Consider the following 46800-nt stretch of genomic DNA (forward strand, 5'->3'; position numbering starts at 1 on the left):
CCGCCGTTCGATCCGCGCATCGAGGTCATCAAGGTGACGCCCGACCCCGGTGTCATCGAGGTCAACATCCAGCCGGCAAAGAGTTGGCGCGATGCTGTCGAGATCACCACCGGTCTCTACGAGGACGCCGGAAAGGTGCGTCTCGGCGCCAACCGTTTCCTGGTCGACGGCCGCCACACCGGCACCGGCGGCGGCAATCACGTCGTGATCGGCGGCTCGAGCCCGCAGGACTCGCCGTTCCTGCGCCGGCCCGATCTGCTCAAGAGTCTCGTGCTGTACTGGCAGCGGCATCCCTCGCTGTCCTATTTCTTCTCCGGTCTCTTCATCGGCCCGACCAGCCAGGCGCCGCGCATTGACGAAGCCCGTCACGACAGCATCTACGAGCTCGAGATCGCGCTTTCGCACGTGCCGCCACCGGGCTATCAGGCGCCGCTGTGGCTGGTGGACCGGCTGTTCCGGCATCTGCTCGTCGACATCACCGGCAACACCCACCGCGCCGAGATCTGCATCGACAAGCTGTATTCGCCGGATGGTCCGACCGGCCGTCTCGGCCTCGTCGAATTCCGCGCGCTCGAAATGCCGCCCGACCCGCGCATGTCGCTGGCGCAGCAGCTTCTGATCCGGGCGCTGATCGCAAAGATGTGGCGCGAGCCGCAAGCCGGCAAGTTCGTGCGCTGGGGCACCGCACTGCACGACCGCTACATGCTGCCGCATTTCATCTGGGAGGATTTTCTCGACGTTCTCACCGAGCTGAAGCAGTTCGGCTATCCGTTCGAGGCGGAGTGGTATCTGGCCCAGCTCGAATTCCGCTTCCCCGCCTTCGGCCGCGTCCATCACGGCGGCGTGACGCTGGAGCTGCGGCAGGCGCTGGAGCCCTGGCACGTGCTGGGCGAGGAGGGCTCGGCCGGCGGCACCGTGCGCTATGTCGATAGCTCGGTCGAGCGGCTCCAGGTCAAGGCGGAGGGCTTCGTCGAGGGCCGCCACATCGTCACCTGCAACGGTCGCCGCCTGCCGATGACCTCGACCGGCCGCTCGGGCGAGGCGGTGGCCGGCGTCCGCTTCAAGGCCTGGCAGCCGGCCTCGGGCCTGCACCCGACCATTCCGGTCCACGCGCCGCTGACCTTTGACCTGATCGACAGCTGGAACGGCCGCTCGCTCGGCGGCTGCGTCTACCACGTCGCCCACCCCGGCGGGCGCAACTACGACACCAAGCCGGTCAACACCTACGAGGCCGAGGCGCGGCGGCTGGCGCGCTTCCAGGACCATGGCCATACGCCGGGCCCGATCCAGCCGCCCCCCGAGGAGCGCACAAATGAGTTCCCGCTGACCCTCGACTTGCGGACTCCGCTCCTGCAATGAGTATGATGGTGGGGCAGGGAGAGGCGCATGGCCGAGGGCGCAGCCGAAGAGAACGACAAGGCGGGCAGGGCGCAGGCTCCGCGTGAAGGCCAGCGCCGGTTCGCGCAATGGGTCCGCGACTATCGCCGCCTGCCTGGTATCCCTGACGAGTTCCTGGGCCCCGACGGCGCCCCGCGCGCGGTCTGGAGCCGCTTTTTCGATGCCTTCGGCGCGCTCGCCCCCGACGAGATCGAGCGACGATTCGGCATGGCCGATCGCCACCTCCGCGAGGCCGGTGTCACCTACCGTGCCCCCGGCGACAGCGCCGACCGACCCTGGTCGCTGAGCCACCTGCCGCTTTTGATCGGCGAGGCCGATTGGCAGCAGCTATGCGCCGGCATCACCCAGCGCGCCGAGCTGCTCGAGCGCGTGCTGCGCGACATCTATGGCGAGAGCCGGCTGGTCGCCGAGGGGGCGCTGCCGGCGGCCGCGATCGCCGGCAGTCCCGAATACCTGCGTCCCGTCTGCGGCGTGCCGCCGCCGGGCGGGCGCTATCTGTCGATCTATGCCGCCGATGTCGGCCGCGGACCCGACGGGCGCTGGTGGGTGCTCGGCGACCGCACCCAGGCGCCGTCGGGGGCGGGCTACGCGCTGGAGAACCGCCTGGTGCTCTCGCGCGCCTTCTCCGACCTCTACAAGTCGATGAACGTGCCGCGCGTCGCGCCGTTCTTCGAGGCGTTCCGCGACAGTCTTCGCGCACGCGCCGACCGCGACGAGCCGCGCATTGGCGTGCTGACGCCCGGCAGCTTCAGCGAGACCTATTTCGAGCACGCCACGCTGGCGCGCTATCTCGGCTTCCTGCTGGTCGAGGGCGACGATCTCGCCGTCAGCGACAACCGCATCCACATCCGGACCGTCGCCGGCCTCAAGCGGCTCGACGTGCTGCTGCGCCGCGTCGATTCCAATTCGCTCGATCCGCTCGAGCTCGATGCCTCCTCGCATCTCGGCGTGCCCGGCCTGATCGACGTGTTGCGCAAGGATGGCGTCGTCGTCGCCAACATGCCGGGCTCCGGCGTGCTGGAGGCGCGGGCGCTGCTCGGCTTCCTGCCGGCGCTCAGCCGCCGCCTGCTCGGCGAAGAGCTGAAGATGCCGCATATCGCGACTTGGTGGTGCGGCCAGCGCAGCGCGCGCGAGGAGGTGCTGGCGCGGCTTGACGAGGTCGCGATCGAAGGCGCCTACCGGCGCGGCGTGCCCGGTCTCGACCGCGCGGGGCCGGTGCTCGCGAGCGAGCTGGATGCCGGCGATCGCCAGCGCCTGGTCGACGCCATCAATACGCGCGGCATGGACTATGTCGGCCAGGAGGTGGTGCGGCTCTCGACCATGCCGGTGTGGGAGCAGGGCCAGATCACGCCGCGTCCGTTCGTGCTGCGCGTGTTCGCCGCGGCAACGCCGGACGGCTGGGCCATCATGCCCGGCGGCTTCTGCCGTATCGCCGAACAGGCCGACGCGCGCGCGGTGTCGATGGGCGACGGTGCGCGGGCCGCCGACGTCTGGATCGTCTCCGACAAGCAGGTCTCGACCGCGACCTTGCTGCCGGCGACCGACAAGGTCCGCATCCGCCGCATCGCCGGCGTGCTGCCGAGCCGGGCCGCCGACAATCTGTTCTGGCTCGGCCGCTATCTCGAGCGCGCCGAGGCGACGCTGCGCCTCGTGCGCGCCTTGGGCTCGCCGAGCGGGCCCAACAAGGGCACCGCGGCCTCGCAGCAAGCCGCCGAGCGCATCCAGCGCCTGCTGGTGGCCTGGGGGGCGGTCTCGCAGACATCGCGCACCGCGCCGGGACGCATCGTCGCCGAGGCGTTGCAAAGCCCGGACCGGTTCGGCTCGGCGCTGTCGCTGGTGCGCGCGGCACAGCGCACGGCGACCTCCTTGCGCGAGCGGCTGTCGCCCGACGCCTGGCAGGTCATCACCGAGATGGCCGAGCGCCTCGCCTACGAGGTCGAGGACGACGACAGTGTGGTGAGCGCGGCAGAGCTGACCTTGCAGGAGCTGGCGAGCCTGGCCGGCCTTGCGCAGGAGAACATGAACCGTGCCGCCGGCTGGCGCTTCCTCGACATCGGCCGCCGCACCGAGCGCGCCATCAACACCATGCGCTTCACGCGCCAGTTCGCCTATGACGAGGCCGGCGACGAGGATCTCGATATCCTGCTGACGCTGGTGGATTGCCAGATCACCTACCGCTCGCGCTATCTGCTGGCGCCGATCCTGGCGCCGGTGCGCGACCTTGCCGTGCTCGACGGCTACAATCCGCGTTCGGTGGCATTCCAGGTGACGACGCTGAACGAGCACATCGCCGCGCTGCCGAGCCTGAAGGAGCACGGCCTGATCGAGAAGCCGCAACGGCTCGCGGTGGCGCTGCAGGCGACGCTTGCAACGGCCGAGGCCGAGAAGCTCGAGGTCAAGACGCTGTTCGCGCTGGAGCAGGACCTGCTCAGCCTCGCGGATGCGATCGGGCAGCACTACTTCCCGCACGGTCCCAACGCGGCCCGGCCGGAAAAGCTGACGGGGCTGGCGTGATCTACGACATCCGCCACGTCACCACTTACGAATACGAGAACCCGGTCAGCTTCGCCCGCTGCACGCTGCGGCTGGAGCCGCGCAGCGGCGACGGCCAGGAGCTGATCTCGCACCGTGTCGAGATCCGTCCGCGCCCCGCCGAGCGCACCGTGCGGCGCGATTTCTTCGGCGCGCTGACCGAAAGCATCGTGATCGAGGCCGCGCATCGCAACTTGCGGATCGACTCGCGCTCGCGCGTCTCGGTGTCGCGCCAGCCGCCGGCGCGCGATGCCGCAAGCCCGCCCTGGGAGAGCGTTCGCGACATCGCCTTCGAGGCGACCAGCCTCGGGCCGGCCTCGCCGGTCGGCTATGTCTTCGCGAGCCCGCTTGTGCCGGTGCTGCGTCCGGTCAGCACCTATGCCGCCGAGAGCTTTCCGCCGGGCACTGGCATCCTCAAGGGTGCAGTCGATCTGATGCACCGTATCCGCACCCAGTTTCGCTACGATCCGAAGGCGACGGTGATCTCGACGCCGCTCACCGAGGTCTTCGACAAGCGCCACGGCGTCTGCCAGGACTTTGCCCATGTGATGATCGCGGGCCTGCGCGGGCTCGGCCTGCCGGCCGCCTATGTCAGCGGATATCTGCGTACCATTCCGCCGCCGGGCCAGCCGCGCCTGCAAGGCGCGGACGCCACCCACGCCTGGGTGTCGCTGTGGTGCGGAGAGAAGCTCGGCTGGGTCGATTTCGATCCGACCAACGATCTCCTGGTCGGCAACGACCACATCGTGCTCGCGGTCGGCCGCGACTTCTCCGACGTCTCGCCGGTCGACGGCATCATCGTCGGCTCGCCGAAGCAGAAGCTGGGCGTCGCCGTGGATGTGGTCGCGGTGGAGTAGGGCGTACTCATAAGCGTCGGCTTGGCAACGCAAGGCGGAAGTCGGCCATTTTGAATGTGATCGGCAGCTTTTGACCCAAAGCGGACCTGTGTGGGAGCCTTATCCTAGTTCGTTTTTGGCCATTTCCATGTAGCTATCAGATACGCGGAAAGACCCAAAATTGCGGCCCACAGTACGATCCGAATCGGCTTCGACTCGCCGCCATCGACGAGGCCGTATAGCGTCAGGAGAAAGTAAACGACTCCGCATCCTAGCAGGGTCCATTTCAACGCGCCTCTCGACATTGCAGAACCCAATCAATCCCCGACCGCGTCAGTTTGCCCATCTCTTTCATACCATAGCGATTTCGGACTGTGGCCCATCTTCGACCTAAGGTGATGGACGCCAACGCGCAGCTATCAGAGGCGGAGCGGACCTTACAAGAAGTGCAGCGCGGGTTTTTGAAAGTATGCCGCTGGAAGCGGTCTTCGTTTGCCGATCACCGAACCATGGTCTCGCGATCCCAGGCCTGATAGTCGGGCGAGCCTTCGATGCGGATCGGACCCTCGTAGCCGTATTCCACCATGTGCACGGTCACATAGTCGTCCCCGAAGAACACGACGCCATAGGATTGCGGCAGGTCGGACGCGCTCAGCAATTTGGTCTCGGAGAACAGCGGGTAGCTCGCGTGATTGGTGCCCCGCAGCGACGAGACGGGAACGCCTGCGACCGAACCGGCTAGCGGCAAATGACAATGCCCGAAGAAGACGTGACGGATCTTTGACCGGTTGCGGCCAAGGACACGCCGGAACGGAGCGTCGTCGAGCAGGCGGATCTGGTCGAGCGGGGCGAGATGCACCGGCATCGGGTTATGGTGCATGAACAGCAGGAACGGCCCGTCATGCTCGGCAAGCCGCGCCTCGAGCCAGCCGAGGCGCTCGTCGCAATAGCGGCCGGCATGCGTCTCCGGATGGGCGGTGTCGAGGAACAGGCAGCGGCCGGCGGCGGTATCGTGCACGCCCTGGACGAAGCCGTTCTCGTCGGCGAGTTCGGGGAACACGCCGAGGAAGGCGTCGCGCCGATCGTGGTTGCCGATGCACAGCCGGACCGGCAGCGGATATGCGTCGAGGCGCTGCTTGAGCCAGTGATAGTCGGCGGCATCGCCCCAATCCGAGAGATCGCCGGTGATCACCAACACCTCGGCGTCGTGATGGTCTTTCAGGGCGTGCGCGAGCGCCCGCTCGAAATTGGCGCGCGGATTGCGGCCGCCGATGGTCGCGCCGGGCGCCGTCAGGTGAATGTCGCTCAGATGCAGCAGCTTCATCGTTCGTCTCCATTCTTGCGGCACGGGGCGCCGTGGCGCCCCGTGCTTGGCTGACGTCGTGATGCTCAGCGCGCGGCGCCGGTGGTCTTCGGCAGCAGCTTCTGCACATCCGCCGTCATGTCGGCGAGGACGGCGTCGGGCTCATTGGCGCGGGCGCCCGAGATGATCGCGTTGAGGTGATCCTTGATCACGTCGGTGATCTTCAGGCCGTTGTCGCCGGGGAAGGCGTACCATTTGGTGAGCAGCGGGAGCTGGCCGACCGCGGTGTAGTTGTTGGGGTTCTTGACGTAGAAGTCCTTCAGATAGACCTCGTTGGCGACCTTGTTGGGCGGCATGTAACCGGTGGTCTCCGCCATGATCGCTGCGCCCTTGGGGCCGGTCCAGAACTTCACCGCTTCCCAGGATGCGTCGCGCTTGGCCTTGTCCTTGGCGAGGATCAGCACGACATTGCCGCCGGCCGGCAGCCGGCCGTTCGGGGAAGCCACGTCCGGGAACGGGATCGTCTTCAACGCGAACTTGCCGCCGGTCATCTGGGTGACCTTGTTGAGGTCCGAGGTCGAGGTGACGTGAAAGCCGGTCTTGCCGGTCGCGAACGCCGCGCGCATCGACGGCTGGTCGAGATTGGGCATGCCGCCCTCGTTGACGAGCCGCGCGATCATGTTGATGGCGAACTTGCCTTCCGGTCCGTCGAACGCGACCTTGGTCTCGTCGGCATTGAGCATGGTGCCGCCCCGCGCGAAGACCGGGGCCTGCCACAGCCAGTTGCCGGTGATGTCCCAGGCATAGGTGACGCCGTTGGTGTCGCTACCGAGCGCCTTGATCTTCTTGGCGAGCGTGAGCAGCTCGTCCCAGCTCTTGGGCAGATTGTCCACGTCGCCGCCGGCCTGCTTCACGAGGTCGAGATTGACGTAGACGATGGGCAGCGAGATCGCGAAGGGAAGGGCGTAGACTTTTCCGCTGGCGGTGCCGATGTCGTACATCGCCTGGTGGAAGCCCTGCTTGTCGAAGTCCTTTTCGGCCGCGATGTAGCCGTCGAGCGGGGCGGGGATGTTCTTGTCGACCAGGACGCGGATGCGGTTCAGGCCCTGGAAGGACACGTCGGGCATCTGATTGGTGACGGCTTCGCGCAGCACCTTCTGGGTGCCGTCTTCGTAGGATTCGTAAGGCGCCCGCATGGTGACCTTGATCTCCGGGTGCACCTTGGCGAACTCCTCGGCGATGCGCTTGTGGGTCTCGGTGAACAGCTCCGGATAGGGATACTGCATCACGATCTCGGTCTGCGCGAGCGCAGAGCCGGCCGCAAGCGACAGAGCCGCCGCGGCGATGATGGACTTCAGCATGGATAGACTCCTGTTTGAGTTGACGCGGTTACTTGATCCCGGTGAGGGTGATGCCCTCGATGAAGCGGCGCTGGGCAAAGAGGAAAGCGATGACGAGCGGCGCGATGATCACCATCGCCGCGGCCATCAGCGGGCCGTAACTGGTGCCGGCCTCGTTGTTGCGGAAATGCGCGACCGCAAGCGGCGGCGTGCGCAATTGCTCGCTGTTGAGCACGATCAGGGGCCAGAAATAGTCGTTCCAGTGCGCGACCACGGAGAAGATGCCGAAGGCCGTCACGGCCGGGATCGCGGCCGGCAGCATCACCCGCCAGACGATGCCGAATTCGGAGATGCCGTCCATGCGCGCGGCATCGACGAGATCGTCCGGCACGGTCTTGAAGAACTGGCGCATCAGGAAGATGCCGAACACCGAGATCGTGAAGGGCAGGACGAGCGCGGCATAGCTGTCGAGCAGGCCGACCTTGTGCAGCAGCAGGAAGACCGGGATCGCGGTCGCCTGCGGCGGGATCAGGATCCCGAACAGAACCAGGGCAAACAGCGTCTCGCGGCCGAGGAAGCGAAGTTTCGCGAGCGCGTAGGCCGCCGGCAGCGCCACCATGACCTGCAGTACGAAGATCGAGACCGTGACGATGACGCCGTTGAGCAGGAAGCGCAGCAGATTGGCCTTGGCGAAGGCCTCGCGCAGATTGTCCCACAGCGCGAACTGGTGCGGGATCAGATGCAGCTCGCTGGAGAAGATTTCGGTCTGCGGCTTGGACGCGGTCGAGATCATCCAGATGAAGGGCGCCAGCATCAGCGCGGCGCCCGCGATCAGGAGCAAATGGCGAAGGATCGCCCGGAGCGTGACGGAATGCGTGTGGCTCATGTGTAATGCACGCCGCGATCGGCGAGCCTCGACTTGATCAGTGTGAGCGCGAGGACGAAGACCAGGAAGACGACCGTGATCGCCGCGGCGTAGCCCGAACGGAAGAACTCGAAGCCTTCCGTGTACATGGTATGGATCAGGACCTCGGTGGATTTGGACGGACCGCCCTTGGTCAGCACATGCACCGTGTCGAACACCTGGAACGAGCGGATGCCGGAGATCACGACGACGAAGGTCGTGACCGGTCCGAGCATCGGCCAGGTCACGAGGCGGAAGCGCGCCCAGCCGCTCGACGCGCCGTCGATTTCGGCCGCTTCGTAGAGTTGCTTGGGGATGGAGACGAGGCCGGCGAGAAACAGCACCATGTTGAAGCCGACCGCCTGCCAGATACCGATCGCACACAGCGCATAGAGGGCGGTGCTGCGGTCCTGCAGCCAGGCGAAGGCCGGCAGGCCCGCGCCGCGCAACAGTCCGTTCACCAGGCCGAATTGCGGATGCAGCATGAATTCCCACACCACCGCCATCGCGATCAGGGTCGCCATCACGGGCAGGAAATAGATCGTCCGATAAAGGCTGCGCAGGCTGGTGCCGCTCTGGATCAGGAGCGCGATCGCAAGGCCTGCGATCACGGCGCCGGGCACCACGACCACGACATAGGTCAGGGTGTTGCGCAGCGCGGTCCAGAACACCTTGTCGGCGAACAGGTCCTGGTAGTTGGCGAGCCCGATCCAGGAGAAATGCGGCGCGCCGAGCTGATAATCGGTGAAGGAGAGGGCGATCACGCCCGCGAGCGGACCCAGCAGCATGACCAGCATGAGCGCCGCGGCCGGCGCCACCAGCGCGTAGGCGGCGTATGTGCGCCGGCTGCCATGAACCGGCAGCGACCGCCTTGCGGCGCCGGCGGGGACAATGGCCGCGTCAATGGTCATCGAACCGTCAGACATGAGCCGGCTCTCGGACGCGCTCGGATTGCTCCGCCCGCAGCGGAATCCGCTTTCCCGCGGGATCGAAAACCTGCACGGCGTCGGAGGCGAAGCCGAAGGCGACGGGACTGCCCATCGCAGGCAGGTGCCTGACGTCGGCGAGCCGCGCGATCAGGCGCAACCCGGCGCCTTCGATCGCAAGGTGCACGAAGGCCTCTGCACCGAGGTTTTCCAGATGGACGACGCTTCCGGAGAACGGTCCTGTGCCGAGATCGATCCGCTCGGGGCGCACGCCGACACGGCATTCGCCCGCAGTCGCGCCGCACGCGAGCCGCAGAGCGGATCCGAGCACGTCGATGCCGCCGTCCTTCCTGACACGGCCGGGAAGGATGTTGATCTTGGGACTGCCGATGAATTCGGCGACACGGATGTCGCGGGGGTCGTTGTAGATCTCCGCGGGCGTTCCGACCTGAATCAGTTCGCCGCCCATCATGACGGCGATCCGGCTCGACATGGTCATCGCCTCGGCCTGGTCGTGCGTGACATAGACGAACGTGGCCTTGAGGCGGCGATGCAGCTCGGCGAGCTCGGCGCGCATGTGGACGCGCAGCTTTGCGTCGAGATTGGAGAGCGGTTCGTCGAACAGGAAGGCGAGGGGCTCGCGCACCATGGCGCGTCCGACTGCGACGCGTTGCCGCTGCCCGCCGGACAATTGCCCGGGCTTGCGCCGCAGCAATGGCGCGATATCGAGCTGCTCGGCGATGGCCGTGATGTCGGCGCGGATGCCCCGTTCCTTGGCGCGTCGGCCCGGCAGCAACGGGCCGAGCAGCGGCAGCCGTTCGATCGCGGAGAGGCGCCGCATCCGCAACGGCACGGCAATGTTGTCGAAGGTACTCAAATGCGGATAGAGCGCATAGGACTGGAAGACCATCGCGAGATTGCGCGCGCTCGGGCGAATGCCGTCGACAGGGCGGCCGTCGATATGGACCTGGCCGGAATTCTGCGGCTCCAGTCCGGCGATGATGCGGAGCAGGGTCGACTTGCCGCAGCCGGAAGGACCGACCAGCGAGATGAACTCGCCGTCCTCGATCCGGAAATCGATGCCTTTCAGGACGTCGGTCCCGTCGAAGGATTTGCGGATCGTGGAAAGCTCGATTTGCGCCATGCGCGCGGGTCCCCTGCTGCCTGTTGCGGCGCACGAGGAGTAGGGACGGCGTCTGACATTCACATAACGGTTAATGGCGTTGCTTATGTTGATCCCAGGTTTTGCTTTTGCTGCATCCTGAAGCCGGGATGCCGGTCTTGGAGTTGTTGTCGTGGCGTTGACGTCGTCGCGTGTCCGGGCGGTCAATGCGGTGTTCGACACCGGCAGCTTTGCCGCCGCGGCCAGGAAGCTGGGTGTGTCGCAGCCCGCCGTCGCGCAGTTGGTGCGCGATCTGGAGGCCGAGTTCGCCGTTGCGCTGTTCGACCGGCACGGACAGAACCTGATCGCGACGCCGTTGTGCCGGCGACTCTACGCTGCAACGAACCGTCTGCAGGCGCTCGAGGCGGATGCGCTGGCGATCCTGGAGCAGCGCGATGAGCTGTCGGGAGGCGAGCTTCGGATCGGGCTCGGCAACGCCATGCCGGGCATGGCGTTGATCGCGGCCTTTCGCAATCTGTATCCGAAGATCCAGATCAATATCGAGATCGGGAGCTGGTCTGCGATCATGGCGGCGGTGGTCGACCAGCGTGTCGACGTCGCCGTGCTGCCGGAGGTGCCGCAGGACAATCGCTTCCGTCGCGAGCCCTGCGTGCAGCAGCGCGTCGTCGCGATCTGCCATCCCGTTCACGACCTCAGCCGGGAATCGCGCGTGTCCGCCGTCAGCCTGATGCAATATCCGCTGGTGTTTCGAACCCGGGATTCCGCGACCCAGCGCGTCGTGGACAGGGCATTTCGCGCGGTCAATCTGCGTGCTGCTCCGGCGATCGTCGTCAACACGCGTGAGGGCATGCTGGAGGCGGTCGCCAATCGGCTCGGTGTCGGCTTCGTCTGGGAGCACGGCTCGAGCCGTATCGATCGCATCGCCAAGGTGGCGATCGCGGAAATCGAGGCGGAATCGCCCGAATACATCTTCTCGCTGGCCGGCAAACGCGGCAAGCTGGTCGAGTTGTTCTATCTGGCCAGAAGTCTTTCGCGCTCGGCGGACGGCGCCGACATCCTGTCCGCCCCGTGAAGCGATCGGCAGGCCGGCTCTTCCCGGTCGATCGCCTTCAGGCTGTGGCGGGATCATAGCACAACTGAGATGTTGCGCGGCGGGAATGTAACATATTTACGAATTTTTTGATGGGGAGTTTGGTCACTCGGCCCAAGATGGGCTATGCTGGTGTTGCGTCGAGAACAACAGAGACGTCGGGAGATGGCATGGGACACCGGCGGCAGACGGGGCTGCATCCATGATAACCCTACCCAGACTGGCCGCTGAATCCCTGGAGGAGTTCCTCGGCAGGTTCATGCGTCGCCGGTACGATGAGACGTCTGCCAATATCGTCGAAAGCGCGACCCGCACCGCGATGGAATGCATCGGCAATAGCGATGCGCTCTATCACAATATCGAGCATACGATGCTGGTGACGCTGGCGGCCCAGGCCATCCTCCGCGGACGAAGTCTTCATACCCATCTGTCGGCCGAGGATTACGTCCATGTTCTGATCGCCTGCCTCGCCCACGACATCGGCTATGTGCGCGGGCTGTTCGAGGAGGACGATTCCGACGGTTTCGTGATCGACGCGGCCGAAAACAAGATCTCGTTGCCGCGCGGCGCATCGGACGCGAGCCTGATGATGTACCACGTCGACCGCTCGAAGCTGTATGTGACGCGACGGCTGCGGCATATCCCCGGGCTCGATCCGGAACGCGTGGCCCGCGCCATCGAGGGAACGCGCTTTCCCGCCCGCGAGGGCCAGGAATATGACGACGAGGCCTCGATCCTGCGCGCGGCCGACTTCATCGGCCAGCTCGGCGATCCCAACTATCTGCGCAAGGCCAACGCGCTGTATTACGAGTTCGAAGAGGTCGGCATGAACCGTCAGCTCGGGTACGACTCGCCGGCCGACATCGTGAACCGCTATCCACAGTTCTATTGGAACAGCGTCGCACCGCACATCCAGACCGAGATCGGCTATCTCAACAAGACCGAGATCGGCCGGCAATGGATCGCCAACCTCTACAGCAACGTGTTCCGCGCCGAGCGCGACATCTCGCTGTCCGGTCCGCAGAGATAGCGGTGACCTTAGCCCGGAGAGCGAAGCGATACGGGCTACCAACTCCGTGAATCAACCATGCAAGAAAAAACCGTCACCACGGACGTCCTCGACATCGCCTATCGCGAATACGGCGCGCCCGACGGCTGGCCCTGCATCATGGGCCACGGCTTTCCCTATGACGTGAACGCCTATGCCGAGGCCGCGCCTGTTGTCGCCGAGGCCGGCGCGCGCGTTCTCGTGCCCTGGCTGCGCGGTTACGGGCCGACGCGCTTCCGCTCCGCCGGGACGCTGCGCTCGGGCGAGCAGGCCGCGCTCGGCGCCGATCTGCTGGCCTTCATGGATGCGCTTGGTATCGCGCGCGCCGTCGTCGGCGGCTATGACTGGGGCGGCCGCGCGGCCTGCGTGGTCGCAGCGCTCTATCCGGAGCGCGTGATCGGGCTGGTCAGCGGCAATTCCTACAACATCCAGAACATCGCCCGCGCCATGGAGCCGGCCTCGCCGCCGCAGGAGGCGGCGCTCTGGTATCAATATCTCTTCCACAACGAGCGCGGCCGCCGTGCGCTCGAGCGCAACCGGCGCGGCTTTGCGCGCCAGCTCTGGGCGATGTGGTCGCCGACTTGGAAATTCGACGACGCCACGTTCGAGAAAAGCGCGATGTCGTTCGACAACCCCGATTTCGTCGACGTCGTGATCCACTCCTACCGCCACCGCTACGCGCTCGTCGCGGGCGATACCGCCTATGCCGCCATCGAGGCGAAGCTGGCCGGCCAGCCGCCGATCCGGGTCCCGACGATTGCGATCGATGGCGACAGCGACGGCGTCAATCCCGGCACCATCAGTCACGCGCGCAAGTTCGAAGCCGCGTTCGAGCGGCGCGTCTTCACCGATGCCGGTCATAATCTGCCGCAGGAGCGGCCGGCCGAATGGGCGCGGGCCGTGATCGACGTGCATGAGCTGGCGACGCGATCGCGCTGAGACGCAGCCACGCGATCAGCAACTCGACGCAAGACCACCTTGCGGAACTCCGCTGAGCTGACGCGCTGACACAAAAGGCAGCACGCCGCGCGTTCGCCTCATGACGTCGCGCGGACGAAAATCATCGGGGAGAAACCATGAAAGCCGCTTTGGTCCTGGCCGCAGCCCTGGCTGCCGCCTGCCTGTCGACGCCAGCCGCCGCGCAGAAATCCTACGGCCCCGGTGTCAGCGACACCGAGATCAAGATCGGCAACACCATGCCCTATAGCGGGCCGGCCTCGCCGCTCAGCATCACAGGCCGGGTGATCGCGGCCTATTTCGACGAGGTCAACGAGAAGGGCGGGGTCGGCGGCCGCAAGCTCAACCTGATCTCGCTGGATGACGCGTTCTCGCCGCCCAAGACCATGGAGGCCGCGCGGCGCCTCGTCGAGGGCGATGGCGTCGCCTTCATCTTCGCCACCATGGGCACGGCGCCGAGTTCGGCGATCGCAAAATACCTCAACAGCAACAAGGTGCCGCAGATCTTCCTGATCAGTTCGGCCTCGAAGTGGAACGATCCCGCCAACATGCCCTGGTCGATCGCGCTGCCCTGGGCGCCGAACTACACCAGCGAGGCCGCGATCGACGTCGCCTATGCCCGCGCCAAGAACCCGAACGCGCGCTTTGCGGTGCTCTACCAGAACGACGACGCCGGCAAGGAATATCTGCGCGGCGTCAAGGAAGCCCTCGGTGCCGATGCCGACAAGGCGATCGCGATGGCCTCGAGCTTCGAGGTCACGGACCCCACCGTCGATTCCCAGGTGCTGACGCTGGCGAGCACCAAGGCCGACGTCTTCATGATCTATTCGGTGACGCCGCGCGCCTGCGCGCAGGCGATCCGGAAAGCTCACGAGGTCGGCTGGCAGCCGACCCGCTTCCTCGCGAGCGGCTGCGCCAACAAGGCGACGGTGATGGTGCCGGCGGGCCTCGACGCCGGCAAGGGCGTGCTCTCGCTCGGCTCGCTCAAGCCCTTCGTCGAGCAGCCGAAGGACGATCCGGCGATGACGGCCTATGTCGACTTCATGAAGAAGCGGCTGCCGAACGCGGACGTCAACAACGTCGCCGGCCTCTACGGCTACACCGTCGCCGAGGCATTGGTGGTGCTGCTCAAGCAGTGCAAGGATAATCTGACGCGCGAGAACATCATGGCGCAGGCGGCGAACCTGAAGAACGTGCCGCTGTCGCTGCTGATGCCCGGCATCACGCTCAACACCACGCCGCAGGATTTCCGCCCGATCAAGGACGGCTACATGTTGCAGTTCGACGGCAACGACTGGGTGGTGGCGAGCGAGCTGCTGAAAGGGACGTGAGGCGGGAAGCGGAGTAAGGGCGCGCTCCCTCCGCGAATTCGGAATCGTAGGGTGAGCAAAGGCGTCCTTGCGCTGTGCCCACGGTCGCTCAAGATGGAAGCAGGAACGTGGGCAAGCTTCGCTTTGCCCACGCTACGAGACTAACGCGGTCGGCGAGCGGGAGGATCAAAATGGACTTTCACCACTCCGCCCGTTCGCTGGAGCTGCAGGAGCGCGTCCGGCAGTTCATGCGGGCACATGTCGAGCCGGTCGAGGAGCTCTATTACGAGCAGGTGAAGCCGGAGGCTTCGCGCTACAAGACGCCGCAGATCCTCCAGGATCTGAAGCGGATGGCGCGCGAGCAGGGGCTCTGGAACCTGTTTCTGTCCGGCGAGCATGGTCCTGGTCTCACCAATCTCGAATACGCGCCCGTCAAGGAGATCATGGGCCGCATCCTCTGGGCGCCCGAGGTGTTCAACTGCTCGGCGCCCGATGTCGGCAACATGGAGGTGCTCGCCAATTACGGCACCAGGGCGCAGCAGGAGCGCTGGCTGAAGCCGCTCCTGGCGGGGAGCATCCGCTCCGGCTTCTCGATGACCGAGCCGCAGGTCGCCTCCAGCGATGCCACCAACATCCAGTGCGCCATCACGCGCGATGGCGACGACTACGTAATCAACGGCCGCAAATGGTTCACATCAGGCGCGATGAACGAGGATTGCGAGATCCTGATCGTGATGGGCAAGACCTCACCCGACGATCCCGACCGTCATCGCCAGCAATCCATGATCCTGGTGCCCAGGAACACGCCCGGCGTGAGCATCGTGCGCGACATGCTGACCTACGGCTATGACGACGCCCCGGCCGGCCACCCCGAGATCGTCTACGACAACGTCCGCGTGCCCGCGGAAAACATCCTGCTCGGCGAAGGCCGCGGCTTCGAGATCGCGCAGGGGCGGCTCGGGCCCGGCCGCATCCACCATTGCATGCGGCTGATCGGTTGCGCCCAGCGCGCGCTCGAATTGATGTGCCAGCGCGCCGTCTCCCGCGTCGCCTTCGGCAAGCCGCTGGCTGAACAAGGCTCGGTACGCGAGGACATCGCACACTCCTTCTGCGAGATCGCACAGGCGCGGCTGCTGACGCTGCAGGCCGCCGACAAGATGGACCGCGAAGGCAACAAGGCCGCGCGCGATTTGATCGCCGCCGCCAAGATCGTGGTGCCGAGCATGGCCGCCCGCGTCATCGACCGTGCCATCCAGATCCACGGCGCCGCCGGCGTCTCCCAGGACACGTTCCTGGCCCGCGCCTATGTCTACGCCCGCTTCATCCGCATCGGCGACGGCCCGGACCAGGTGCACCTGGCCGCGGTGGGGAAGGAACTGATCAAGCGGAGCGGGGTGATGGGATAACGCACAGCTTTCGGGCGATCGCGCAAAAACTGGTGCTCGCGTCTGGTCAGAAGGTAGCGTGGTATGCTTTGATGCCCTGAATCATTTGGTGCGTCACTGCCGACGTTGTTGCGCTCGGCACAAGAGCGAGCAGGTCGACAATGCGCAGTTTTGTCCCCCGCGGCCGGCCGTCCGGCGCGCGATCCGTCCTGGCCATTTTCGCCGCCATCGTGACGATCCTGGTCATTTGCAGCGGCCGACCCGCGCTTGCGGCCGTCGAGCCCTTTCCCGCGGATTTCAAAATCCAGCGCATCTCGGTCAACGGCGTCACCCTGCATGTCCGCGTCGGCGGGCACGGGCCGGCGGTCGTGCTCCTGCACGGCTTCGCCGACACCGGCGACATGTGGGCGCCGCTCGCCAAGGCGCTCTACAAGGACCACACCGTGATCGTTCCGGACCTGCGCGGCATGGGGTTGTCGTCCCAGGCCGCCGGCGGCTACGACAAGAAGACCCAGGGCGTCGACATCGCCATGGTCATGGACAAGCTCAAGGTCCAGAAAGCCGATCTGGTGACGCACGACATCGGCAACATGGTGGGCTACGCGCTCGCGGCGCAATATCCCGATCGTATCACCAAATGGGTCGTCATCGATGCGCCGCTGCCCGGCATCGGTCCCTGGGACGAGATCCTGAAAAGCCCGATGCTCTGGCATTTCAACTTCCGCGGCCCCGACGTCGATCGCCTGGTCAAGGGCCGCGAGCGCATCTATCTCGACCGCTTCTATAACGACCTGTCGGCCGATCCCAAGGCCATCGACGAGGCGACGCGTAAGCATTACGCGAAGCTCTACGCCCGGCCCGGCAACATGCATTACGCCTTCGAGCAGTTCGCGGCGTTCGGGCAGGACGCCAAGGACAACAAGGTTTTCGCCGCGACCAAGCTGACCATGCCGATCCTCGCGCTCGGCGCCGAAAAGTCCTTTGGCGAGCAGCAGGCTGCGGTCATCCGCGAGGTCGGCACCAAGGTCGACGGCGGCATCATCACCGGCTCCGGACATTGGATCATGGAGGAGCAGCCGGCGCAGACCGTGAGCAAGGTGCGCGCGTTCCTCGACGGGAAATGACGCGCGCCACACTTTTCTCGCCCGGGCCGATGTCGACGTCGCTTCATCCGCGCCGCGGTGGCAGTTTGTCAGGCGTGGCAGGGGACGGACCCGAATGCCGGCCCGCTACTTCCGCTGCTTCGGTTTGCTTGAGGGTTCTGGCGGCGCCGCGGAGACGGCGAATGTCACCCAGGTGCTCCATGTCGAAGCCCGGTTCTCGACCTCCACGTCCTTGTAGCCCTTGATATTCAGATATCCCTGATAGCCATCGGACATCGGGATGATGAAGCCGACCTGAGGCCCAATTCCGATCGCCCGCCCCCGGAAGCCGCCGAGCTTGGCCCCGGGACCGCTGTCATCGGTGATCTGCTGGTAGAAGTAGCCGGCAATGCCGATCTGGAAGTTCTTGCTCAGGAACTGCGAGGCCGCCCAGTCGACGTGGAAGTCGATGCCGTTCTGATACTGCAGATACGGGTTCATCAGATTGTAGGTGACGCCGGCGACCGCCGAGAATTCGTGGCCGGTCTTGGGATCGAAATACGTGTAGCCGCCGCCGACGTCCCACGCGACGAAGCCCAGATTGAGGTTGGCGAGGCGGTTCGGATCGTAGGTGCCGCTCGGGATGTTGCTGGTGATGTAGACCATCTCGCTGTGCACGCCCTGGTTCCACTTCAGCGCGCCCTGGTAATAGACGTCCGACAGCGTCGTCCGGTTGTCCGTCACGGCCCCGGAGATGGCGTTACCGCGTGGCCCGGTTAGCGTGGCATCGACGCCAAGCCCGACATTGCCGGGGGCGGTGACGATCCCGAAGGATGCCTGGCCGCCGAGAACCGGCGTCGGCGAGACGTAGGTAATTCCCAGCGCCAGGGCATCGCCATGCGCGTTCAAGCCCGCGACGACCGAGCCGCGCGCGCCGTTGCTGGTGACGAAGTTCTGCGAGGCGCCTGCATTGGCTTGCAGATGCAGATAGATCGACGCGTAGGCCCAACCCGGCACGGTCGGCGTCGCGGCGAGGCTGCCGAATATCCCGGGAAGCCAGAACCCGACGCCTCCCGCATCGGCGAAAGCGGGGGAGGGAATGGCGGCGACGGCCCAGCCGAGGGTCGCCATCAGCGCGCAACGTGCCCTTTTGCTCATGATGCTCTCCCCTGCTCAGAACGGATTGACGTAGTCGATGATCGAGATCTGCCGCAGCAGAACGCGGCGGATCACGTGGCTGACCTTGACGTGGTCGGTGAAGATGGCTGCGGTCCCGGTGGCGCCCGCGGGGAGTGCCTTCGCGAGTTCGGCGTCGTCGAGCGCCACCCGCACGACGAACGGGACAGTTTCGATGCCCTTGGGAGCGACCGCGGCGCCCGAGACCTGGGTCTGTCCCGTGGCGACGGCCTGCAGCACACTCTCGACCTTTCCCGAGAACACGCGTCCCGGAACGAACTTGAACGCGATCTCCACGGCGTGGCCCGGTGCGACGTAGCGGGCGTTGATCTGGTCGACCTCGATCGCGACCTGCGTGGCGGACGTGTCGATGAAGGCCATCACGGGCGCGGCTGAAAGATTTCCGACGCGGGCGCCCTTGCGCAGCGCGACGTTGGTGACGTAGCCGTCGGCCGGCGCGCGCACCACGGTCTTGTCGAGATTCCACTGGGCGTTTTGAAGCTGGGCCTTGAGCTGGTCGACCTCGGATTGCCGCTGCTCGACGTCGAAGCCGCGGCCGGCGTCCCGTTCGTACAGCGACGTCATCTGGCTCAGGCGCGTGCTCGACAGCTTGAGCTGGGCCTCGATCGCCTTCACCTGGGCGTCGTAGGGCGTGGGGTCGATCCTGAAGAGGACATCGCCCTGCTTCAGGGGCGCATTCGGCCGAACCGGAACGTCCATGACCTCGCCAGCGACGTCCGGAACGATCGAGACGGCATTGCGATAGACCAGTGCCTTGCCTTGCGGAGCACCCCATCCCATCGGAATGAACAGGCCGATGTTCAGCAGCAGCAGCACGACGAGCGGCGAGGCCTTCCAGAACGCGTTGAAGCGGATCGCGCCGACCCAGACCAGCGTGAACAGCAGCGCCAGATAGAGCGCCATGAGGGCGATCATCATGGCCGGGGCTCCACCGTCCGCTTCGCCGGGACGTCGACATAGGCCCAGATCATTGCGACCGGCCACAGCACGAAGCCGAAGATGAGTGTGATCCAGCCGGCGATACTCACCGCCTCGGCCCAGGGGTGTCCTCGTCGCCTCGCCACGTGCCCCGGCAGCGACCCCATCAGCCAGATCACCAACACGATCACGGCGAGCACGATGATCAAAACGATCCAGGCGAAGAGATCGAGACCGCTCATGGACTCACCGGCTCGGCCTGCGGAAATCTCCACGTCCCGTTGAGGATTTCCATACGCGGCCGATAAAGCCGAACCATGTAGTTCCAGCCTTGCATGATCGGCAAGCAATTCGCGGCCTTGCCGTCGCAACTGCCGAAGCGAATCGTGATGGAGCCGTTTTGATCCTTCTTGGCCGTGATGTCGTTCAGCGTGTAGGCATCGAGCGCGTTCTTCTGGTAATAGCCTTCCGCGTTGTAGAGACTGATCGACCAGAATCCATCGACCGGAACATCCGCGACCGTCAGCCTGTATTCGGTCGTCCCGTCATTCTTCTCAGGGACGACGTTGAGGTAGATCGCATCGCGCGGCGCGTTCGCGCCCCAGGCAGACGCAGCCCCAATCAGGTATTGGACCGGATCGACCTCGTCCTTGGTACCGAAGGCGCGCCGCGTGTCTGTGACGGTGCTCGCCAGGACGAGCAGAGCCTCGCGGATTTTCTTTTGGCTCGCCTTGTCCCAATCCGGAATCTCAAATTTCCCCGGCCCTGCCGGTTGCGACACTTCGATCGCGTCCTGTAGGGCGTGAACCCGCTTGATGTCCTCGGGATCGTTCGGGTCGACCAGGGTCCGAACGCCGGCCAGCGCATACCGAGTGCCGATCCTGGCCTTGTCCAGCGTGTGCGGTCCCGCTCCATACTCGGTCGTCGTGTACTGGTCTTCGCTGATGATCTGCAGCGACATGAAGCGTCCTCCGGCCTCCGGCAGCGTGACCGTAGCCCGCCCGGCATCGAGGTCGAACACGCGCGTCGAGTAGAGCGTGTCGCGGTTGCCGCGGATGACGGTCTGATGATCTACAGGCAACAATTGTCGGATGTGGTGCCATCCGCCGAAGCCCCCAGCGCTCACGGAATTGCCGAAATAGAGATCGGTCTCGGCCCGGACGAAGTTGTCGACCGTCACAGGAATGGCATCTTGGGCGAGTACCGGCGCTGACATCATCCATACAAGCAGGAGAGCGGTGACCGCGTCTTTGGCGCTGAAAGTCACGTTCGTCATTGCGCCGCAATCCTCTCGATATCGGGCAAGCGCCAGGTCTTGTCGAAGAGAGCCTTCTGCGGGCCGTAGAAGCGGAAGATGATTTCCCATCCTCCGCCGGCCTTCGTCGGCACCCAATTGGACTCCTTGCCGGCAGGAGCCTTCGGGCCGAAGAAGATGTCGGCCGAACCATCCGCGTTGGTCTGCAGGCCCGGCGTGTTCGAGCCCCGGCTCGACCACTTGGTGTCCCTGATGAGACCGTGCGTGTCGCGATCGTAGACCGTGCCGGACCAGTAGAGCGACACCGGCGCGTTGGCCGGTACCGCCAGCCGGTACGTGCTGCCTCCGTCGAGCGGCCTGCCCTCCTTGTCCCGGATGGTGACGAGATAGAATTGGCCGCTGCCGAGGTGCTTCACGCTCGAGAATGCAAACGAATAGAACGCACCGCGGTCGTCGACCGGGTAGACGTTCGGCTTGGCGAAGCGATTGGCCAGCCCCTCGGTGACGTCGTGCGCAACCGGCAGCGCCCATTGTCCGCCTTCATAGAAGGGCGGCCTGAAGAGACCTTCGTACCGGACATCGAGCCATCTGTGTGCGTCCGTGGCCGCTTCCTCGAGCATCTTCTGCGCTTGAGGGCCGGGATCGAACGGTTTGCCCTTTTCGATGCCGATCGCCTTGACCTGATCGATCACGGCCTTGTCGCGTTCGAGCCACGGCTCCCGCTGGATGAAGCGGTCGAGCGACCGGAAAAAGCGGACGTCGTAGGGGATCGTGCTGTCGTAGATGACGTCGACCACGTCGACAAAGGCCGTCGGCGGCGGAGCGGCCGCCTGTGACAGCGGGTAAAGTTTGATCTGCTTGGCGTAAGCGACCGCCTTTGCGACATCGGCCCCGCTGCCGCTGCCGACGTTCGAGCGCAACAGCGCGTAACCCATGTTCGTGTCGGATGCGAGCGCGATGTAGCCCTCAGGGGTCTTCTCGACGTAGCCGGGCGGGAGGATGAGATACTTTCCGCCCTTGCCCTTGTCCGCTCCCGCCGGTCCCACGTCATCGAGCGCGGCTTGCCAGGCATCCATGATCGTTCCGGTGATTTCGCCTCCGCTCGCCGGCGGAATTTCGAGCACCATCGGGCCGTTGCCCTTCGTGTCGATGAAAGGCATCAGGTAAATCGTGCTGGGATTGGGCGTGAGCGTCTGGTTCTTCCAATCCGGAATGCGCGACCAGAATACGATCTGGTTTTCCCTGGCGCCGGCCTTCAACGCGGCCTGCAGCATCAGCTCGAAGTTGACGGCGGGCAGGCCCCAGATCACGGCTTGGATGGCGCGGCTTCGCACGAGGCTGTCGTCGGCGGAGGGGGCCTGCGCGAAGGCGGTGCTCAAAGGGCAGAGTAGTGAGAGCGTGACAAGCAGTTCTTTTCTCATGGTGAAACTCTCAAGGCTTCTCACGAAAGATGGTCTTCCAATCCTGTTTCATATCCACGATGGTCCAGCCCTTCGCCATGGCTTCGTCCCAGGCCTTGTCAAGCTTGCCGACCTTCGATTGCCGGTCGTAGGCGTATTCGCGCACCTCGTCGGTGTGATGCACGATGCCGGCAAAGCGCGCGCCTGATCCCGCCATGGTCCATTGCAGCATCTGATGATCGCCGTCGGAGTTGCCGAAGGCGAGGATCGGGCGGCGACCGATCATCATGTGGATGCCGGAGGGCTTGCCCGGGCCATCGTCGATGAACTGCACCTTGGCGGTCTTCAGCAGCGACGGTTTTCCCGCGGCATCGAGCTGGTATTGCGTGACGCCGGAGGAGCCGACGACTTGCTCAGGCGGAATCCCGTAGGCCTTCTCGGCCCACACCCGCATGAACTCGACGCCGCCACCTGATACGATGAAGGTCTTGAAGCCACTGACGCGCAGATACGCCAATAGCTCGACCATCGGCTGGTAGACGAGCTCGTTGTAGGGGCGGTTGAAGCGCGGATGCCGTGCGGTCGAAAGCCAGTCGGCAACGGATTTTGAGAACTCATCCGTGGGTATGCCGCTATGCGCGGCGGTCACCAGCGTCAGCAGGGCCTGCTCGCCCTGTTCGGCCAGCGCTGTCCTGTCGCCGGCGAGAAACGACTTGAATGGTTCCTGCTGCTTCCATTCGGGGTGTTTTGGCGCCATTGCCTTGACGCTGTCGAGCGCGAAGGTGGCCTGGAAATATTCAGGCTGCTCGCACCACAACGTGCCGTCATTGTCGAACACGGCGATGCGCTCTGGCACGGGTACGAAGTCCGGGTTGCCTTCGCGCGTGACCCGCCCGACAAAATCGACAATGGCCTGCCTTGCGGAACCGCTATTCCACGACGGCAACGGATCGACCTGAGCGACCGTCGCCGAAACAGGCAGAAGCACGGCCAGCAGCGCAGCGAGCGTGAAGCGGCGAGTGAAATTCATGGACTAGCTCCTCGATGCCGAGGGACAGCCGGTCCGCCGACCGTCCGACGTTCAATGCTAATGTGCTGGCTCCAGGCTCCTCTGCATCTTTTCGATAAGCTGATCGATAGAGAAACTCGACGGCCGCTGGCTCGGGGGGTATTCCTTGAAGGTCGCGAGAAACGGCCCGACGATGGCCTGTGACGCCAGGAAAGGCGCGGGATTCGAAGTAAACCAATCGTAGTAGGAGTTCGACGTTAGGTCGGCGCGTTCGTAGGGATCGGAGCGCAGGTCGAACATCTTTGGTACCCGCAGCTTGGTGAACGGCTCCGCCCATATCCGCAGCGTACCGCTGGCGCGCTGCTCTTCGAATACGATTTTCCAGTTTTCGTAGCGCATGGCGACCAGGTCGCCGTCGTCGTTGAAGTAGACGAACTCCTTGCGTGCGCTGTTCGCCTGCTGACCCGTGAGATACGGAAGCTGATTGTATCCGTCGAGGTGCACCTTGAACGTCTTGCCACCGACCTGATGCCCCTTGAGCAGCTTGCTCTTGATCTCGGGATCGCCAGCTGCGGCAAGGAGCGTCGGCAGCCAATCCAAGCCGCTCACGATGTCATTCGATATCGAGCCGGGCTGAATTCGACCCGGCCACCGGATCATGCACGGGACGCGGAATGCGCCCTCCCAGTTGGTGTTCTTCTCGCTGCGGAAAGGGGTGGTTCCGGCATCGGGCCAGGAGTTCTGATGAGGGCCGTTGTCCGTTGTGTAGAGGACGATGGTGTCGTTCGCGATGCCGAGATCGTCGAGTGCCTTCAGGACGGCTCCGACGGTCGCATCCGTTTCGATCATGCCGTCGGCATATTCGGTTCTGGATGTCAGGCCCGGCTGGTCGCGATGCGAATCTCGCACGTGTGTACGGAAGTGCATGCGGGTCGTATTGAACCAGCAGAAGAAGGGCGTGTTCACCCGCGCCTGCCGCTGCATGAAATCGATCGCGGCCGCCGACGTTTCGTCGTCGATGGTCTCCATCCGCTTTTTGGTGAGGGGGCCGGTATCTTCGATGGTCTGCTTACCGACCCGGCCCCAGCGCGGGTGCTCGGTCGGATCGTCCCGGTCGGTCGCCTTGCAGCGCAGAACGCCGCGCGGACCGAGCGTGTCGCGGAAGCGCGTGTCGCGCGGATACGTGCGCGATTCCGGATCTTCTTCGGCGTTGAGGTGGTAGAGGTTGCCGAAGAACTCGTCGAAACCGTGCACAGTCGGAAGATATTCGTTCCTGTCTCCGAGATGGTTCTTGCCGAACTGGCCGGTGGCATAGCCCATTGGCTTGAGCAGTTCGGCGATGGTGGCGTCGTTGGCTTGCAGACCGACTGATGCACCGGGCATACCGACCTTCGACAGCCCGGTGCGAAGCGTGCACTGGCCGGTAATGAAAGATGAGCGCCCCGCCGTGCAGCTCTGCTCCGCGTAATAGTCGGTGAACATCATGCCTTCGCGAGCGATGCGGTCGATGTTCGGCGTCCGGTAGCCCATCAGTCCGAACGAATAGGCGCTGATGTTGGTCTGCCCGATGTCGTCGCCGAATATAACGAGAATGTTCGGCCTGCGGCCGGATGGGCTCGCTGCCGGGACGGGAGAACCCGGTGCGGCGTTCTGCGTCTGCGCGAACGCGTCGGTTGCGACCGTCGCCGCGACAAGCGCCGTTCCACTCAGAAGGATGCTGCGGCGATTGGGATTTGACTGCTTCTTTTCGCTCATCGTTCACTCCCATTTCTAACGACGCATCTGAAGCCGACGTGGCTGGTCGAAGTATCGACAGGCTCGGCGTGGCGCGCCGCAGGCCTGTAGCGACGGCAGTAATTGGGCGCGCAAAGATGCGAGCCTCCCTTCAAGACTTTCCTTGGGATCCTGATGTGAGGCTGGCAGGAATCGAAGCTGGCGCTCTCGGGACCTCCGCGCGGATTTTGCGGAATGCAACAAGGCTTGCGCGCATCGGCGTCATGCCGGGCCGACCACCAATCGGCAGTCCATTCCCAGACGTTGCCGATCATGTCGTGGACGCCGTATCCGTTGGGCGGGAAGGCCATCACCGGCGAGGTGCGTGCGAAGCCGTCCTCGCAGCGGTTCTCCAGCGGGAAGATGCCTTGCCAGGTGTTGGCCATGTGCCGGCCGCCCGGATTGAACGCGTTGCCCCAGGCGAAATCTTCGCCATCGAGTCCGCCACGCGCGGCGAATTCCCACTCCGCTTCGGTCGGCAAATCCTTGCCCGCCCATGTCGCGTAGGCCAGCGCGTCGCTGTAGGACACGTGAACCACCGGATGGTCGTCGAGATCCCTGATGTTGCTCTTGGGACCGTAAGGGCGACGCCAGGTCGCGCCCTTCATGAACGTCCACCACTGACTCCAATCGTTGAGATCGGTCACCCGCGAGGGCGGCGAGAACACCAGCGAGCCCGCATAGATCATCTCCGGCCGGGCGCCGGGATAGTCCTTCGGATCCGGAACGATCTGCGCCGTGGTGACGTGGCCGGTCGCGTTGACGAACGCCTTGAACTGCCGGTTGGTCACCGGCGTGCGATCGATCCAGAAGCCGTCCACGGCGGCGCTGTGGCTCGGAGCCTCTTCGGGATAGTGATGGTCGGATCCCATTCGGAACGTGCCGCCGGGAATCCAGATCATGTCCTCGGTCGACGCCTCACCTTGACGCCTGTGATCGATCGATGCCTGCAACATGGTGGCGCCCATCCGCTGCGGCTACTGGCAATAATCCCAGAAGCCCTGCGTGCGGGACGGATCGGTGTAGTACCAGCACATCCCGGGCGCCGGCGCGGCACCGGCCCACGCCGCTGCGGTCGCCGCCGTCACAAAGCCGATCGCAGCGCCTGCAGCGATCGCGCCGCCTGCAGGCCAGCGATACCAGCCGGGCCGAGCCCAACGCACGCCGCCGCCGTGATAGCCAGGCCGGACCACGGTGGTTCGACGCACTGCGACGTTGCCTCGAGGTCCGACCACGGCGGTGCGGCCGCGATAGGCCGCCCCTCGGGGGCCGACGACGGCGCCGCCACGATGAACGACGGCGCCACCGCGCGGTCCGACTGCAACGCGTCCACCGCGGCCGGCGGCGCGTACCGCGATGATCGCGGATGACGCAGCCTGCGTCTGGAGTGCTGTCGGGGGCGGCAAGGGAGCTGCTGAAAGCGGTTCGGGGGGCAGGGCCCCCAGCGAAAGTGCGACAAGTGAGAGTGAGATGGAGATTGAACGAGAGACAGACTTGCAAACGATAGCACGCATGCTTCCAATTCCCTCCAGGAGCGCCCTCCCGGGCCGAGCGGCGTCTTTGGCGCCTGTTTCCTCAAAGAACGGACAGGCAGATTAGACTCGGACGCGCCATGGGCGTTATGCGAATCGTGCCAAATCGTCAGGAGCGGAGGATGTTCTGCGGTCTTCTCTCTCGGCGACCATTGCGCCGAAGCGTCTCGCGAGGATATTCGTCAAACAGCGCACGGTATTGCTGCGCGAAGCGGCCGAGTTCCAGGAAGCCCAGTTCGGTCGCGGTTTCGATGACACCGGTTTCGGGGCTTGCCTGCCGCAGTCTCAGATGAACCATCGATAGCCGCTTGGATCTCAGGAAATCGATCGGGCCGGTTCCCACCGCCTCCTCGAACGCCCGATAAAGGGTTCTTCGCCTCAGCTTCATCTTCGCGCAGATCTCGGAGACATGGATCGCGCGATGACCGTTTTCTTCCAGATATCTTTCGACCTCTCGCACGATCCTGACAGAGGAGGGAATTGTCCGTTCGCTGTCGGCGGCAAGCTCATGTGCAACCGGCCCCAGGAAAGCGTCCACAATCGCCCGCTTCCAATACTCGGCAGCCCCATGGGTTCTGAGGCTGCCGTCCTCCAGTCTGCCGACGAGCAGAGCCATCAAGGCCTCGAGAGATGCCGTGCGACGTCCGCCGAAACGAAAGTGCCGCCGCTTGAGCCAGAACCCGGGGTCCGACATGCAGTCCTCGGCCGCAAAGAAGCCCGGAAGCTCGCCGGGATCGCACATCAAGCCGGCAAAGCGTGCAGGGCCTCCATAGTATCTATCGTGCTCGCCCCCGGGCGGGTGGACGATGACGTCGCCGGAAGCGACGGGTTCGGTCAGGCTGCGGGATTCACCAGAGCAGCCCAGCAGAGTTCCGACCACGAGCTTGTCGCGACTGAATACGCCGGTCGCACGAACAGGAACTGAAAAGTGGCCGCGGCTGAATGCGACATTGTCGATTTGCCCGCGCGTGATCTCGCCGGAAACCCGTCCTCGGCCGAGCTGGACGATTTCGATGTTCGTGTTGCCGATCGGGTTTGTCAGCTCTTCAATGCTGTCGAGACGCTCGGAGCGGACGTTCAAGCGAACATCGTCCTCTGTCGTCCAGGCCCGTCCCACTCGCTCCTCCCTTGCAACAGGTTGCGTGTGCCGATGCGAACCCGCCGCACTGCGCGTTCGCTGTTCCTGAGTCCCGATGTTCCCCGTTCTGGAGACTGGGCCGAACGCTCACTCGCCAAGGGGCGCCACGGTGAGCAATCTGCCGGCGGCATGGTCATCCCTTTGCAGAGAGCCTGCCTATTCCCGAGACACGTAGTCGTTGTTCTCTGAGCTTTGTCGACCTTAGGAGGATCGACCCACATTGGCAACATGCCGCTTGGTCGCATCAGCGTGACAGCGCGATGGATGTCTTGATGGTGGCCGCTCGCGCTGAGGAGACGTCGGCCTCGGCCCGTCGCTGACTTGCCGTGTTGGGTTCCGCTCTTGCTGGCGGACCTGACACGACCGGGCGTCGGCCGTGATGACACGACACCAGTGTTTTGCCCGACGAGTCAAATTGTATTTCGTAAAATCGGCAGATCGTCCGACGGCCAACTCACTGATTCAGTTGGTGCCGGCTACTGTGCATGGGGTTGTTTTTCACTTTTTGGGTGAAGGGCCGTCACCCCGCCTTGGCGATACGCCCGTCGGCCGCGCCTGCGCGAAGGTTCTGGAAGAACTTCTCCACCTCGCGCGACAGCGTGTCTGCGGTTTCGGTCAGGCTGCCCGCCGCCGTCAGCACCGAGGATGCGGCGGTATCGGTCTCGCCGATGGCGTCGCGCAGCGAGGTGATGTTGGCGACCAGCGTCTCGTTGCCTTGCGCGGCACTTTGCGCGTTGGACGAGATCTCGCGCGTGGCGGCGTCCTGCTGGCCGATGGCGCCGGCGATCGCGGAGGTGACCTCGTTGATCTCGCGCACCGCGCCGCCGATCTCGCGCACGGCATCGACTGCGTTGCGGGTCGAGGCCTGGATCATCGCGACGTTCTCGCTGATCTCCGCGGTGGCCTTGGCGGTCTGGCCCGCCAGCGCCTTCACTTCGTGGGCGACCACGGCAAAGCCGCGGCCGGCTTCACCGGCGCGGGCGGCTTCGATGGTGGCGTTGAGCGCCAGCAGATTGGTCTGCTCGGCGATCGCCTGGATCAGGCTGAGCACGCCGTCGATGCGCTGCGTGGCCGCGGCGAGGCTTTCGATCTCCGAGATCGACTTCTCGGTGCGCTGGCCGGTCTGCTCGACCGCGCCGGCGCTCTGCCGCACCTGACGGCCGATCTCTTCCACCGAAGCCGACAGCTCCTCGGCGGCGCTCGCCACCGCCGTGACGTTGTGAGAGGCCTGCTCGCTGGCATTGGCCGCCGTGCCGGCACGGCTGTTCGCATCCGCCGTGACGCGGGTGATGGTCTGCGCGGTCTCGCGCATGGTGGAGGCGTTGTCGCTGAGGCCGCGCATGATGGCGCCGATCGCCTCGCGAAATTGCTCGACGGATTGCTCGATGTGGCGGGCACGCTCCTCGCGCGCGGCGGAATCCTGCGAGACCTGCGAGGCGAGGTTGCGGTTGCGGCCCATGGCCTCCTGGAACACCTGGATCGCGCGCGCCAGCGCGCCGATCTCGTCGGCGCGGTCGGAGTGCGGCACCACGACGTGCTCTGCGCCGTCGGCGACCTGCTTGATGGTGGCGGTGATCGCGGCGAGCGGCCGGGCGACCGAACGGGCGATGATGACGATGCCGATCACGACGAGGGCCAGCGCCACGCCGCCGAGGCAGGTCAGCACGAAGGAGAGGGTGCGGTTGGTCTCCGTCTCGCGCGCGATCTGCTTGGCGCGCTCGGCATAGACCTTGGACAGCGCCTCGAGGTCCTTGTTCAGCGCCGAACGCACGGCCCGGTTGGCGTCGTTGTCGCCCCATTCGCGACCAGCGGCCGCGTTGATCTCGACGCCGCGGCGCACCAGCTCCTTGCGGAACTCGACGAACTGCTCGATGCGCTTCTTGAAGGTGGCAAACTGCTCGGCATCGTCGGCCCTGACGATGGTCTCCCAGCGCTTCACGACGTCGAGGATCTGGGCGTTGAACTTGAGCAGGCCCTCGCCGTATTTCTTCACGACGGGCGGTTCGGTCGACATGTAGACGCCGCGCGATTCCATCACCACCGCATAGACCAGCGAGTTGACGCGCTCGACGTTCAGCGCAGCGGCGTTCGCCGTCTCGATCGCGCTGGTCAGGTCGGCGCTGCGGCGGCTGTTGTAGTCGGACAGCATGGCGATTGCCGCCGTCAGCAGCGCGAACAGCGCGAAGATGGCATAGAGCTTGGTGGCAAGCGTGAAGCGGCCTGCCAGCTTGGCGGCATTCCCAGATCGGTCTGATGTCATGGTGTTCAGGGGCCCGGAATGGCCGAAAGCGGCCGGTGAGCGCGGTTGTCTAAAATTCATGCAAAACTATGCAGAACGAAGATGGACGCGGCGTTAACGCGGGGGCCGGGAAGATGGTCGCCCGGTCGGCAGAATGGCGAATTATTTCAGCTGGTTGGCGGGGTGTTGCCGGTTTTCTGCAGATCCCCGCCGGGCGGACCCGTCGAGAGCCCCGACATTGGCGTGCATGCCGGCCGCCAAGCGCGTATTCCCTGACGGAGGGATCGCCTTCAAGATCGATCGGACTCGGCCACCGGCCGACGAACCCCGGAGAGGCCCTTGGTCTACCGCCACACCATCGACGCCACGACCCACACGTTCCCGGACCTGCGCGATCTCCTTGCCAAGGCGACGCCGCCGCGCTCCGGCGACCGCTTGGCCGGGATCGCCGCCGACACCGCCGAGCAGATGATCGCGGCGCGGATGGCGCTTGCCGACGTTCCGCTCGCAAGATTCCTGCAGGAAGCCGTCATCCCCTACGAGGCCGACGAGGTCACCCGCCTCGTCATGGACAGCCATGACGCGAAGGCCTTCGCGCCGGTGGCATCCCTGACGGTCGGCGGCTTCCGCGACTGGCTGCTGTCGGATGCGGCGACGCCCGAGGTCCTGAAGACGCTCGCGCCCGGCATCACGCCGGAAATGGCGGCCGCAGTCTCGAAGCTGATGCGCAACCAGGATCTGATCCTGGCGGCGCGGAAATGCGCGGTCACCACCGCCTTCCGCAACACCATCGGCCTGAAGGGCCGGATGAGCACGCGGCTGCAGCCCAACCATCCCTTCGACGACGCCAGGGGTATCACCGCCTCGATCCTGGACGGCATCCTGCTTGGGGCCGGCGATGCCTGCATCGGCATCAACCCGGCGAGCGACGATCCCGCCGTCATCGCCCAATTGCTACGGCTGCTCGACGAGATCATCACGCGGCTGAAGATTCCGACGCAGGGCTGCGTGCTGACCCATGTCACGACGACGCTGTCGCTGATCGGGCAGGGCGTCCCGGTCGACCTCGTCTTCCAGTCGGTCGCCGGCACCGAGGCCGCCAATCGCAGTTTCGGCATCGACCTTGCCCTGCTGAAAGAGGCGCAGGAGGCCGGGCTGTCGCTGCGGCGCGGCTCGGTCGGGCAGAACGTGATGTATTTCGAGACCGGGCAGGGCTCGGCGCTGTCGGCGGGCGCCCATCACGGCGTCGACCAGCAGACCTGCGAGGCGCGTGCCTATGCGGTCGCCCGCGCCTTTGCCCCGCTGCTGGTCAACAGCGTGGTCGGCTTCATCGGCCCGGAATATCTCTACGATGGCAAGGAAATCATCCGCGCCGGGCTGGAGGATCATTTCTGCGGCAAATTGCTCGGCCTGCCGCTCGGCGTCGACATCTGCTACACCAATCATGCCGAGGCGGACCAGGACGACATGGACAATCTGCTGACGCTGCTCGCCGCCGCCGGTGTCACCTTCATCATGGGCGTCCCCGGGGCCGACGACGTCATGCTGAACTACCAGTCGACGTCTTTTCACGACGCGCTCTATGTCCGTGACGTCTTCGGTTTGCACCGCGCGCCGGAATTCGACGATTGGCTGGCGCGGTCGGGCATCACGGGTGCCGATTTCCGCATTGCCGGCGATGCAGGCCTGTTGCCCGATTTTGCCTCGCGACTGATCGCCTGAGGCGGTTCGGAGCGTCGCGCCCGCCTCGGAAACTATCTGCATCCTCCGGAATTATGCTTGTGCCACAATATTGAGAAATTCCGGCGGCAGCATTACGCTATGTGTCTGGCTGGCAATTTCCGCACCATCAGTCGAGCGTGGCGGGGGAGCTTAGATGCGAGCTGCAATTAACGGAACGGCCCGGCGGATTCTCTGCGTGTTTCCGCGTTACACCTCCTCGTTCGGTACGTTCGAGCATTCCTATCCCCTGACCGACGGTGTCCGCGCCTTCATGCCCCCGCAGGGGCTGCTGCTGATCTCCGCCTATCTGCCGCCGGATTGGCAGGTCAAGTTCGTCGACGAGAACCTCCGCCGGGCGACCCGGGAAGAGTTCGAATGGGCGGAAGCGGTCTTCGTCAGCGGCATGCATATCCAGCGCCAGCAGATGAACGACATCTGCCGCCGTGCGCATGAATTCGACCTGGCCGTCGCGCTCGGGGGGCCCTCCGTCAGCGCCTGTCCGGACTATTACCCCTCGTTCGACTATCTCCATGTCGGCGAGCTCGGCGATGCCACCAACCAGCTGATCGAAATTCTGTCGCGCGACACCTCGCGGCCGGAGCAGCAGGTGGTCCTCACGACCAAGGACCGGGTGCCGATGACGGAGTTTCCGATCCCGGCCTACGAACTCGCCGACGTGAAGAAATACATGCTCGGCAGCATCCAGTATTCCAGCGGCTGTCCCTATCAGTGCGAGTTCTGCGACATCCCGGGCCTCTACGGCCGCAACCCGCGCATCAAGGCGCCGGAGCAGATCATCGCCGAGCTCGACCGCCTGCGCGAATGCGGCATGACCGACACGGTCTATTTCGTCGACGACAATTTCATCGGCAACCGCAAGGCGGCGCTGGACCTGCTGCCGCACCTGATCGAATGGCAGAAACGGACCGGCTATGTGGTGCGGCTCGCCTGCGAGGCGACGCTCAACATCGCCAAGCGGCCCGAGATCCTCGAGAAGATGCGCGAGGCCTATTTCATCACCATCTTCTGCGGCATCGAGACGCCGGACCCTGACGCGCTGAAGGCAATGCAGAAGGACCACAACATGATGGTCCCGATCCTGGAGGGCGTGCGCACCATCAACTCCTACGGCATGGAGGTCGTCTCGGGCATCATCATGGGGCTCGACACCGACAAGCCGAACACCTCGGAGGCGCTGCTCGCCTTCGTCGAGGAGTCCCGGATTCCGCTGCTCACGATCAATCTGCTTCAGGCGCTGCCGAAGACGCCGCTGTGGGACCGGCTGGAGCGCGAGGGGCGCCTGGTCGAAGACGATGGGCGCGATTCCAACGTCGACTTCCTGTTGCCCTATGACGAGGTCGTCGCGTCCTGGAAGCACGCCATGAGCGTCGCCTACCAGCCCGAGAAGGTCTTCGCACGCTTCCAGCATCAATGCGACAACGTCTATGTGCACCGCCTGAAGATGCCGGTGCCGGACGAGATGAAGACCTGGGCCAACATTCGCCGCGGTCTCGTCATGCTGCGCAATATCTTCTGGAAGGTCGGCGTGCTCGGCGACTACAGGCGCGTGTTCTGGAAGTTCGCGCTGGGGCGCATCAAGCGCGGCGATCTAGAAGGTTTGATCGGCTGCACCCTGATTGCACACCACCTCATCACCTTTGCGCGCGCGGCCTCCAGCGGCAAGCAGAACGCCTCGAATTATTCGATCCGGCTGCGCGAAGCCGCCGTTCCCGCCGAATGACGCGCCGTGTCTGATCCGGCCCTGCCGCGCCGTCCGACGCTCGATCTGCGGGCGTTCACGCCCGCCCGCGTCGCGCTCGGGCGCAGCGGCGCAAGCGTGCCGACGAAGGCGCTGCTCGATTTCACGCTGGACCATGCCCGCGCCCGCGACGCCGTGCATGCCGCTTTCGACGCGCCGCAATTGGCCGCCGATCTCCGCGCGCTGGGACTTGCCGTCACTGAAGTGAGCAGCCAGGCGGTCGACCGCAGGGACTATCTGCGGCGGCCGGATCTGGGACGGAGGCTCGCGCCCGGCGCGGTCGAAGCCCTGGGACGAGCGGTCTCTACGCCGTGCCAGCTCGCGCTCGTGATCGGCGACGGCCTGTCCGCGGCGGCGGTCCACGCCCATGCGCTCGCCCTGGTGCGGCGCCTGCTGCCGCTGCTCGCGGAAGGGGAGCACGTCGCGCTCGGCCACGTCGTCGTCGCCTCAGGCGCGCGCGTTGCGCTCGGTGACGAGATCGGCGCCATTCTCGGCGCGCGCATGATCGTGACTCTGATCGGCGAGCGGCCGGGCCTGTCGGCGCCGGACAGTCTCGGCGCCTATCTGACCTTTGCGCCGAAGCCCGGCCGAACCGATGCCGAGCGCAATTGCGTGTCCAACATCCACCACGCCGGGTTGAGCCATGACGAGGCCGCCCTCAAGATCGCCTGGTTGGTCCGCGAGGGGCTGGCCCGAGAGGTCAGCGGCGTGGCGCTGAAGGACGAGAGCGCGGACCGCGCGCCGCGTCGAATTGGCACATTCTTGGCCCGCTGAGCGGGAGCAGGACCCGAAATCGCCGCATGTTGATCGATTTGCCCACACTTCGCCTGCTTGCGAGAGGGGTGATTGACCTGCTAAACCGCTGCCGGCGATTTTCCGCGCATTTTCAAGGGGCAAGCCTCCCATTGGTATGGCGTTTTCAAGCCGTTCGCGGGGCGCAATAAGCTCTCAACACCGAGCCGATTTAGGAACTGGATAAGGCATGCTCGAAAAGCACAGCGAGAATGAGGTTCATGTCGACAAGGTCGAGCAGGGACCGGCGTCCTCGATCGCCTTCGGGCTGGAACGTCTCGGGCTGATCGCCGTCCGGGCGCCGATCGTCTCCTGCATTATCCTGCTCGCGCTGATCGTCGGCGCGGTGTTCGGCATCCACCGAATCAAGATCGACGATTCGCTGTCGCAGCTGTTCCGCTCCGACACCCGCGAATTCAAGCAGTATGAAGAGGTGACGAAGAAGTTCCCGGCCGAGGAATTCGACGTCCTCGTGGTGGTCGAGGGCAAGAACCTGCTGGCGCGGAACAATCTCGAGAAGCTGCGCGACTTCGTCACCGACATGCAGCTTGTCGAGGGCACGCGTGGCCTCGTCTCGCTGTTCTCGGCGCGCCAGGCGCCGGCGCCGGGCAAGCTGCCGGCAGCGCTGTTTCCGGCCGAGCTGCCCGAAGGCGCCGCCTACGACAAGTTCATCGAAACCGTCAAGAACAACGAGATCATCCGCGGCAAGCTGTTGTCCGAAGACGGCACGCTGGCGCTGATCGTGCTGTCGCTCGATCCGGAGGTCGTCGCCTCCAGCAAGCTGACCAAGACCGTCGCCGACATCCGCGCGCTGATGAAGGAAGACCTCGGCGAGACCGGGCTCAACGTGCAGCTCTCCGGCGTGCCGGTGATGCAGCTCGAAATCCGCAATGCCGTCGAGCGCGACGGGCTGACCTACAACATCCTCGGCATTCTCGCCGGTTGCGTCATCGCCATCATCTTCTTCCGCAAGATCTCGTTCATGATCGCGGCGGCGTTCCCGCCGATGATCGCGATCCTGCTGGCGCTGGGCGCGCTCGGCTGGGCCAATTTCAATCTCAACATGTTTCTGAACGTGATGACGCCGCTCATCATGGTGATCAGCTTCTCGGACTCGATGCAGCTCACCTTTGCCGCGCGCGACCGCCTGATCGCAGGCCAGGACAAGTTCACCGCGTTCAAGAACGCTGTGCTGGTGGTGGGCCCGGCCTGCGTGCTGACGCACGGCACCGCCGGCATTTCCTTCATCGCGCTGCAGTTCTCCGACTCCGATCTGATCCGCAAGTTCGGCGAGGCGGGCCTTGCCGCCACCATCATCGCGCTGGTCGCGGTGCTGTCGCTGGTGCCGGTGTTCGGCGTGCTGTTCGTGCGCAACGAGAAGGTCTTTGCGGTCAAGTTCCAGGGCGCCGACGCCGGCGTGCAGGCGCTGCGCAATTTCTGCTACTGGATCGCGGTGCGCATGGTGGGCCGGCCCGGCCTGTTCAGCCTGATCGCGGTGCTGTTCGTCGCCGGCCTCGGCGTCATCTACGCCAATCTGGAGCCGCGCTACCGGCTCGCCGACCAGGTGCCGGACAAGCGCCAGGCGGTTGCCGCCAGCGACCGGCTCGATGCCAAGCTCACCGGCGCCAATCCGGTCAACGTGCTGATCGCGTTCCCGAAGGGCGAAACGCTCTATTCGCCGGAGACGCTCCAGACCATCGCGGATGTGCACGCGACGGTCGAGAAGTCCGCAGGGGTCGGCAACGTCTGGTCACTCGAAACGCTGCGTCGATGGCTGGCGGAAAAGGCGGGCAGTGCCGACGTCGCCACGCTGAAGGAATATGTCAGCGTCATCCCGGAGCATCTGGTGCGGCGCTTCATCGACGCCGAGCAGGACGCCGTCGTGGTTGCCGGCCGCGTGCCGGACAAGGATTCGAGCCAGCTGCTGCCGATCGTCGACAAGCTCGATTCCGAGCTTGACGCGATCCGCAAGAAGCATCCGGGTTATGAGATCGCGGTGACCGGTCTCGCCGCCATCGCGGCGCGCAATTCGGCCAGCATGATCGAGAAGCTGAACCACGGCCTCACGATCGAATTCGCGCTGGTCGCGATCTTCATCGGCCTTGCCTTCCGCTCATGGGTGGTGACGCTCGCCTGCATCCTGCCGGGCATCTTCCCGGTGGTGATGTCGGGAACGGTGCTGTGGGCGATGGGCGAGGGGCTGCAATTCGCGAGCGTCGTCGCGCTCACCGTCTCGTTCGGCCTTGGCCTCAGCGCCACCATCCACTTCCTCAACCGCCTGCGCCTCGAGAACAAGCCTGGCGTCGGCTCCGCGCTCGCGGTGGAGCGGGCGACCGTGCTGGTCGGACCGGCGCTGATCCTGACCACGGTGGTGCTGGCCTGCGGCCTCGTCGTCACCGTGTTCTCCGACCTGCCGTCGCTTCGGCTGTTCGGCTGGCTCAGCGCCTTCTCGATGGTGATGGCGCTGGTCGCCGACCTCTTCATCCTCAGGCCGACGGCGATGTGGCTGATCAACCTGCACGCCAGGCTGCAGGGGACCGACAAGCCGGCGATCTGAGAGCGGGCGGCGAAGGCCGCCCTGCGCTCACGCCTCGATGCGCACGATCCCGTATGGATTGAACTTGAAATCGCTTTCGGCGTAGTCCTGCTCGCGCGACAGCGTGAGCTTGCGGTCGCGCAGCGTGGTCTCGACGCCGTGCTCCGCCATGGCGTCGGCGATCTCGTCCATCAGCATCACCGCGGACCGGTCGGCGCCGCGCGATTTTGCGACATAGACGTCCGGCAGGCCGACGAGGTGATAGCCGACGCTCTCAAAGTAGCGATCGCCGGCGAGCGGGCGCTTGCTGAAGGCAAGGCGACAGGCCTTGGTCACGGCGGGCGTCATGCCGAGGCCTTGCTCCGTCTTCGCGCCGTTGCGCGCCTGCTCGGCAAGGCTGCGCCAGCGCGCGACGCCGTGCGCGACACCGGCGCTTTCGCCCTTTGCGGCAACCGCGCCCGCATCGAACATCTCGTCCACGATCTGCAGCGCGGCGGCCGAACCGGCGGCTGTCTTCTGCTGATCCATCGGCGGGCTCAGCACGTAGAGCACCGCCTTGTGGTTGGCGACCGCCGTCTCGTCCGCCGCGGACCATGCCCTCGGGAAGACGCGGTCCCAGCACACGCCGAACGACCGCGCCATGTTCGGATCGGGTCTTGCCCGCGAATAAGAGCGGTCGATCTCGAAGCCGAAATCGGCGATCGTCTTGGCCACGGCCTTCGGCGGTTGCAGCAGGCTGTCGTCCTTGCCGAGGAAACAGAGCACGTGACGCGGCTTCACGGACGAAGGCTGCATGGTCGCTCCCTGCGGATCGTCGGCGAAAGCGCGCGTGGCGATGAGGAGTCCGGCGGCCTTGAGCAGATGTCTGCGAATTGGGTCCATCTCGGCAGGTCCGTCCAGGATCGGCTCGTGTCAGCAAAAAGCCCCCGGCTCGCGAGAACCGGGGGCCCTATGTCGCTCAGGCGAGACGAGAGTCTCAGCTCTTCGTCATGGTGATGTTGACGCCGCGAATTTCGCCCTTGGAGGAGATCTGCACCGTCTGCTTGCTGCCGTTGGTGCGCAGCGAGAGGTTGGCGGCAAAGCCGTTGGCCTCCACGAACACGTCGATCTGGCCGCCGCCGGCGGTGCCCTGCAGATTGCCGAAGATGTTGCGGCTGGACTCGCTCCAATTGCCGGAGATGCGCTCGCCCTGGCTCGTCACGTCGCTGGTGAGGTCGAACTTGTAGCTGTCGGAGGCGCAGTGCAGGGCCTGCTTCAGATTGAGGCCGCTGCCGGCGACCTTGTAGTCGGCCTTGCAGCGAATCCGTTCGGTGGAGCCGTCGGACAGCGACACCGTGCCGGTGCCGGTCCACGCGCCGTCGAAACCGGCGAACGGGCCGGAGGACTGGGCGTGGCTCGCCGAAATCGAGAAGAGCAGCGCAGCCCCAATGCCGGCCGCCTTGATTGCCAGTCCAGATCGCCCAAAGAATGCCATCTCAAATATCCCGTTTTGGAACGACGCCCGCCTACGCGATAACGTCTCGCCACATCGAAAGTTTAGTGCTCCGAGCCAGTGTCAGGTTCAAAGCCCGGCTCCCAGAGATGGCGGTTCACGATGCCGCGTGCCAGCCCCGAATCCGCTGATTTGCACTGTTTCGGCATGTTTCCGGCGGGAAACGAGGTGCAGACAGATGCAGCGCTGCAACAGGTCTGCACGAAAACGCGTTGCGTCTGAATTATGACGTAGTATCAACCGCTTACATCTGTCAATGAGAGTTGAGGGAAGACCTGATTTGGTGGACGCGGCGCCAATTTGGCCGCATTTGCCAGTGCTTGTGCCTTCTCTGAGGCCGCTACAGAAGCGGCGACTTTGCCATCAGAACAATCCGTTCCGGTCGTCCGTCCCGTGCGGTCCGGGGCCGGTGCGATTCTGCCGCCAGAATGAAGGAATACAATGCGTAAGCTTTTCGTCGCTCTCACCCTGCTGTCGGCATCTGTTTCGACGGCGGCGTTCGCCCAGCAAGGGCGTGGCACGGATGCCGAGCAGAAGGCCTGCACGCGCGATGTGCAGAAGTTCTGCCGTCCGGTCATCGACCAGGGCGATTTCACCATCCTGGCCTGCCTCAAGGAGAACCGGGCCAAGATCTCGCAGGCCTGCGACCAGGTCCTGAAGACCCACAATCAGTAAGCCATTGGCCCACAAAGGCGGCCTTCGGGGCCGCCTTTTCGGGCCGTCCTGCGGAAGGGCAGCCATCGCCAGACAGGATTGGTTTTGCGGCCGTATTCCCCTATATGGGGGCCGCGGCGGATCGCCGGCATGAGCCCGCGAGCGAAGAAGCCCTTTCTGTCCAACGATTGTAAACCAGCCCTCGATGACCTCTGCGAGCGAATTGCGATCCGGCAAGGGTGACCGCGACGAGAATTTTCCCGTCGCGTCCTGGATCATTCATCCGCGTCATCGGGCCCTGATCCTGGCCTATTACAATTTCGTCCGCACCGCCGACGACATCGCCGACCACGCGACGCTCCCGCCCGACCAGAAGCTGGCATATCTCGACCTGCTCGAGGCGGAACTGCTCGGCCAGGGCGACACCCAGCTCGAGGCCGTCAATTTGCGCCGCGCGCTCGCCGAGCGCGGCATGGCGCCGCGTCATGCGCTCGACGTGCTGGTCGCGTTCCGCATGGACGTGACCAAGCTGCGCTACGAGAACTGGGACGAGGTCATCCATTATTGCCGCTACTCGGCGATGCCGGTCGGCCGCTTCATGCTCGACGTCCATGGCGAGAGCACCTCGACCTGGGCGGCGTCGGATGCGCTCTGCGCCGGCCTGCAGATCAACAACCACCTCCAGGATTGCGGCAAGGATTTCCGCGAGCTCAACCGCGTCTATCTGCCGCGCGATGCGCTGGCCGCACACGGCGCCTCGGTCGAGCAGCTCGGGCTGTCGCAGTCGCCGCCGGCGATGCTGGCCTGCCTGCAGGCGCTCGCCGCGCGCAACGAAGCGCTGCTCGACGAGGGCAGGCGGCTGGCCGCGGAGATCCGGGATTTCCGTCTCGGCATCGACGTCGCGGTGATCCAGGCCTATGCCGACCGCATCGTGCGCCTCCTGAAGGTGCGCGATCCCCTGCGCGAGCGGGTGCATCTGAACAAGTTCGAGCTGCTCGTCTTCAGCCTTGCGGGCATGCTCAGTGAAGCCGGCCACCGCGCGATCGGACGCAAGGCCCTTTCCAGACCGGGGACTGCCCATGACGCTTGAGGCGACAGCGCCCGGCGCCAATTATGGCTCGACCGCATCCGGCAGCTCGTTCTACGCCGCGATGCGCATCCTGCCGCACGACCAACGCGAAGCGATGTTCCAGATCTACAGCTTCTGCCGCCAGGTCGACGACATCGCCGATTCCAATGGTCCGCGCGATGAGCGGCTTGCCGCGCTTCAGGAGTGGCGCAACGACATCGACGCGCTCTATCAGGGCCATCCGCCGCCGCGGCTGAAGGACTACGTCGCCTCGGTGAAGACCTTCGGCCTCAAGCGCGAGGATTTCCTGGCGATCGTCGACGGCATGGAGATGGACGTGCCGCAGGACATCCGCGCGCCCGACATGGCGACGCTGGATCTCTACTGCGACCGCGTCGCCAGCGCCGTCGGACGGCTGTCGGTGCGGGTGTTCGGCCTGCCGGAAGAGGACGGCATCCAGCTCGCCTATCATCTCGGCCGTGCGCTTCAGCTCACCAACATCCTGCGCGACATCGACGAGGATGCCGGCCTCGGCCGGCTCTATCTGCCGCGCGAGGCGCTGCTGCATGCCGGCATCACCTCCGACGATCCGAACCGCGTGATTGCCGAGCGCGCGCTGCCGAAGGTCTGCCTGCCGCTGACGCAGCGGGCGAAGGCGCATTTCGAGAAGTCGGACGAGATCATGAACCGCAACAAGCGCCGCGTCGTGCGCGCGCCGCGGATCATGTCGAAATACTATCATTCCATTCTGGATCTCCTGATCGCGCGCGGTTTCAACGCGCCGCGCCAGCCGGTGCGTGTGTCGAAGATCACACGCATCCTGATCCTGCTCCGTTACGCTTTCATCTGATGCAAAAGACAGCTCACATCATCGGTGCCGGAATTTCCGGCCTCTCCGCAGCCGTTCGGCTCGCCAATGCCGGCTTCAAGGTCGCCGTGCACGAGGCGACGCACCAGGCCGGCGGCCGCTGCCGGTCCTATTTCGACGGCGCCACCAATCTCACCATCGACAACGGCAACCATCTGCTGCTGTCGGGCAACAGCCATGCGCGCGCCTATGCGCGCGCGATCGGCACCGAAGCCGGTCTCGTCGGCCCCGAGAGCGCGCAGTTTCCCTTCGTCGACATCAAGACCGGGCAGCGCTGGCAGATCGATCTCGGCACCGGCCGGCTGCCGACCTGGGTGCTGGACGAGGGCCGTCGCGTGCCCGACACGGGCCTCACCGATTACCTGAAGCTGGCGCCGCTGATCTGGGCGTCGGAGGAGACGCTGGTCGGCAAGTCGATTCCGACCGAAGGCCTGCTCTATCAGCGCCTGGTGCAGCCGCTGCTGCTCGCCGCCCTCAACGTCGATCCGCCCGAGGGCTCGGCGGGACTCGCCGGCGCGATCGTGCGCGAGACGCTGCTCGCGGGCGGACAGGCCTGCCGCCCCCTGATCGCGCGCGACGGCCTCAGCGCCGTGCTGATCGAGCCCGCCGTGAAGTTTTTGCAGGATCGCGGCCACACGGTTCAGCTCGGCCACGAGCTGCGCTCGTTCGCAACCGGTGACGGCAAGGCGACTTCTCTGAATTTCGGCGGCGAGGATTTGATCCAGCTCGGCGCCGGCGATGTCGTCGTGATGGCGGTGCCGCCGCGCGCGGCGACGAGCCTGCTGCCGGGCCTGAAGGCGCCGACCGAATTCCGCGCCATCGTCAACGCGCATTTCCGCTTTGAGCCGCCGCCCGGCTCGGCGCCGATCCTCGGCGTGATCGGCGGCGTGGTGGAATGGCTGTTCGCGTTCCCGAACCGGCTGTCCGTCACCATCAGCAATGGCGACCGTCTCGTCGACATGCCGCGCGAGGAACTCGCGCAGGCGATCTGGAACGACGTCTGCAAGGCCGGCGGTGTCTCCGGCGAGCTGCCGCCGTGGCAGATCGTGCGCGAGCGCCGCGCCACATTTGCGGCGACGCCGGCCCAGAATGCCCTGCGTCCGGGGCCGGTCACCGCGCTGAAAAACCTGTTTCTCGCGGGGGATTGGACTGCTACGGGATTGCCAGCAACCATCGAGGGATCGGTCCGGTCGGGTGACCGCGCCGCCGATCTGGTTCTGGCCGCCAAAGCATCCTGAAAGGCGGCCCTGACGGGCAAGTGTCCCGGTCAATTTCAATCGACTATCGGAGCAATCGAGCGACATGGATTCCGTGAACGCGACCAGCCGCGAAGCCCTTCAGCCGGGCATCTTGGAATCGAGCATTGCATCGGCGACCCAGGGCGTCCTCGGCTTCCAGCAACCCGACGGCCATTGGGTGTTCGAGCTCGAGGCCGACTGCACGATTCCGGCCGAATACGTCCTCCTGCGCCACTATCTCGCCGAGCCGGTCGACACCGTGCTCGAAGCCAAGATCGCCAATTATCTGCGCCGCATCCAGGGCGCCCATGGCGGCTGGCCGCTGGTGCATGACGGCGAGTTCGACATGAGCGCCAGCGTGAAGGCCTATTTCGCGCTGAAGATGATCGGCGATTCCGTCGACGCCCCGCACATGGTGCGCGCGCGCGAGGCGATCCACGCCCGCGGCGGCGCCATTCACAGCAACGTCTTCACGCGCTTCATGCTCGCCATGTTCGGCGTCGTGACCTGGCGCGCGGTGCCGGTGCTGCCGATCGAGATCGTGCTGCTGCCGTTCTGGTCGCCGTTCCACATCAACAAGATCTCCTACTGGGCGCGCACCACCATGGTGCCGCTGATGGTCATCGCCGCGCTCAAGCCGCGCGCCAAGAACCCGAAGGGCGTCGGCATCGACGAGCTGTTCCTGCAGGATCCGCGCGGAATCGGCATGACGGCGAAGGCGCCGCACCAGAGCATGGCCTGGTTCGTGCTGTTCCGCGCGCTCGATGCGATCCTGCGCGTGGTCGAGCCGATGTTTCCGAAGAGCCTGCGCAAGCGCGCCATCGACGCCGCGCTCGCCTTCACCGAGGAGCGGCTCAACGGCGAGGACGGCATGGGCGCGATCTATCCGCCCATGGCCAACATCGTCATGATGTACGACGCGCTCGGCAAGGACGAGAATTTCCCGCCGCGTGCGATCACGCGCCGGGGCATCGACAAGCTGCTCGTGATCGGCGAGGACGAGGCCTATTGCCAGCCCTGCGTCTCGCCGGTGTGGGACACGACGCTGACCGCGCATGCGCTGCTGGAGGCCGGCGGCGACAAGGCGGTGCCGGCGGCCAAGCAGGGCCTCGACTGGCTGATCCCGAAGCAGGAGCTCGAGGTGAAGGGCGACTGGGCGGTGAAGCGGCCCGACGTCCGCCCCGGCGGCTGGGCCTTCCAGTACAACAACGCCCATTACCCCGACCTCGACGACACCGCGGTGGTGGTGATGTCGATGGACCGCATGCGGCGGGAGCACGGCGCCACCGGCTACGATGCCGCGATCGCCCGCGGCCGGGAGTGGATCGAGGGCATGCAGAGCGACGATGGCGGCTGGGCCGCCTTCGACGTCAACAATCTCGAATACTACCTCAACAACATCCCGTTCTCGGACCACGGCGCGCTGCTCGACCCGCCGACAGAGGACGTCACCGCGCGCTGCATCTCGATGCTGGCCCAGCTCGGCGAGACCGCGGCGACCAGCAAGCACGTCGCCGACGGCATCGCCTACTTGCGCAAGACCCAGCACCCCGAGGGGTCCTGGTACGGCCGCTGGGGCATGAACTTCATCTATGGAACCTGGTCGGTGCTCTGCGCCCTCAACATGGCCGGCGTCCGCCACGACGACCCCATGATTCGCAAAGCCGCGGCCTGGCTGGCCTCGATCCAGAACGAGGACGGCGGCTGGGGCGAGGACGCCGTCAGCTACCGGCTCGACTACAAGGGCTGGGAGGCCGCCCCCTCGACCGCCTCGCAAACGGCATGGGCCTTGCTTGCTCTCATGGCAGCTGGCGAGGTTGATCACCCGGCCGTCGCCCGCGGGGTGGAGTACCTGATTGCAACACAAAACAAAAAAGGACTGTGGGACGAGCAGCGGTACACCGCCACAGGCTTCCCCCGCGTGTTCTATCTGCGGTATCATGGTTACCCAAAGTTCTTTCCGCTGTGGGCACTGGCGCGGTATCGGAACTTGCGGAGCACCAACAGCAGGGTGGTAGGGGTCGGAATGTGACTTTGGGGACGGGGGATTATCTTACCGCGGGCAATGCCATTGATCCGCGGCCGATCTTGATCGTGACTGGATTGGTGCAGGAGGCCCGCATCGCGGCCGGCCCCGGCATGGCCGTCATCTGCTCATCCAGCAGCCCGACCCAGTTGAGGGCGCTTTTGACCGTGGTGGATCCCAACACGATTCGCGGCGTGATCTCGTTCGGCGTGGCCGGCGGGCTCGACCCGAGCCTGCGCTCCGGCGACGTCGTGCTGGCGACCGAGGTGCTCGACGGCGACACCCGCTGGGCCGCCGGGCTCTCGCTCGGCGACGACCTGATCGACCGCCTGACCTCGGGCCGCCGCCGCGTGGTGCGCGGCAGCCTCGCCGGTGCCGAGGAAGTGGTCACCAAGCGCGCCTGCAAGGCCGCGCTGCACTCCGAGACCGGCGCCTCCGCCGTCGACATGGAAAGCCACATCGCGGCCGCCTATGCCGCTGAAACCGGCTTGCCGTTTGCCGCGGTCCGCGTCATCAGCGACCCCGCCCACCGCGCGCTGCCGGCGCTCGCCCGCGCCGCCATCAAGCCGAACGGCCAGATCGACCTCGCCGCCGTGCTGCGCGGCATCGTGCGCAATCCGGCGACCCTGCATGCCCTGGTCTCGACCGGCATCGACTTCAACCGCGCCCTGCGCTCCTTGCGCGGCTGCCGCGACTATCTGATCGGCACCGAGCTGATCGAGAGCGAAGTGCTGGTGTCGAAGGCGGCGTGAGCGGGGGTGTCGAACTAACGAGACAAAAGGCCCGGTCGCCAATAGCGATCGGGCCCTTAGTGTCCAGCTCGTCACACTTATGATGCGACGCGCCCTTGCGAAGCCCACCGTTTCCCTCATCGCCACGCTTCGTAATCGCGGTCGTCGTTGATGTGAACATAGTCGACGTGCCGGACGAAACCACCTTTCGGCAAAATACCCCCTGCCGCACTCGGCATTGATTATGTGCGGCGCAGCGCCTTGGCGGTTCGGGGGCTAGCAAAAGGCTTATGTACCGGGACTCATTCGTCGGGTAGTGTTCGTTGAACCTAGCGTACGGTGGTGCGGTTGATGGCCGAAGATGACCGGATCACGTTGATTATTGAGGGCTTGCCTGGGGACAACGGGCAAGTGCGCCTTGGCGCGTTCATGAACCAGCTTCAGAAACTTAATGCGACCATCACGAAGCTGGACCGCGAGGCTAGTGATGGAAAGCAGGCCACTGTCTATAGGATCGCGGAGCTTTCCTATAATAGTCCTGTGCGGGTTGTCCTAGAGCCTCAGGCTCTTCCTAAGTTTCCCTACGTTGGCCATGCCATTGTTGAGAGCTTGGGCCGTGTCACGCATGCGCTTGAAAATGGCGATGACCTTTCAGGACTGGACGCCGATCTGCTTGAGGACATTCGAGGCCTCGCGAAGCCAGTTGGCAAGTCTGTCGCGAACGTCACTCTGCTTTTTAACGATCACAGATTTGATCTTACTCCCGAGATCGCCGCCAAGGTCGATGCCGCTCTAGCAGTCGATGAGGAATGCATTGGCTCGATTGCAGGCATGTTGGAGCAGATAAATCTGCATGACGGCGCAAACGTTTTCTATGTCTACCCAGAGATTGGCCCGCGCAAAGTTACCTGCCATTTTCCGTCCGCGCTGTACGATGACGCGGTGTCTGCGGTAGGACGAAAGGTCGAGGTGTCTGGCACGCTCCACTATCGTAACGGTGCCACGTTCCCGCATCAGGTACAGGTAGTTCAGGTTGAGGCATTTCCGCCTGAGTCTGAGTTGCCGGACTGGGATGACGTTCGTGGTATGGCGCCCGATGCCACTGGTGATTTGAGTAGCGAAGCCTTCATCCGGGAGCTTCGTGATGGCTGGTACTGAACCGGTCTACTATTGGGATTCTTGTCTATTTCTAGCTTGGATCAAGGATGAAGAGAGGCCGACAGGAGATATGGACGGCGTCCGCGAGGTCATAGAACGCGCGAAGCGTCGCGAGGCGAAGATTATCACCTCCGTTCTTACAACTACAGAAGTGCTTGAGAGTCGGCTTCCGGCGGGCATGAAGAATCTCATCGAAGGCCTTATGAGGCGAGTCATCCGCGTCGGCATGGACATTAAAATTGCGAAGATGGCGCACGATCTTCGCGACTACTACATGCAACGTTCAGCGGAATTTGGCGGCAGGACGCTTGGGGTTCCTGATGCCATCCATTTGGCCACCGGGATACTCAACCGAGTGACTGAGTTTCACACCTTTGATGGCGGCGGCACCGGGAAATCTCTCGGGCTGCTTCCGCTGTCCGGTAACGTTGGCGGTCATAGGCTAATTGTATGCAAACCACAGGCAAAAAGCCCGCAGCTAGATTTGCGAAAGCCGAGACGCGACAAGACGACTCCGAGCGATCCAAGCGGTTCCTAGAGGTCGCCCAAGAACGTGGCGCGGCTGACATACGGGCCGCCGATAAGACGCTCAAGGCCGTTGTAGAGCCGCGTAAGCCGAAGTGAGTGGCTGGAAAGAAGAACTCCGAAAACAGGGCGGCTGCGGGCTGCTCATCATGGCTTGGGGCGTCTTTGCGTTTGGCTACATGATCTATTGGTTCGCGACAGGCGGCAATCCGGAGGTGAAAGCCTTCCGGGATCAGTGCCATAGGCGGGAGTTGCAGGGCTATACGCCGGGCTACGCGCCTGACTACGCCATCGAGGCTGCGGTCGCGAAGTGCGAGCGTGAATTACGGATCAACCGAGGCCTAAAGCCTTAACTTGGTAGAGCAAAGTAGAATTAGTCTAGCTCTCGGCGGCTGGCGCAACGCGAGGCGTCGGGCAAAACACCAAAACACCCGTCAATCCCCTCCCGCAAAAATATTCCACTTTACCGAATTTCGGATTTGTGGCATATACCCGGACATCCCGGCCCTTTCCAAAGGGGCGCTTCGCGATCGTC

The 46800-nt window shown here is 64.9% G+C and carries 40 protein-coding genes (1 of these 40 cut by a window edge); 22 read left to right on the plus strand and 18 right to left on the minus strand.

The features are described from left to right. The 3 genes in view from CO669_RS30560 to CO669_RS30570 are tightly spaced (at most 27 nt apart) and all read left to right on the plus strand, a layout consistent with a single transcriptional unit that may run on beyond the window. Nucleotides 1-1359, plus strand: the 3' portion of a protein-coding gene (locus tag CO669_RS30560; RefSeq protein ID WP_097665651.1) for a transglutaminase family protein. 1911 nt of this gene lie to the left of the window's left edge; only the last 1359 of its 3270 coding nucleotides appear in the window; its start codon lies off the left edge, out of view; it ends in the stop codon at nt 1357-1359. A 27-nt stretch (nt 1360-1386) separates the two neighbouring features. Further along, nucleotides 1387-3912: a circularly permuted type 2 ATP-grasp protein gene (locus CO669_RS30565; RefSeq protein ID WP_097665652.1), complete on the plus strand. Its 2526-nt coding sequence runs from the start codon at nt 1387-1389 to the stop codon at nt 3910-3912. Beyond that, nucleotides 3909-4787 carry a transglutaminase family protein gene (locus tag CO669_RS30570; RefSeq protein WP_097665653.1) on the plus strand — a complete coding sequence of 293 codons (879 nt, stop codon included), beginning with the start codon at nt 3909-3911 and terminating at the stop codon, nt 4785-4787. Before CO669_RS30565 ends, CO669_RS30570 begins: the two co-directional genes overlap by 4 nt. Before the next feature lie 478 nt (nt 4788-5265). On the opposite strand, the gene CO669_RS30575 is transcribed toward CO669_RS30570, so the two are convergent. The 5 genes from CO669_RS30575 to CO669_RS30595 all read right to left on the minus strand — a co-directional run bounded on the left by CO669_RS30575 (nt 5266) and on the right by CO669_RS30595 (nt 10383). Next, nucleotides 5266-6090 carry a phosphodiesterase gene (locus tag CO669_RS30575; protein WP_097665654.1) on the minus strand — a complete coding sequence of 275 codons (825 nt, stop codon included), beginning with the start codon at nt 6088-6090 and terminating at the stop codon, nt 5266-5268. 65 nt (nt 6091-6155) lie between these two features. Then, nucleotides 6156-7430 carry an ABC transporter substrate-binding protein gene (locus CO669_RS30580; RefSeq protein WP_097665655.1) on the minus strand — a complete coding sequence of 425 codons (1275 nt, stop codon included), beginning with the start codon at nt 7428-7430 and terminating at the stop codon, nt 6156-6158. Between the two features lie 28 nt (nt 7431-7458). Continuing rightward, nucleotides 7459-8295 carry a carbohydrate ABC transporter permease gene (locus CO669_RS30585; RefSeq protein WP_097665656.1) on the minus strand — a complete coding sequence of 279 codons (837 nt, stop codon included), beginning with the start codon at nt 8293-8295 and terminating at the stop codon, nt 7459-7461. After that, nucleotides 8292-9239 carry a carbohydrate ABC transporter permease gene (locus tag CO669_RS30590; RefSeq protein WP_097665657.1) on the minus strand — a complete coding sequence of 316 codons (948 nt, stop codon included), beginning with the start codon at nt 9237-9239 and terminating at the stop codon, nt 8292-8294. Before CO669_RS30590 ends, CO669_RS30585 begins: the two co-directional genes overlap by 4 nt. Next, nucleotides 9232-10383, minus strand: coding sequence for an ABC transporter ATP-binding protein (locus CO669_RS30595; protein ID WP_097665658.1), 1152 nt, complete (start codon nt 10381-10383; stop codon nt 9232-9234). Before CO669_RS30595 ends, CO669_RS30590 begins: the two co-directional genes overlap by 8 nt. 151 nt (nt 10384-10534) lie before the next feature. Between CO669_RS30595 and CO669_RS30600 the strand changes: the two genes are divergently transcribed. The 6 genes from CO669_RS30600 to CO669_RS30625 all read left to right on the plus strand — a co-directional run bounded on the left by CO669_RS30600 (nt 10535) and on the right by CO669_RS30625 (nt 17276). Next, nucleotides 10535-11434, plus strand: a complete 900-nt coding sequence (locus CO669_RS30600; protein ID WP_097665659.1) for a LysR family transcriptional regulator — start codon at nt 10535-10537, stop codon at nt 11432-11434. 220 nt (nt 11435-11654) lie between these two features. Beyond that, nucleotides 11655-12482, plus strand: a complete 828-nt coding sequence (locus CO669_RS30605; RefSeq protein ID WP_097665660.1) for an HD domain-containing protein — start codon at nt 11655-11657, stop codon at nt 12480-12482. Nucleotides 12483-12539: 57 nt separating this feature from the next. Further along, nucleotides 12540-13439, plus strand: coding sequence for an alpha/beta fold hydrolase (locus CO669_RS30610; RefSeq protein WP_097665661.1), 900 nt, complete (start codon nt 12540-12542; stop codon nt 13437-13439). Nucleotides 13440-13576: 137 nt separating this feature from the next. After that, the gene (locus CO669_RS30615; RefSeq protein ID WP_097665662.1) at nt 13577-14788 is read left to right on the plus strand and encodes an ABC transporter substrate-binding protein; all 1212 of its coding nucleotides are present in this window, start codon (nt 13577-13579) and stop codon (nt 14786-14788) included. Between the two features lie 170 nt (nt 14789-14958). Next, nucleotides 14959-16173 carry an acyl-CoA dehydrogenase family protein gene (locus CO669_RS30620; protein ID WP_097665663.1) on the plus strand — a complete coding sequence of 405 codons (1215 nt, stop codon included), beginning with the start codon at nt 14959-14961 and terminating at the stop codon, nt 16171-16173. A gap of 140 nt (nt 16174-16313) precedes the next feature. Beyond that, nucleotides 16314-17276, plus strand: a complete 963-nt coding sequence (locus CO669_RS30625; RefSeq protein ID WP_097665664.1) for an alpha/beta fold hydrolase — start codon at nt 16314-16316, stop codon at nt 17274-17276. 105 nt (nt 17277-17381) lie between these two features. Here the strand turns inward: CO669_RS30625 and CO669_RS30630 are convergent, their stop codons facing one another. The 11 genes from CO669_RS30630 to CO669_RS30680 form a co-directional block, all read right to left on the minus strand. Next, nucleotides 17382-18392 carry a SphA family protein gene (locus CO669_RS30630; RefSeq protein ID WP_502694533.1) on the minus strand — a complete coding sequence of 337 codons (1011 nt, stop codon included), beginning with the start codon at nt 18390-18392 and terminating at the stop codon, nt 17382-17384. A 15-nt stretch (nt 18393-18407) separates the two neighbouring features. After that, a complete protein-coding gene (locus CO669_RS30635; RefSeq protein ID WP_097665666.1) occupies nt 18408-19349 on the minus strand; it encodes an HlyD family secretion protein in 942 nt (313 codons plus the stop codon). Further along, nucleotides 19346-19591 (minus strand): DUF3302 domain-containing protein, encoded by a 246-nt coding sequence (locus CO669_RS30640; protein ID WP_097665667.1) that lies wholly within the window; start codon nt 19589-19591, stop codon nt 19346-19348. Before CO669_RS30640 ends, CO669_RS30635 begins: the two co-directional genes overlap by 4 nt. Then, entirely contained in the window at nt 19588-20625 is a 1038-nt protein-coding gene (locus CO669_RS30645; protein WP_097665668.1) for a DUF1214 domain-containing protein, read from the minus strand. Before CO669_RS30645 ends, CO669_RS30640 begins: the two co-directional genes overlap by 4 nt. Next, on the minus strand, nt 20622-22025 hold the full coding sequence (locus tag CO669_RS30650; RefSeq protein WP_097665669.1) for a DUF1254 domain-containing protein: 1404 nt from the start codon (nt 22023-22025) through the stop codon (nt 20622-20624). Before CO669_RS30650 ends, CO669_RS30645 begins: the two co-directional genes overlap by 4 nt. Nucleotides 22026-22035: 10 nt before the next feature. Continuing rightward, nucleotides 22036-23034 carry an HAD family hydrolase gene (locus CO669_RS30655; protein ID WP_097665670.1) on the minus strand — a complete coding sequence of 333 codons (999 nt, stop codon included), beginning with the start codon at nt 23032-23034 and terminating at the stop codon, nt 22036-22038. A gap of 57 nt (nt 23035-23091) precedes the next feature. Continuing rightward, a complete protein-coding gene (locus CO669_RS30660; protein ID WP_097665671.1) occupies nt 23092-24768 on the minus strand; it encodes an arylsulfatase in 1677 nt (558 codons plus the stop codon). Further along, entirely contained in the window at nt 24765-25742 is a 978-nt protein-coding gene (locus CO669_RS30665) for a formylglycine-generating enzyme family protein (protein WP_097665696.1), read from the minus strand. Before CO669_RS30665 ends, CO669_RS30660 begins: the two co-directional genes overlap by 4 nt. Before the next feature lie 21 nt (nt 25743-25763). Next, nucleotides 25764-26192 carry a hypothetical protein gene (locus CO669_RS36485; protein WP_018646880.1) on the minus strand — a complete coding sequence of 143 codons (429 nt, stop codon included), beginning with the start codon at nt 26190-26192 and terminating at the stop codon, nt 25764-25766. 235 nt (nt 26193-26427) lie between these two features. After that, nucleotides 26428-27399, minus strand: coding sequence for a helix-turn-helix transcriptional regulator (locus CO669_RS30675; RefSeq protein WP_245444585.1), 972 nt, complete (start codon nt 27397-27399; stop codon nt 26428-26430). A gap of 577 nt (nt 27400-27976) precedes the next feature. Then, complete coding sequence (locus CO669_RS30680) at nt 27977-29716, minus strand: methyl-accepting chemotaxis protein (RefSeq protein WP_097665673.1); 1740 nt, start codon at nt 29714-29716, stop codon at nt 27977-27979. Nucleotides 29717-30034: 318 nt separating this feature from the next. On the opposite strand from CO669_RS30680, the gene CO669_RS30685 reads away from it, so the two are divergent. From CO669_RS30685 to CO669_RS30700, 4 genes are all read left to right on the plus strand, one after another. Then, nucleotides 30035-31417 (plus strand): ethanolamine ammonia-lyase subunit EutB, encoded by a 1383-nt coding sequence (locus CO669_RS30685; RefSeq protein WP_097665674.1) that lies wholly within the window; start codon nt 30035-30037, stop codon nt 31415-31417. A 154-nt stretch (nt 31418-31571) separates the two neighbouring features. Then, on the plus strand, nt 31572-33158 hold the full coding sequence (locus tag CO669_RS30690; protein WP_097665675.1) for a B12-binding domain-containing radical SAM protein: 1587 nt from the start codon (nt 31572-31574) through the stop codon (nt 33156-33158). 6 nt (nt 33159-33164) lie between these two features. Then, complete coding sequence (eutC, locus tag CO669_RS30695) at nt 33165-33950, plus strand: ethanolamine ammonia-lyase subunit EutC (protein ID WP_097665676.1); 786 nt, start codon at nt 33165-33167, stop codon at nt 33948-33950. A gap of 208 nt (nt 33951-34158) precedes the next feature. Continuing rightward, a complete protein-coding gene (locus tag CO669_RS30700; RefSeq protein WP_097665677.1) occupies nt 34159-36525 on the plus strand; it encodes an efflux RND transporter permease subunit in 2367 nt (788 codons plus the stop codon). Between the two features lie 27 nt (nt 36526-36552). Here CO669_RS30700 and CO669_RS30705 read toward each other — a convergent pair whose 3' ends face one another. Both CO669_RS30705 and CO669_RS30710 read right to left on the minus strand, forming a co-directional pair. Next, nucleotides 36553-37386 carry a hypothetical protein gene (locus CO669_RS30705; RefSeq protein WP_097665678.1) on the minus strand — a complete coding sequence of 278 codons (834 nt, stop codon included), beginning with the start codon at nt 37384-37386 and terminating at the stop codon, nt 36553-36555. Between the two features lie 94 nt (nt 37387-37480). Continuing rightward, nucleotides 37481-37978: a hypothetical protein gene (locus CO669_RS30710; RefSeq protein ID WP_097665679.1), complete on the minus strand. Its 498-nt coding sequence runs from the start codon at nt 37976-37978 to the stop codon at nt 37481-37483. A 459-nt stretch (nt 37979-38437) separates the two neighbouring features. Between CO669_RS30710 and CO669_RS35505 the strand changes: the two genes are divergently transcribed. The 9 genes from CO669_RS35505 (at nt 38438) to CO669_RS30760 (ending at nt 46618) form a co-directional block, all read left to right on the plus strand. Then, nucleotides 38438-38671, plus strand: coding sequence for a hypothetical protein (locus CO669_RS35505; protein ID WP_143278768.1), 234 nt, complete (start codon nt 38438-38440; stop codon nt 38669-38671). Nucleotides 38672-38855: 184 nt separating this feature from the next. Then, nucleotides 38856-39740 carry a squalene synthase HpnC gene (gene hpnC, locus CO669_RS30725; RefSeq protein WP_097665680.1) on the plus strand — a complete coding sequence of 295 codons (885 nt, stop codon included), beginning with the start codon at nt 38856-38858 and terminating at the stop codon, nt 39738-39740. Continuing rightward, a complete protein-coding gene (hpnD, locus tag CO669_RS30730) occupies nt 39730-40569 on the plus strand; it encodes a presqualene diphosphate synthase HpnD (RefSeq protein WP_097665681.1) in 840 nt (279 codons plus the stop codon). The genes hpnC and hpnD overlap by 11 nt, the downstream gene beginning before the upstream one ends. Beyond that, complete coding sequence (gene hpnE, locus CO669_RS30735; protein WP_097665682.1) at nt 40569-41825, plus strand: hydroxysqualene dehydroxylase HpnE; 1257 nt, start codon at nt 40569-40571, stop codon at nt 41823-41825. Before hpnD ends, hpnE begins: the two co-directional genes overlap by 1 nt. Before the next feature lie 64 nt (nt 41826-41889). Continuing rightward, a complete protein-coding gene (gene shc, locus CO669_RS30740) occupies nt 41890-43857 on the plus strand; it encodes a squalene--hopene cyclase (RefSeq protein WP_097665683.1) in 1968 nt (655 codons plus the stop codon). Continuing rightward, on the plus strand, nt 43854-44603 hold the full coding sequence (locus CO669_RS30745; RefSeq protein WP_198964344.1) for a phosphorylase: 750 nt from the start codon (nt 43854-43856) through the stop codon (nt 44601-44603). The genes shc and CO669_RS30745 overlap by 4 nt, the downstream gene beginning before the upstream one ends. 330 nt (nt 44604-44933) lie before the next feature. Continuing rightward, nucleotides 44934-45740 (plus strand): hypothetical protein, encoded by an 807-nt coding sequence (locus CO669_RS30750; protein WP_143278769.1) that lies wholly within the window; start codon nt 44934-44936, stop codon nt 45738-45740. Next, a complete protein-coding gene (locus CO669_RS30755; RefSeq protein WP_097665685.1) occupies nt 45727-46278 on the plus strand; it encodes a type II toxin-antitoxin system VapC family toxin in 552 nt (183 codons plus the stop codon). The genes CO669_RS30750 and CO669_RS30755 overlap by 14 nt, the downstream gene beginning before the upstream one ends. An 82-nt stretch (nt 46279-46360) precedes the next feature. Then, nucleotides 46361-46618, plus strand: a complete 258-nt coding sequence (locus CO669_RS30760; RefSeq protein WP_143278770.1) for a hypothetical protein — start codon at nt 46361-46363, stop codon at nt 46616-46618. Nucleotides 46619-46800: the final 182 nt, after the last annotated feature.

This window comes from Bradyrhizobium sp. Y36 (genome assembly GCF_002531575.1).
Taxonomy (GTDB): domain Bacteria; phylum Pseudomonadota; class Alphaproteobacteria; order Rhizobiales; family Xanthobacteraceae; genus Bradyrhizobium.

Excerpts from the sequence above, each read along its gene's own strand:
- CO669_RS30565 (WP_097665652.1), top strand. The coding sequence starts at position 1,387 with ATGGCCGAGGGCGCAGCCGAAGAGAACGACAAGGCGGGCAGGGCGCAG.
- CO669_RS30575 (WP_097665654.1), bottom strand. The coding sequence starts at position 6,090 with ATGAAGCTGCTGCATCTGAGCGACATTCACCTGACGGCGCCCGGCGCG.
- CO669_RS30580 (WP_097665655.1), bottom strand. The coding sequence starts at position 7,430 with ATGCTGAAGTCCATCATCGCCGCGGCGGCTCTGTCGCTTGCGGCCGGC.
- CO669_RS30585 (WP_097665656.1), bottom strand. The coding sequence starts at position 8,295 with ATGAGCCACACGCATTCCGTCACGCTCCGGGCGATCCTTCGCCATTTG.
- CO669_RS30590 (WP_097665657.1), bottom strand. The coding sequence starts at position 9,239 with ATGTCTGACGGTTCGATGACCATTGACGCGGCCATTGTCCCCGCCGGC.
- CO669_RS30595 (WP_097665658.1), bottom strand. The coding sequence starts at position 10,383 with ATGGCGCAAATCGAGCTTTCCACGATCCGCAAATCCTTCGACGGGACC.
- CO669_RS30605 (WP_097665660.1), top strand. The coding sequence starts at position 11,655 with ATGATAACCCTACCCAGACTGGCCGCTGAATCCCTGGAGGAGTTCCTC.
- CO669_RS30610 (WP_097665661.1), top strand. The coding sequence starts at position 12,540 with ATGCAAGAAAAAACCGTCACCACGGACGTCCTCGACATCGCCTATCGC.
- CO669_RS30615 (WP_097665662.1), top strand. The coding sequence starts at position 13,577 with ATGAAAGCCGCTTTGGTCCTGGCCGCAGCCCTGGCTGCCGCCTGCCTG.
- CO669_RS30620 (WP_097665663.1), top strand. The coding sequence starts at position 14,959 with ATGGACTTTCACCACTCCGCCCGTTCGCTGGAGCTGCAGGAGCGCGTC.
- CO669_RS30625 (WP_097665664.1), top strand. The coding sequence starts at position 16,314 with ATGCGCAGTTTTGTCCCCCGCGGCCGGCCGTCCGGCGCGCGATCCGTC.
- CO669_RS30630 (WP_502694533.1), bottom strand. The coding sequence starts at position 18,392 with ATGAGCAAAAGGGCACGTTGCGCGCTGATGGCGACCCTCGGCTGGGCC.
- CO669_RS30635 (WP_097665666.1), bottom strand. The coding sequence starts at position 19,349 with ATGATGATCGCCCTCATGGCGCTCTATCTGGCGCTGCTGTTCACGCTG.
- CO669_RS30640 (WP_097665667.1), bottom strand. The coding sequence starts at position 19,591 with ATGAGCGGTCTCGATCTCTTCGCCTGGATCGTTTTGATCATCGTGCTC.
- CO669_RS30645 (WP_097665668.1), bottom strand. The coding sequence starts at position 20,625 with ATGACGAACGTGACTTTCAGCGCCAAAGACGCGGTCACCGCTCTCCTG.
- CO669_RS30650 (WP_097665669.1), bottom strand. The coding sequence starts at position 22,025 with ATGAGAAAAGAACTGCTTGTCACGCTCTCACTACTCTGCCCTTTGAGC.
- CO669_RS30655 (WP_097665670.1), bottom strand. The coding sequence starts at position 23,034 with ATGAATTTCACTCGCCGCTTCACGCTCGCTGCGCTGCTGGCCGTGCTT.
- CO669_RS30660 (WP_097665671.1), bottom strand. The coding sequence starts at position 24,768 with ATGAGCGAAAAGAAGCAGTCAAATCCCAATCGCCGCAGCATCCTTCTG.
- CO669_RS30665 (WP_097665696.1), bottom strand. The coding sequence starts at position 25,742 with ATGTTGCAGGCATCGATCGATCACAGGCGTCAAGGTGAGGCGTCGACC.
- CO669_RS30680 (WP_097665673.1), bottom strand. The coding sequence starts at position 29,716 with ATGACATCAGACCGATCTGGGAATGCCGCCAAGCTGGCAGGCCGCTTC.
- CO669_RS30690 (WP_097665675.1), top strand. The coding sequence starts at position 31,572 with ATGCGAGCTGCAATTAACGGAACGGCCCGGCGGATTCTCTGCGTGTTT.
- CO669_RS30700 (WP_097665677.1), top strand. The coding sequence starts at position 34,159 with ATGCTCGAAAAGCACAGCGAGAATGAGGTTCATGTCGACAAGGTCGAG.
- CO669_RS30705 (WP_097665678.1), bottom strand. The coding sequence starts at position 37,386 with ATGGACCCAATTCGCAGACATCTGCTCAAGGCCGCCGGACTCCTCATC.
- CO669_RS30710 (WP_097665679.1), bottom strand. The coding sequence starts at position 37,978 with ATGGCATTCTTTGGGCGATCTGGACTGGCAATCAAGGCGGCCGGCATT.
- CO669_RS35505 (WP_143278768.1), top strand. The coding sequence starts at position 38,438 with ATGCGTAAGCTTTTCGTCGCTCTCACCCTGCTGTCGGCATCTGTTTCG.
- hpnC (WP_097665680.1), top strand. The coding sequence starts at position 38,856 with ATGACCTCTGCGAGCGAATTGCGATCCGGCAAGGGTGACCGCGACGAG.
- hpnD (WP_097665681.1), top strand. The coding sequence starts at position 39,730 with ATGACGCTTGAGGCGACAGCGCCCGGCGCCAATTATGGCTCGACCGCA.
- hpnE (WP_097665682.1), top strand. The coding sequence starts at position 40,569 with ATGCAAAAGACAGCTCACATCATCGGTGCCGGAATTTCCGGCCTCTCC.
- shc (WP_097665683.1), top strand. The coding sequence starts at position 41,890 with ATGGATTCCGTGAACGCGACCAGCCGCGAAGCCCTTCAGCCGGGCATC.
- CO669_RS30750 (WP_143278769.1), top strand. The coding sequence starts at position 44,934 with ATGGCCGAAGATGACCGGATCACGTTGATTATTGAGGGCTTGCCTGGG.
- CO669_RS30755 (WP_097665685.1), top strand. The coding sequence starts at position 45,727 with ATGGCTGGTACTGAACCGGTCTACTATTGGGATTCTTGTCTATTTCTA.